This is a genomic window from Mycobacterium sp. NGS18, from assembly GCF_059813185.1.
On sequence record NZ_JCALEC010000010.1, the window covers coordinates 115,344 to 171,151 of the forward strand.

Annotated in this window: 57 protein-coding genes (2 of these 57 cut by a window edge); 21 read left to right on the plus strand and 36 right to left on the minus strand. The window is 70.0% G+C overall.

All coding sequences use genetic code 11. The features are described from left to right. A protein-coding gene (locus AC5Y31_RS17830) for a helix-turn-helix transcriptional regulator (RefSeq protein WP_499981915.1) crosses the window boundary here: on the plus strand, window positions 1–763 show its 3' portion. The gene continues 56 nt to the left of window position 1, outside the view; 763 of the gene's 819 nt are visible here — the last part of the coding sequence; its start codon lies beyond the left edge, outside the window; its stop codon occupies window positions 761–763. A gap of 10 nt (window positions 764–773) precedes the next feature. Here the strand turns inward: AC5Y31_RS17830 and AC5Y31_RS17835 are convergent, their stop codons facing one another. Both AC5Y31_RS17835 and eccCb read right to left on the minus strand, forming a co-directional pair. Further along, the gene (locus AC5Y31_RS17835) at window positions 774–1,943 is read right to left on the minus strand and encodes a type VII secretion-associated protein (protein ID WP_499981917.1); all 1,170 of its coding nucleotides are present in this window, start codon (window positions 1,941–1,943) and stop codon (window positions 774–776) included. Next, a complete protein-coding gene (gene eccCb / locus AC5Y31_RS17840; RefSeq protein WP_499981919.1) occupies window positions 1,940–5,506 on the minus strand; it encodes a type VII secretion protein EccCb in 3,567 nt (1,188 codons plus the stop codon). Before eccCb ends, AC5Y31_RS17835 begins: the two co-directional genes overlap by 4 nt. A gap of 119 nt (window positions 5,507–5,625) precedes the next feature. On the opposite strand from eccCb, the gene AC5Y31_RS17845 reads away from it, so the two are divergent. Further along, complete coding sequence (locus tag AC5Y31_RS17845) at window positions 5,626–6,741, plus strand: EsaB/YukD family protein (protein WP_499981921.1); 1,116 nt, start codon at window positions 5,626–5,628, stop codon at window positions 6,739–6,741. Between the two features lie 3 nt (window positions 6,742–6,744). Then, complete coding sequence (gene mycP / locus AC5Y31_RS17850) at window positions 6,745–8,019, plus strand: type VII secretion-associated serine protease mycosin (protein WP_499981923.1); 1,275 nt, start codon at window positions 6,745–6,747, stop codon at window positions 8,017–8,019. On the opposite strand, the gene eccB is transcribed toward mycP, so the two are convergent. Then, window positions 7,961–9,064, minus strand: coding sequence for a type VII secretion protein EccB (gene eccB / locus AC5Y31_RS17855; RefSeq protein WP_499981925.1), 1,104 nt, complete (start codon window positions 9,062–9,064; stop codon window positions 7,961–7,963). The two genes, mycP and eccB, sit on opposite strands and share 59 nt — an antisense overlap. Before the next feature lie 107 nt (window positions 9,065–9,171). On the opposite strand from eccB, the gene AC5Y31_RS17860 reads away from it, so the two are divergent. The 3 genes from AC5Y31_RS17860 (at window position 9,172) to AC5Y31_RS17870 (ending at window position 11,292) form a co-directional block, all read left to right on the plus strand. After that, the gene (locus AC5Y31_RS17860) at window positions 9,172–9,876 is read left to right on the plus strand and encodes a cutinase family protein (RefSeq protein ID WP_064855373.1); all 705 of its coding nucleotides are present in this window, start codon (window positions 9,172–9,174) and stop codon (window positions 9,874–9,876) included. A gap of 124 nt (window positions 9,877–10,000) precedes the next feature. Beyond that, window positions 10,001–10,594: a cutinase family protein gene (locus AC5Y31_RS17865; RefSeq protein WP_082966369.1), complete on the plus strand. Its 594-nt coding sequence runs from the start codon at window positions 10,001–10,003 to the stop codon at window positions 10,592–10,594. Between the two features lie 68 nt (window positions 10,595–10,662). After that, window positions 10,663–11,292 carry a cutinase family protein gene (locus AC5Y31_RS17870; RefSeq protein WP_065023932.1) on the plus strand — a complete coding sequence of 210 codons (630 nt, stop codon included), beginning with the start codon at window positions 10,663–10,665 and terminating at the stop codon, window positions 11,290–11,292. A 71-nt stretch (window positions 11,293–11,363) separates the two neighbouring features. Here the strand turns inward: AC5Y31_RS17870 and truA are convergent, their stop codons facing one another. The 8 genes from truA to infA all read right to left on the minus strand — a co-directional run bounded on the left by truA (window position 11,364) and on the right by infA (window position 15,925). Next, window positions 11,364–12,254, minus strand: coding sequence for a tRNA pseudouridine(38-40) synthase TruA (truA, locus tag AC5Y31_RS17875; protein WP_499981973.1), 891 nt, complete (start codon window positions 12,252–12,254; stop codon window positions 11,364–11,366). Further along, window positions 12,208–12,741, minus strand: coding sequence for a 50S ribosomal protein L17 (gene rplQ / locus AC5Y31_RS17880; protein WP_499981928.1), 534 nt, complete (start codon window positions 12,739–12,741; stop codon window positions 12,208–12,210). The genes truA and rplQ overlap by 47 nt, the downstream gene beginning before the upstream one ends. 76 nt (window positions 12,742–12,817) lie before the next feature. After that, window positions 12,818–13,885 carry a DNA-directed RNA polymerase subunit alpha gene (locus AC5Y31_RS17885; RefSeq protein ID WP_499981930.1) on the minus strand — a complete coding sequence of 356 codons (1,068 nt, stop codon included), beginning with the start codon at window positions 13,883–13,885 and terminating at the stop codon, window positions 12,818–12,820. Window positions 13,886–13,933: 48 nt separating this feature from the next. Next, window positions 13,934–14,539, minus strand: a complete 606-nt coding sequence (gene rpsD / locus AC5Y31_RS17890) for a 30S ribosomal protein S4 (RefSeq protein ID WP_013830210.1) — start codon at window positions 14,537–14,539, stop codon at window positions 13,934–13,936. A gap of 15 nt (window positions 14,540–14,554) precedes the next feature. Continuing rightward, window positions 14,555–14,965: a 30S ribosomal protein S11 gene (gene rpsK, locus AC5Y31_RS17895; protein WP_013830211.1), complete on the minus strand. Its 411-nt coding sequence runs from the start codon at window positions 14,963–14,965 to the stop codon at window positions 14,555–14,557. 5 nt (window positions 14,966–14,970) lie between these two features. After that, window positions 14,971–15,345, minus strand: coding sequence for a 30S ribosomal protein S13 (gene rpsM / locus AC5Y31_RS17900; RefSeq protein WP_024443769.1), 375 nt, complete (start codon window positions 15,343–15,345; stop codon window positions 14,971–14,973). 187 nt (window positions 15,346–15,532) lie between these two features. Next, entirely contained in the window at window positions 15,533–15,646 is a 114-nt protein-coding gene (gene rpmJ, locus AC5Y31_RS17905) for a 50S ribosomal protein L36 (RefSeq protein ID WP_003879483.1), read from the minus strand. Window positions 15,647–15,703: 57 nt separating this feature from the next. Continuing rightward, window positions 15,704–15,925 carry a translation initiation factor IF-1 gene (gene infA, locus AC5Y31_RS17910; protein WP_065023936.1) on the minus strand — a complete coding sequence of 74 codons (222 nt, stop codon included), beginning with the start codon at window positions 15,923–15,925 and terminating at the stop codon, window positions 15,704–15,706. Between the two features lie 270 nt (window positions 15,926–16,195). Between infA and AC5Y31_RS17915 the strand changes: the two genes are divergently transcribed. The 7 genes from AC5Y31_RS17915 to AC5Y31_RS17945 are packed head-to-tail and all read left to right on the plus strand — an operon-like array spanning window position 16,196 to window position 21,615. Continuing rightward, window positions 16,196–17,053 (plus strand): LLM class F420-dependent oxidoreductase, encoded by an 858-nt coding sequence (locus AC5Y31_RS17915; RefSeq protein WP_499981932.1) that lies wholly within the window; start codon window positions 16,196–16,198, stop codon window positions 17,051–17,053. A gap of 31 nt (window positions 17,054–17,084) precedes the next feature. Continuing rightward, complete coding sequence (gene rfbB, locus AC5Y31_RS17920; RefSeq protein WP_065023937.1) at window positions 17,085–18,080, plus strand: dTDP-glucose 4,6-dehydratase; 996 nt, start codon at window positions 17,085–17,087, stop codon at window positions 18,078–18,080. Window position 18,081: 1 nt separating this feature from the next. After that, window positions 18,082–18,654 carry a dTDP-4-dehydrorhamnose 3,5-epimerase gene (gene rfbC / locus AC5Y31_RS17925; protein WP_065023938.1) on the plus strand — a complete coding sequence of 191 codons (573 nt, stop codon included), beginning with the start codon at window positions 18,082–18,084 and terminating at the stop codon, window positions 18,652–18,654. 42 nt (window positions 18,655–18,696) lie between these two features. Further along, entirely contained in the window at window positions 18,697–19,863 is a 1,167-nt protein-coding gene (locus AC5Y31_RS17930) for an FAD-dependent oxidoreductase (RefSeq protein ID WP_499981933.1), read from the plus strand. Further along, window positions 19,863–20,456, plus strand: coding sequence for a DUF4389 domain-containing protein (locus tag AC5Y31_RS17935; RefSeq protein WP_499981934.1), 594 nt, complete (start codon window positions 19,863–19,865; stop codon window positions 20,454–20,456). The genes AC5Y31_RS17930 and AC5Y31_RS17935 overlap by 1 nt, the downstream gene beginning before the upstream one ends. Further along, on the plus strand, window positions 20,453–21,082 hold the full coding sequence (locus tag AC5Y31_RS17940; protein WP_499981935.1) for a class I SAM-dependent methyltransferase: 630 nt from the start codon (window positions 20,453–20,455) through the stop codon (window positions 21,080–21,082). Before AC5Y31_RS17935 ends, AC5Y31_RS17940 begins: the two co-directional genes overlap by 4 nt. Further along, on the plus strand, window positions 21,082–21,615 hold the full coding sequence (locus AC5Y31_RS17945; protein ID WP_499981937.1) for a hypothetical protein: 534 nt from the start codon (window positions 21,082–21,084) through the stop codon (window positions 21,613–21,615). The genes AC5Y31_RS17940 and AC5Y31_RS17945 overlap by 1 nt, the downstream gene beginning before the upstream one ends. A 3-nt stretch (window positions 21,616–21,618) precedes the next feature. On the opposite strand, the gene AC5Y31_RS17950 is transcribed toward AC5Y31_RS17945, so the two are convergent. Continuing rightward, a complete protein-coding gene (locus AC5Y31_RS17950; protein ID WP_499981938.1) occupies window positions 21,619–24,114 on the minus strand; it encodes an ABC transporter permease in 2,496 nt (831 codons plus the stop codon). Beyond that, on the minus strand, window positions 24,111–24,833 hold the full coding sequence (locus AC5Y31_RS17955; RefSeq protein WP_499981939.1) for an ABC transporter ATP-binding protein: 723 nt from the start codon (window positions 24,831–24,833) through the stop codon (window positions 24,111–24,113). The genes AC5Y31_RS17950 and AC5Y31_RS17955 overlap by 4 nt, the downstream gene beginning before the upstream one ends. 159 nt (window positions 24,834–24,992) lie before the next feature. Here AC5Y31_RS17955 and AC5Y31_RS17960 point away from each other — a divergent pair, with 159 nt between their 5' ends. From AC5Y31_RS17960 to mmsB, 3 genes are read left to right on the plus strand one after another with little or no spacing between them, the layout of a single operon-like run. Further along, on the plus strand, window positions 24,993–26,525 hold the full coding sequence (locus AC5Y31_RS17960; RefSeq protein WP_499981940.1) for a CoA-acylating methylmalonate-semialdehyde dehydrogenase: 1,533 nt from the start codon (window positions 24,993–24,995) through the stop codon (window positions 26,523–26,525). 23 nt (window positions 26,526–26,548) lie between these two features. Continuing rightward, window positions 26,549–27,700 carry an isobutyryl-CoA dehydrogenase gene (locus tag AC5Y31_RS17965; RefSeq protein ID WP_499981975.1) on the plus strand — a complete coding sequence of 384 codons (1,152 nt, stop codon included), beginning with the start codon at window positions 26,549–26,551 and terminating at the stop codon, window positions 27,698–27,700. 18 nt (window positions 27,701–27,718) lie between these two features. Beyond that, on the plus strand, window positions 27,719–28,594 hold the full coding sequence (gene mmsB / locus AC5Y31_RS17970; protein WP_499981942.1) for a 3-hydroxyisobutyrate dehydrogenase: 876 nt from the start codon (window positions 27,719–27,721) through the stop codon (window positions 28,592–28,594). A gap of 20 nt (window positions 28,595–28,614) precedes the next feature. Here mmsB and AC5Y31_RS17975 read toward each other — a convergent pair whose 3' ends face one another. Then, the gene (locus AC5Y31_RS17975; RefSeq protein ID WP_499981976.1) at window positions 28,615–29,271 is read right to left on the minus strand and encodes a L,D-transpeptidase family protein; all 657 of its coding nucleotides are present in this window, start codon (window positions 29,269–29,271) and stop codon (window positions 28,615–28,617) included. A gap of 52 nt (window positions 29,272–29,323) precedes the next feature. Beyond that, window positions 29,324–29,857 carry an HAD family hydrolase gene (locus AC5Y31_RS17980; protein ID WP_499981944.1) on the minus strand — a complete coding sequence of 178 codons (534 nt, stop codon included), beginning with the start codon at window positions 29,855–29,857 and terminating at the stop codon, window positions 29,324–29,326. A 100-nt stretch (window positions 29,858–29,957) separates the two neighbouring features. On the opposite strand from AC5Y31_RS17980, the gene AC5Y31_RS17985 reads away from it, so the two are divergent. Next, window positions 29,958–30,608: a response regulator gene (locus tag AC5Y31_RS17985; RefSeq protein WP_065023947.1), complete on the plus strand. Its 651-nt coding sequence runs from the start codon at window positions 29,958–29,960 to the stop codon at window positions 30,606–30,608. Next, a complete protein-coding gene (locus AC5Y31_RS17990; RefSeq protein ID WP_499981945.1) occupies window positions 30,605–31,861 on the plus strand; it encodes a GAF domain-containing sensor histidine kinase in 1,257 nt (418 codons plus the stop codon). Before AC5Y31_RS17985 ends, AC5Y31_RS17990 begins: the two co-directional genes overlap by 4 nt. Here the strand turns inward: AC5Y31_RS17990 and AC5Y31_RS17995 are convergent. The 5 genes from AC5Y31_RS17995 to secY all read right to left on the minus strand — a co-directional run bounded on the left by AC5Y31_RS17995 (window position 31,858) and on the right by secY (window position 35,721). Beyond that, a complete protein-coding gene (locus AC5Y31_RS17995) occupies window positions 31,858–32,382 on the minus strand; it encodes a MarR family winged helix-turn-helix transcriptional regulator (protein ID WP_499981947.1) in 525 nt (174 codons plus the stop codon). The genes AC5Y31_RS17990 and AC5Y31_RS17995 overlap by 4 nt on opposite strands. Window positions 32,383–32,437: 55 nt before the next feature. Next, entirely contained in the window at window positions 32,438–32,917 is a 480-nt protein-coding gene (locus AC5Y31_RS18000; RefSeq protein WP_499981948.1) for a VOC family protein, read from the minus strand. A 129-nt stretch (window positions 32,918–33,046) separates the two neighbouring features. Further along, window positions 33,047–33,841 carry a type I methionyl aminopeptidase gene (map, locus tag AC5Y31_RS18005; protein WP_499981950.1) on the minus strand — a complete coding sequence of 265 codons (795 nt, stop codon included), beginning with the start codon at window positions 33,839–33,841 and terminating at the stop codon, window positions 33,047–33,049. Then, the gene (locus AC5Y31_RS18010; RefSeq protein ID WP_499981952.1) at window positions 33,842–34,393 is read right to left on the minus strand and encodes an adenylate kinase; all 552 of its coding nucleotides are present in this window, start codon (window positions 34,391–34,393) and stop codon (window positions 33,842–33,844) included. Next, window positions 34,390–35,721, minus strand: coding sequence for a preprotein translocase subunit SecY (gene secY / locus AC5Y31_RS18015; protein ID WP_499981954.1), 1,332 nt, complete (start codon window positions 35,719–35,721; stop codon window positions 34,390–34,392). The genes AC5Y31_RS18010 and secY overlap by 4 nt, the downstream gene beginning before the upstream one ends. Before the next feature lie 309 nt (window positions 35,722–36,030). Here secY and AC5Y31_RS18020 point away from each other — a divergent pair, with 309 nt between their 5' ends. Both AC5Y31_RS18020 and AC5Y31_RS18025 read left to right on the plus strand, forming a co-directional pair. Beyond that, window positions 36,031–36,981: a class I SAM-dependent methyltransferase gene (locus AC5Y31_RS18020; RefSeq protein ID WP_499981956.1), complete on the plus strand. Its 951-nt coding sequence runs from the start codon at window positions 36,031–36,033 to the stop codon at window positions 36,979–36,981. Between the two features lie 4 nt (window positions 36,982–36,985). Next, window positions 36,986–37,897 carry a class I SAM-dependent methyltransferase gene (locus AC5Y31_RS18025; protein ID WP_499981958.1) on the plus strand — a complete coding sequence of 304 codons (912 nt, stop codon included), beginning with the start codon at window positions 36,986–36,988 and terminating at the stop codon, window positions 37,895–37,897. 2 nt (window positions 37,898–37,899) lie between these two features. Here the strand turns inward: AC5Y31_RS18025 and AC5Y31_RS18030 are convergent, their stop codons facing one another. Continuing rightward, window positions 37,900–39,324 (minus strand): alkaline phosphatase family protein, encoded by a 1,425-nt coding sequence (locus AC5Y31_RS18030; protein ID WP_499981960.1) that lies wholly within the window; start codon window positions 39,322–39,324, stop codon window positions 37,900–37,902. 139 nt (window positions 39,325–39,463) lie between these two features. On the opposite strand from AC5Y31_RS18030, the gene AC5Y31_RS18035 reads away from it, so the two are divergent. After that, on the plus strand, window positions 39,464–40,696 hold the full coding sequence (locus tag AC5Y31_RS18035; protein ID WP_499981962.1) for a serine hydrolase domain-containing protein: 1,233 nt from the start codon (window positions 39,464–39,466) through the stop codon (window positions 40,694–40,696). Between the two features lie 11 nt (window positions 40,697–40,707). On the opposite strand, the gene AC5Y31_RS18040 is transcribed toward AC5Y31_RS18035, so the two are convergent. The 15 genes from AC5Y31_RS18040 to AC5Y31_RS18110 form a co-directional block, all read right to left on the minus strand. Next, window positions 40,708–41,013 (minus strand): DUF732 domain-containing protein, encoded by a 306-nt coding sequence (locus AC5Y31_RS18040; RefSeq protein WP_207511617.1) that lies wholly within the window; start codon window positions 41,011–41,013, stop codon window positions 40,708–40,710. An 87-nt stretch (window positions 41,014–41,100) separates the two neighbouring features. Then, window positions 41,101–42,873 carry a signal peptide peptidase SppA gene (gene sppA / locus AC5Y31_RS18045; RefSeq protein ID WP_499981963.1) on the minus strand — a complete coding sequence of 591 codons (1,773 nt, stop codon included), beginning with the start codon at window positions 42,871–42,873 and terminating at the stop codon, window positions 41,101–41,103. A gap of 51 nt (window positions 42,874–42,924) precedes the next feature. Then, a complete protein-coding gene (locus AC5Y31_RS18050; RefSeq protein WP_499981965.1) occupies window positions 42,925–49,827 on the minus strand; it encodes a PGRS repeat-containing protein in 6,903 nt (2,300 codons plus the stop codon). A gap of 185 nt (window positions 49,828–50,012) precedes the next feature. Then, window positions 50,013–50,453 (minus strand): 50S ribosomal protein L15, encoded by a 441-nt coding sequence (gene rplO, locus AC5Y31_RS18055; protein ID WP_064855867.1) that lies wholly within the window; start codon window positions 50,451–50,453, stop codon window positions 50,013–50,015. After that, on the minus strand, window positions 50,450–50,632 hold the full coding sequence (gene rpmD, locus AC5Y31_RS18060) for a 50S ribosomal protein L30 (protein WP_064855866.1): 183 nt from the start codon (window positions 50,630–50,632) through the stop codon (window positions 50,450–50,452). The genes rplO and rpmD overlap by 4 nt, the downstream gene beginning before the upstream one ends. Window positions 50,633–50,634: 2 nt before the next feature. Continuing rightward, window positions 50,635–51,330 (minus strand): 30S ribosomal protein S5, encoded by a 696-nt coding sequence (gene rpsE, locus AC5Y31_RS18065; protein WP_109470720.1) that lies wholly within the window; start codon window positions 51,328–51,330, stop codon window positions 50,635–50,637. A 46-nt stretch (window positions 51,331–51,376) separates the two neighbouring features. Beyond that, complete coding sequence (gene rplR, locus AC5Y31_RS18070) at window positions 51,377–51,766, minus strand: 50S ribosomal protein L18 (RefSeq protein ID WP_065023961.1); 390 nt, start codon at window positions 51,764–51,766, stop codon at window positions 51,377–51,379. Window positions 51,767–51,768: 2 nt separating this feature from the next. Beyond that, window positions 51,769–52,308 carry a 50S ribosomal protein L6 gene (rplF, locus tag AC5Y31_RS18075; RefSeq protein ID WP_065023962.1) on the minus strand — a complete coding sequence of 180 codons (540 nt, stop codon included), beginning with the start codon at window positions 52,306–52,308 and terminating at the stop codon, window positions 51,769–51,771. Between the two features lie 13 nt (window positions 52,309–52,321). Further along, the gene (gene rpsH, locus AC5Y31_RS18080) at window positions 52,322–52,720 is read right to left on the minus strand and encodes a 30S ribosomal protein S8 (RefSeq protein WP_029249222.1); all 399 of its coding nucleotides are present in this window, start codon (window positions 52,718–52,720) and stop codon (window positions 52,322–52,324) included. A gap of 20 nt (window positions 52,721–52,740) precedes the next feature. Beyond that, window positions 52,741–52,926: a type Z 30S ribosomal protein S14 gene (locus tag AC5Y31_RS18085; RefSeq protein ID WP_019737213.1), complete on the minus strand. Its 186-nt coding sequence runs from the start codon at window positions 52,924–52,926 to the stop codon at window positions 52,741–52,743. Window positions 52,927–52,930: 4 nt separating this feature from the next. Further along, on the minus strand, window positions 52,931–53,494 hold the full coding sequence (gene rplE / locus AC5Y31_RS18090) for a 50S ribosomal protein L5 (protein ID WP_065023963.1): 564 nt from the start codon (window positions 53,492–53,494) through the stop codon (window positions 52,931–52,933). A 2-nt stretch (window positions 53,495–53,496) separates the two neighbouring features. Further along, the gene (rplX, locus tag AC5Y31_RS18095; protein ID WP_065023964.1) at window positions 53,497–53,814 is read right to left on the minus strand and encodes a 50S ribosomal protein L24; all 318 of its coding nucleotides are present in this window, start codon (window positions 53,812–53,814) and stop codon (window positions 53,497–53,499) included. After that, the gene (gene rplN, locus AC5Y31_RS18100) at window positions 53,815–54,183 is read right to left on the minus strand and encodes a 50S ribosomal protein L14 (protein WP_003883432.1); all 369 of its coding nucleotides are present in this window, start codon (window positions 54,181–54,183) and stop codon (window positions 53,815–53,817) included. It lies immediately after the preceding gene. A 253-nt stretch (window positions 54,184–54,436) separates the two neighbouring features. Beyond that, window positions 54,437–55,282: a formylglycine-generating enzyme family protein gene (locus AC5Y31_RS18105; RefSeq protein ID WP_499981969.1), complete on the minus strand. Its 846-nt coding sequence runs from the start codon at window positions 55,280–55,282 to the stop codon at window positions 54,437–54,439. Window positions 55,283–55,286: 4 nt separating this feature from the next. After that, window positions 55,287–55,808 carry the 3' portion of an arylsulfatase gene (locus tag AC5Y31_RS18110; RefSeq protein WP_499981970.1) on the minus strand. Its footprint extends 1,836 nt past the window's final position, so only the last 522 of its 2,358 coding nucleotides appear in the window; its start codon lies beyond the right edge, outside the window; the stop codon is at window positions 55,287–55,289.

The window sequence follows — 55,808 nt, forward strand, 5'->3', positions numbered from 1 at the left end:
GGTCGGGCAGGAAATGCTGTCCGAGCACGGACAGATCCACAGCTTCCCGGCCCTGTGGTGCGACCGGGGAAATGGCGTCGTTTACGTGGTCGCCATGGGCGCCACCGTCGGTCCAGCGGCAGTGGAAAGCACCGACGACGGTGTCGCGGTGTTCTTCGATCCGTCAGCGGTCGGCGGCGACGGGGCTTCGCCCTGGCTGACCTGGCAATCACATCCCCTATTGCGGCTGTTCCTGCACGAGCGGGACGGAGGGCTGCTGCGTTTGGAGGTGCCCGCCGTCGACCTTCTGTCGTTCATCGCCACCCTCGATGCGCTGAAAACTGAACTGGCGAACCGGCGGGAAGGACACCGCGAAGCGGTGTCGGCCCTGCTGACCCTGCTGCTGATTATCCTCACCCGAGCGGCCGGCGAGACGGTCGGCGAGCAGCGCCTCGGCGACGAACCGCTGCTGGCCGACGTGTTCGCGACGATTGACCGGCGCTACAGCGAGCCGCTGTCGCTGCGCGAAGTGGCGCGCGAGGTTTCGGTCTCGGCGGGGCACCTGACGACCGTCGTGCGTCGCCGCACCGGACGCACCGTGGTGGAGTGGATCACCGAACGCCGCATGGGCGAAGCCCGCCGCCTTCTGAGCGACACCCGACTGTCCATCACCGAGATCGGCCAACGAGTCGGACTGCCCGACGCGGCCTATTTCACCAGGCAGTTCCGCCAAACCCACGGCGCCTCACCCAGTCAGTGGCGAAAGACACCTTCCTGCCGGTGATCTCATTACCTCAGGTGACGGCGTGCGCCGAACGCACCGCCTGCTCGCACACCGGGCGCAGGACGTCGTCGCCGCCGGGTCCGCTCTGGCAGCCGATGCCGATCCGCACGGCACGGTCGACCAGCACCGTCCAGTCGACCTGATGGTCGGCACGAACCTCCCGGTAGGTCACCGCGGGCCGGCCCGCGCTGCTGCCGGCCGGGTCGAAATCGACGAAGACGCCTGGGGTTTCGACGGCGGCGAGTTTCATGGCCAGCTGCAGGGGTTCGGCGATGGCGGACAGGGTTTCGCCGGCGGCCGGCGCTTGGGTGACGTGCAGCATCAGCTGCGGGTCAGTGGGCGAGGCGACCTCGACTCGGGCCGATCCGGGTCCGGCGGTGACGCGGCGCAGCGACCAGTCCGCCGGCACCTGCACGGTCACCCGGCCCTCGATCAGGTTGGTCACTGCCGTCGCTTCCCGAGGCGGGTCGTGATTAACCCCTAGGCCCAGTGCGACGACACCCACCGCGACCACGACGGCCGGGACCAGTCGTCGGCGGCGGTCGGGGCGGGCCGGCGCCTGTGCCGGCTCCGGCGTCGCGGCGGCTTCGACGACCCGAACCGCCGGCAGCGCGTCGACCACCGTCACCTGCGCTGCGCCGCTGAGCTTTTCGGCGATCAGCTCGGCCAGTACGCCGGCCCCGCCCACCGCGGCGGCCGCGTCGATCAGCACCGCGGCGCCGCGATCCGGGACCGCCGCCCGGACCCGGCGCGCCACCGCCGCGGCCACCTCGTCGGGTGAGCCGATCCGCGGCTCGGCGGTGATTCCGGCGGCGGTGACGGCGACCAGTTTAGTGGCGATCTCAACGACCGCCGCAGCCGCGAAGGTGTCCGACAGCAGTCGCGCGCGGGGCCGGGTGGCGACGTCCTCGGCCAGGCCGCGAGCGGCTGCAATCACCCGTTCCACCCGCCGGGCCGGCCACCACGACGGGTGGATGATCTCGATCGACTCGGCGGCCGCCGGGCAGGCCAGCACACTGCGCAGCAGCTCCGGCACCTCGACCGGCTGCCCGTCGACCAGCGCGACCGGCTCATCGATCAACTCCTCTAAGTCCGCCGAGGCTTCGGCCGGTTCGCCTGCGCCGCAACACAATTTGCGGACGGTCGCGGGGCCGACCTCGATGACGGCGCGGTGCGTCACCGCTCCCAGGCCACCTGGATCAGCCGCTCACCGCCGGACCGGGTGACCAAGGTGGCGCGCCCGGGCGGCAGCGGTCTCGGCCGCACCGAGCCGATCAGCGGGGTGTCGGCGGGGTCGCCGCTCATCACCAGGCCCATCGCGCCCAGGTCGTGCAGTGCAGCCAGCACCGGCTCGTACATCGACCGCGCCGCCCCGCCGCTGCGGCGGGCCACCACCAGGTGCAGTCCGAGATCGCCTGCCTGAGGCAGGTATTCCAGCAGCGGTGTCAGCGGGTTGCCGGCGGCGGTGGCCACCAGGTCGTAGTCGTCGACCAGGACGTAGATCTGCGGGCCACGCCACCATGACCGGTCGCGCAGTTGCTGCGGGCTGACGTCCGGCCCCGGCATCCGCCCGGCCACCTGGTCGATCACCACCGGTAGCAGCGCTGAGCACGCTGCGGCCGACATCGCGTAGCCGGCCAGGTGGCCGGTGTCGACGATCCCGAGCAGGCTGCGCCGGTAGTCGACCACCAGCAGCTGCGCCTGCTCGGGGGTGTGCGTGCGCACCAGTTCTCGGCACAATGTGCGCAACACGGCGGACTTGCCGCACTCGTTGTCGCCCAGGATCAGCAGGTGCGGTTGCCGCGTGAAATCGACTGTGACCGGGCCGCGTTCGTCGGCTCCCAGCACCGGCTGGTCACCGGCGAAGACAACCAGTTCAGCTCGCTCGACCCGCTCCGGCAGCAGCGGAATCGGCGGTACCGCATAACCATTGTGCTGCAACGGCTCCCATTCATGCGGGAGCGCGACCAGCATGTGCAGACCCTCCGGTGTCAGGCCGCGACCGGGCCGGTCACGGGGTACCCGGTGGGCTTGGCGCCGGTCCAGCTCGGAGTCGGCCGGATCTCCCAACCGCAGCTCGATGCGGGTGCCGATCAGATCGCGCAATGCGGGCCGCACTTCGGCCCACCGCGACGCCGAGAGCACCACGTGCACCCGAAAGGACAGGCCGCGACCGGCCAGAGCGGTGATCGCTGACTCCACATCGAACTCTTGGCACAGGCCCGCCCACCCATCGATCACCAGGAACACGTCGCGGGCCGGGCCGCCGTCGCAAGCACCGCCGGCCGCCTCCCTTCGCTGCACGATCGCCTCCATCTCGGCGATCGTGCGCCGTACCAGGTCGGCCTGGCCACGACCGGCCACCGACCCCACCTGCGGCAGCCAACCCAGCTCGGAGAGGGTGCTGCCTCCGAAGTCCAAGCAGTAGAACGCCACTCCGGTCGCGTCGTGAGTCGCACTCAGCGCGGCGATCAGCGTGGCCAGTGTCGTCGACTTACCCGACCGGGGCGCACCGACGACCGCTACGTGCCCTCCGGCGCCCTCGAGGTGGACCGACAGCGGGGTGCGCCGTTGCTCGAAAGGCCGGTCGACGATTCCGATCGGCACGCTCAGTGCGGGATACTCGCCTTCGAGGAGCTTGCCCAGCGCCGGCGAGGCCCCCAACGGGGGCAACCACACCTGCCGGGCCGCCGGGCCGTGGCCGGAGATCCGCTGCAGCATCGCCTCGAGCACGGTGCGCTCGGCCACCGCAGGCACCGCCTCGGTCGGGCCACTCGGCGCCGCGGTGAACGACAGCGCTTCGCGCGGAGCCGGCCGGGGGGCGGGACACCCGCCGGAGACGTAGGCCGTCTGGAATCGCGTCACCTCGCCGTCGGCGGTACGCAGGAACCCCGCCCCGGGAATGTTGGGCAACTCGTGGGCGTCCGCCGCCCCGAGCGCCAGCCGGGACTCGGCGGCCGACACCGTCTTGAGGCACACCCGGTAAGACAGGTGCGATTCCAGCCCTCGCAACTTGCCCTCCTCGAGGCGCTGGCTGGCCAGTAGCAGGTGAATCCCCAGCGAGCGCCCCAACCGGCCGATCGCGAGGAACGTGTCGATGAAATCGGGCTGTTGGTCGAGCAGTTCGGAGAATTCGTCGACGATCACGAGCAGCGCCGGCAGGGCCGGCAGCGCCATGCCTGAGGCCCGCCGGGCCTGGCCGTAGCTGCTGATGCCGGCAACGCCCGTGGCCCGCAGCAGTTCCTGTCGTCGGTGCATCTCACCGGCGAGGGCGTCCCGCATCCGCTCCACCAGCGGTGCCTCATCGGCGAGGTTGGTGATCACCGCGGCGACATGCCGGGTTTGCCCGAACCCGAGAAATGTTGCGCCCCCTTTGAAGTCGACCAGCACCAGGTTCAGGTCCTCCGGTGAATGCCGGACCGTCATGCCCAGCACCAGGGTGCGCAGAAACTCCGATTTGCCCGAGCCGGTGGCGCCGATGCACAGCCCGTGCGGCCCGCTGCCCCGCTCGGCGGCCTCCTTGATGTCCAGCCGCACCACGTTTCCGTTCGGGTCGGTGCCGATCGGCACGCACAGCCGCTGCGACGGTGCGCCGGCCCAACCGCCGGCCGGCTCGTAGCGGTCGATATCGCCGATACCCAGCAACTGCGCCCAGTCCGCCGGCCTCCCGCCGCCGGCCGCGTTCGCTCGCTGACCGGCCAGCCGCTGCGCGCACACCACCGCGTCGGCGATACCGAGGAAGTCAGGCCGGGCGCCCTCGGGGTCGCTCAGCGCCGTCGCGGTCACCGTGAACCGTCGCGCGGTTCCGGCGGTACCGGCCTCGGCCACCGAAAGGCCTGCGCGCGTGCTGTCGCTGATCACCACCGCCCGTCGGCCGGCCAGCGCGGCTTCGGCGGCAGCCAAGCTGGGGCAAGTCAGCCGGAGCGGCCCGGTGGCGTCGGTGCCCGACGGATGCTGATGGTGTGGCAGCCATTTCAGCCAGTCCCAGTGGTCGGGTGCATCGGTGACTGCGGCGATCCGCAGCACATCCGGGCCGTGCAGCATCGCCAGCTGGCAGATCATCGCGCGCAGCAGGCCACGCGCCGCCTCGGCATCGCCGTCCAGCAGCAACGGCCCCGCGCCCAGCAGCGGCACCGTGATCGGCACCTCGGGCACCGTCGCGTGTGTCTCGAGGAAGCGCCGCAGTGCGGTGTCGGTGACCGGGTCGATGCGCCGCGCCGGATCCTGCGGCGGCGGGACCAGCCGGGTGGCCAGGCCGGTCGGACCGATCCCGACCCTGACGCTGCCGAAGTCCGCGTCGCCGGGCCGGCGCTCCCACATCCGGGCGCTGCCGGCCAGCATCCAGAGCGCATCCGGCTCCGGATGCGCCCACCACAGAGACGAGCGCTGACGGGCGGCGGTGTCGGTCACCGATTCACGCAGCGCGGCAAGGTAATCCAGGTAACCCTCGCGGGCGTCGTCGATGTTCTTGGGCCCGCGGGTCCGCCCGGCCACCGTCGCGGCCACCGCGGAAGCCAGCATCATCAACGGCAGCATCGCGAACACCGGGCTGCGTGCCGCCGATGAGCCCGAGCGGTAGACGACCGCGGTCATCGCCAGCATCCCCACCGCCATGACGGCGGGCAGCAGTCGGGCCAGCGAGACGCCGGAATCCGGGAGTGTCACCGACGGCGGTGCGGCGACGGCGATTTCACCGTCCGGCAGTGCCGGCGGCGGGCCCGCATTGCGCCCCAGCGCGGTCATCGGCACACCGTAGACAGCCGGCGAAGGACCGGCAAGTCAGCTGTGGAACACCGAAAACATCGCGGCCCCCATCGCGCTACGGTGCCCGCAAGCGGAAGGCGCAAACGAGGAGGCGATGCGTGTCGATTGCGGATTCGGGTCTGCGCCGGGTCGCGGTGCACACCGATACCGGTCGCGCCGATCTGGCACTGCCGGCCGCGGTGCCGGTGGCAGCGCTGATCGCCTCCGTCATCGACCTCATGCCGCGCCGAGACGGCCCGCACGCCCTGCGTCCGTACCGGCTCGGTCTGCCCGGACGGGCACCGCTGGACCCCTCGAAAACGCTGGCGCAGCAGGGCATCCACGACGGCGCGGTGCTGGTGTTGGCGCGGGTGGGCGACATTGTGGCGGAACCGCGTTTCGACGATCCCGCCGAGCAGGTGGTGGCTACGGTGCGGGAAGCGCTAAGCCCGTGGAAGCCGGCTGCTCGCCGGCTCACCGCCGCGCTGGCGGCGTCCGGCCTGGCCGGGATTGCCGGTTTCGTGGCGGTCCCGGGCGGGCCCGGCACCCCGAACGCCCTGTTAGCCGTCACTGCGGCCGGGACGGTGGCTGCCGCTGCGGTTCCGTCGAGCGGCTGTAGCGGGCCGGTGCGCGCGACGTTGTGCTGCTTGGCCGGGTTGGCGGTGGCCGCCGCTGCCGTCGGGATGGCTTGTGCTGCAACCGGCATCTCGCTGCAGGCGGCCGGTGCGGTGGGAACGGCGGTTGCGGTCGGTGTGGTCCGGATGGCGGGCCGGATCGCGCTGGTGACCCGGCGCCCGACACGCGAGGCACACGATCTGCTGACCGGATTGGTCGTCGCGTCCGCAGCCGCGGTGGTCCTGGGTTCCCTCGGCGTCGCGGCCCGACAACCGGACCCACGGCCGGTCGGTGTCGCATTCGCAGCCGTGGCCGGCGTCGCCCTGTTACTGCGGGCCCGCTCCCACAGCGATAGCCGCCAGATCGCGGCACTACTGGCCGGCGGCGTCACCACCATCGGAATCGCGGTTCTCACAGCGGGTTCGGGGCCATGGCCGGCCGCGGTGGCGGTGGCACTGGCCGGTGGCGCCATCGCTGCCGGTTTCCCCGCACCGCCGGCATCCCCGCTGGGCCGGCGCGGCGCCGAGGTGCTGGAAAGCCTGGCGCTGGGCGCGCTGGTGCCGCTGGCCTGCTGGCTCTGCGGGGTTTACGGCGCCGCCCGCGGACTGAGTCTGGGCTGACGCGTGCGGATCGCCCGGGTCGCCATCGCCGCTGCGGTGATCGCCGGGGCCGCCCCGGGCGTGCCGCCGGCCAACGCGGTCGCACCCCCGCCGATCGACGGCTCGCGGTTGCCGGCCGCGGCGCCGGCCGCACCGGCGCATCCCACCGTGCAACGTCAGGTGTGCGCGGTGCCGGCGCTGGATCCCGCGGTGACACCGAACCAGCTCGACGGGCTGGACCTGCCGGCGGTCTGGGCGCTGACCCGCGGGGCGGGGCAGCGGGTGGCGGTGATCGACACCGGGGTGGCGCCGCATCGACGGCTGCCCGGTTTGGTGGGCGGCGGCGACTACGTGTTCACCGGCGACGGCGCCCAGGACTGCGACGGCCACGGCACCCTGGTCGCCGGGATCATCGGGGCCACAACCGATTCCGGCGACCGGTTCAGCGGTGTGGCGCCGCTGGCGACGGTGATCGGTATCCGCCAGTCCAGCACCAGGTTCGGCGCCGTCGGTGACGCCGCGGGTGTCGGCGACGTCGACACGCTGGCGAAAGCGGTGCGTACGGCGGCCGATTTGGGGGCGTCGGTGATCAACATCTCGGCCGTGGCCTGCCGGCCGGTGAACTCCGGCCTCGACGACCGGGCACTCGGCGCCGCCCTGGCCTACGCGGTCGAGACGAAGAACACCGTCGTGGTCGCCGCGGCCGGCAACACCGACGACGGGTGCGCTAAAGACGGGCCGATGATCGTCAGCCCGGCCTGGTACGACGACTACGTGCTGACGGTCGGCTCGGTGGACGCCGACGGCGCACCGTCGGCCTTCACCCGCGCCGGCCCCTGGGTCGACGTGGCCGCACCCGGCGAAAAGGTGCTGTCGCTGAGCAGCGTCGGCGACGCGATGGCGACCACCGCCGGCGGAACCAGTTTCGCCGCACCGGTGGTCAGCGGTGTGGCGGCGCTGATCCGGTCCCGCTTCCCGGCGTGGACGCCGCGGCAGGTGATGGACCGGATCAAGGCCACCGCGCACCACCCGCCCGGTGGGCGCGACGACGTCGTCGGCGCCGGGGTGATCGATCCGCTGGCCGCGGTCAGCTCGGAGATAGCTGAGCCCGCATCCGTTGCCCGAGCGCCCGAACCGGCACCCCCACCCCCGCCGGCCGTCGAACCCGTCGCCGCTTCGGCCGGGCTGCGCACCGCGATCACCGGCACCGCCGTCCTGCTGGCCTTGCTGCTGGCGGTGGTCACCGGCCGGGCGGCGGCAGCACGACGTCGCGGGCCAGCAGCGCCTGCTCCCGACTGAGCCGTGGGCCGGCCGGTAGCCCGGCGAGCATCGGCCAGGGCACCCCGGCGGGCGTCTCCGGCAGACCCAGGCTGCGTGCCGCGGCGGCATTGTCGACGGAGAACCGCACCCCGGTCTCGGTGATCAGGTAGCCGGCACCAGCGGGGCGACCGGCCACACTGACGGCCCGAACGTAGGCACAGCGGCCCGGCGGCAGAGAGACCGCATCGAGGGCGGGGCCGGGACCGTCGGCCTGGGCCAGCACCGTCGTCGCCGCGCCCGCCGGCAGCGGCAAGCCGACACCGGCCGACAGCGTGATGCCGACCGGATCGTCGGCACGCCAATGGGCGCACAGCGTCACCGCGGCGGCGGGCAACGTGGCGAGGCGGCCGTCGAAGTCCTTTGCCGGCGGGGCCTCGGGTAGCGCAGTGAGCAGCAGACCCGAGACCCGCCGCGGCGCTGCAGATTCCAGGCTCGGATCAGCCGGGTTGACCGGAATCCGCCGGCCCCGCAGCACCAGGTACGTGGCGGTGGACTCCGCGCTGACCGGCACCGCCGCATCGGCGTCGATACGCGCGGATTGCGGCGGGTCGGCCCCGACGACCAGGGTGGTGCCGGCCGGGTCATCGCACAGCGACCAGGTCTCGGTCGCGGCCACCGCTGCGCCGAGTGCGCCGGGGGCGCCGGGGATGCCCAGCGGTGGCCCGCGCCGGGCCTTTGCGATCTCGGTGCCGGCTACCGGCCGCGGGTCGGCGGGACCGGCGATCAGGCGGGCCGAGGCGAGGTTGAACACCGGATGGACCGTGTCGCCGACCCGGACATACAGCGCGCCCGAGGCGCGGTCCAGCAGGATCGGCGCATCACCGAGGCCGGGTTGCGGCCGCACGATGGCCAGCACCACCGCGCCGGCCGCCACGATCACGCTGAGCAGGCAACCCAGCGCCAGCCCGGCCCGCCCGGGTGCGGGGCCGCCGGCCGCCTGGCCGCACCGCAGCGCACGCTCCATGCGGCGCGCGCTGAATCGGTGCGCATGCAGCTGTAGCTGTGTGGTCGTTCGCCCGGCCATGCGCCCCCGTTCCCGTGCCGACGACGCTAACCCCGGCAGCGGCCCGGCGGCCTCCGACCATCCACAGGGCCGTCCGCGCCGAAATCGGGCTTCGGTACCATTCCGCTATGCGTTTTGTTCGATTGAGCAGCATTTTCTCGGCGGCGTTGATGGCCGGCGCACTGCTGACCGTGCCGGTCGTGGCCCCTGATGCCATCCCGTCGGCGGCCGCCTACGACTGCCCCGACGTCGAGGTCATCTTCGCCCGCGGCACCAGCGAGCCGCCCGGCGTCGGCCGGGTGGGTCGCGCGCTGATCGACTCGCTGCGCCAGCAGACCTCGAAGAAGGTCGACGAGTACGGCGTCAACTACCCCGCCGGCCGGCTGCAGCTGGGCGGCGGCGACGGCGCCAATGACGTGATCCGCCGCGTCAAGGCCGCCGCCGACGTATGCCCGGACACCCAGTTGGTGCTCGGCGGGTACTCGCAGGGCGCCTCGGTGATCGACATCGTCACCGGCACCCAGGTGGGCGGTATCAGCTGGGGCAGCCAGCTGCCCGCCGAGTACGCCGACCAGGTGGTGGCCGTGGTGGCGTTCGGCAACCCCGCCGTCCGCACCGGCGGCCCGATCAGTGCGCAGAGCGCCCTGTTCGGCGCCAAGGCCCTCGACCTGTGCAACCCGGGTGACCCGATCTGCCACGAGGGACCAGGCAACGAGTGGACCGACCACACCGACGGCTACATCCCGGCGCTGACCAGCCAGGCGGCCAACTTCATCGCCGGCCGGCTGCGCGCTCCCGGGCCGGTGCCCGACGTCGAACCGCTGGTCCGCTGACCTGCACCGACGCTCTTATTTAGCCCGTCAAGTTTTTACGTCGCTACTATCAGTCGCTGTGAAGGCATACCGGCTCCTGACCGCGGTCGTGCTGCTCGCCGTGTCCTTGATCGCTCCCGCGCTGATGCCGACGGTCATTCCCTCGGCGGCGGCGGCCGGCTGCCCGCCGGTCGAGTTGGTGTTCGCCCGCGGCCGGCTCGAGTCGGCCGGCCCGGGCATTATCGGCAACGCCTTGGTCAGTGCGTTACGCGCGCGGGCCAACCGCACCGTCGGGCTGTATGCGGTCCGCTACGACGCGGACGCCGATGTGGATCGCGGCGCCAACGACATGAGCGGCCACATCCAGCACATGATGCAGACCTGCCCGGACACCCGCTTGGTGGTCGGAGGCTACTCGCTGGGCGCGGCGGTCAGTGACATCGTGCTGGCCGTCCCGATGAGCGTGTTCTCGTTCAACAACCCGCTGCCGCCTGGCGCCGACGAACACATCGCCGCGGTCGCGCTGTTCGGCAACGGCAGCGCCTGGGCCGGGCCGATCACCCGGTTCAGCCCGGTGTACGCCGACCGGACCATCGAGTTGTGCCACGGCGCCGACCCGATCTGCAATCCGGCCGACCCCAACACCTGGGAAGCGAACTGGCCACAGCACCTGGCCGGTGCCTATATCGAGGCCGGCATGATCAACCAGGCCGCCGACTTCATCATGGGCAGGCTCTGACCGGGCTTCGTCGCGACCGGGCCGCCGGGATTAGTTAGATCATCTTCGCTTCGCTACTATTCTCGGCTGTGAAGGCATACCGCATCCTGGCGGCCGGCACCCTGGCCGCAGCCCTGCTGATCAGCCCCGTCCCGTCGTCGACGGCTTCGGCCGACGGGTGTCCGGACGCCGAGGTGGTGTTCGCGCGGGGCACCAATGAGCCGCCGGGCCTGGGCCGGGTCGGCAACGCCTTCGTCAGCGCGCTGCGCGGCCAGACTTCCCGATCGATCGGCACCTACGCGGTGAACTACCCGGCCAGCTACGACTTCGGTCGGGCCGCCGACGGCGCCAACGACGCCAGCGGTCATGTGATGTGGATGGTGGAGAACTGCCCGGGCACCCGGCTGGTTCTCGGGGGGTACTCGCAGGGCGCCGCCGTCATCGACGTGGTGGCCGCCGCGCCGGTGCCCGGCTTCGGGTTCACCGCGCCGCTGCCGCCCGAGGCCGCCGACCACGTCGCGGCGATCGCGGTGTTCGGCAACCCGTCGAACAAGATCGGGCAGCCGCTGACGAACAGCCCCGGCTACGGGTTCAAGACGATCGACCTGTGCACCGACGGCGACCCGGTCTGCTCCCCCGGACGCAACTTCGCCGCCCACTCCGGCTACACGCCCAGCATGACCAATCAGGCCGCCTCGTTCGTCGCCGGCCTGCTGTAGCCCGGCTGCCTCGACTGTGCGGTTTGTTCGCCGAAATCCCGTTTCTGCGACCCAAACCGCACACTCGACCGTCAGCGCGTGCGCAGGTCCCGGGTGATGACGCTGCGCGCCGCCAACTGATCATCCGGCGGGTAGTCCACCCCGACCAGGGTCAGGCCGCGCGCCGGCGCGGCGGTGAAATCACTGGACCGGCGCTCGGCGTTCAAAAGGTCGGCGCACCAGGTGGCGCTGCGCCGGTGCTCACCGACCGCGAGCACCGCCCCGACCAGCGAGCGAACCATCGACCAGCAGAACGCGTCGGCGCTGACGTGCGCGGTGACCAGATCACCTTCACGCTCCCAGTCCAGCCGCTGCAGATCACGAATGGTGGTGGCGCCCACGCGATGTCGGCAGAACGCCGCGAAGTCGTTGAGCCCCAACAGCCCCCGCGACGCCTGTACCATCGCCTCGACATCCAGCGGGCGCGGCCAGGCCGTGACGTAGCGCGCCAGCTGCGGCACCACCCCGTAGGGCGCGGTCGAGAGCCGGTAGACGTAGTGGCGCCGCAGCGCCGCGAACCGCGCGTCGAAATCGGGCGCCGCCCGCACCACGCGCAGCACCCGGACATCGGCCGGCAGGAAACGCGCCAATCGCCGTGTCAGTGGGAGGAATTCCGGCTCGTCGGGCCGCTGCCCACGCGAATAGGCATGAGCCAGGGCCGTTCCCGGGATGTCGATGTGGGCGACCTGCCCGGTGGCGTGCACGCCGGTGTCGGTACGTCCCGCGGCGAACAATCGCACCGGAACGCGAAACACCGTCGCCAGCGTCTCTTCGAGAACGCCGGCGACGGTGCGCTGCCCGTTCTGTACCGCCCACCCGGCGAAATCGGTGCCGTCGTAGGCGATGTCGAGCCGAAGCCGAACTTCGGCCCCGGACTCAGGACTCGTCAGTGGCTTCGGTGGCCTCGGGAGCCTCGGCCTCAGCGGCCGGCTCCTCGACCTTCTCGGCCTCGGGAGCCTCGGCGGGCTTCTCCTCGACCTTCTCGGCCGGCTTCTCAGCCTTGGCTTCAGCCTTAGGGGCCTTGCGCGCCTTCTCGGCCTCCGACGTCACCGTCTTCTCCCGCACCAGCTCGATCACGGCCATCGGGGCGTTGTCGCCCTTACGCGCCTCGACCTTGATGATGCGGGTGTAGCCGCCGTTGCGGTCCGCGAAGTGCGGGGCGATCTCGGCGAACAGCGAGTGCACCACGTCCTTGTCGCGGATCTTCTTGAGCACCTCACGCCGGTTGTGCAGCGTGCCCTTCTTGGCGTGGGTGATCAGCTTCTCGGCGTACGGCCGCAATGCCCGCGCCTTGGGCTCGGTCGTCTTGATCCGGCCGTGGGTGAACAGCGACGTGGCCAGGTTGGCCAGCAGCGCCTTCTGGTGCGAGGACGACCCGCCGAGACGGGGACCCTTGGTGGGCTTGGGCATTGCGACTTCTCCTAAATGGGGCCGACCCCCGTATCAGGTAGGGCCGGGACGGCTCTCTTGTCGAGAGGTTGGGCGTTTAGAGCTGCTCGGTCTCGGCGTAGTCCTGCTCGTCGTAGCTGGTGTCGCCCGACCAGGTGCCGGTGGCGACGTCGTAGCCCGCCACCTGCGACGGGTCGAAGCTGGCCGGGCTGTCCTTGAGCGACAGACCGAGCTGGTGCAGCTTCACCTTGACCTCGTCGATGGACTTCTGCCCGAAGTTGCGGATGTCGAGCAGGTCGGACTCGGTCCGGGCGACCAGCTCCCCGACGGTGTGCACGCCCTCGCGCTTGAGGCAGTTGTAGGACCGCACGGTCAGGTCCAGGTCGTCGATCGGCAGGGCGAACGACGCGATGTGGTCCGCCTCGGCCGGCGACGGCCCGATCTCGATGCCCTCGGCCTCGACGTTGAGTTCGCGTGCCAGACCGAACAATTCGACCAGGGTCTTGCCGGCCGAGGCCAGCGCGTCCCGCGGGCTGATGGAGTTCTTGGTCTCCACGTCCAGCACCAGCTTGTCGAAGTCGGTGCGCTGCTCGACACGGGTCGCCTCGACCTTGTAGGTCACCTTGAGCACCGGCGAGTAGATCGAGTCGACCGGGATGCGGCCGATCTCGGCACCGGAGACCTTGTTCTGCACGGCCGGGACGTAACCGCGGCCGCGCTCGACGATCAGCTCGACCTCGAGCTTGCCCTTGTCGTTCAGGGTGGCGATGTGCATGTCGGGGTTGTGCACCGTGACGCCGGCCGGCGGCACGATGTCACCGGCGGTGACGGCACCCGGGCCCTGCTTGCGCAGGTACATGGTGACCGGCTCGTCCTCCTCCGAGGACACCACCAGGCCCTTGAGGTTCAAGATGATGTCGGTGACATCCTCTTTGACACCGGGCACCGTGGTGAACTCGTGCAGCACGCCGTCGATGCGGATGCTGGTGACGGCCGCGCCGGGGATCGACGACAGCAGGGTGCGCCGAAGCGAGTTCCCCAGGGTGTAACCGAAACCCGGCTCCAGCGGTTCGATGACGAACTGGGACCGGTTGTCGGCCACAACCTCTTCGGACAGGGTCGGTCGCTGCGAGATCAGCATTGTTTTCCATCTCCTTCTCGGCACCCGCTATTTGATGCCGGTCAAGTCCTGCACAGGTCAGTGCAGGGTGTGTTACTTCGAGTAGAACTCGACGATCAGCTGCTCGGCGAGCGGAACGTCGATCTGGGCGCGCTCCGGCAGCTGGTGGACCAGGATGCGCTGCCGCTCCCCGACCACCTGCAGCCAGCCCGGGATCGGGCGGTCGCCCGCGGTCTCCCGGGAGATCTGGAACGGCACCGTGTTGATCGACTTGTCCTTGACGTCGATGATGTCGTACTGCGACACCTGGTAGCTGGGCACGTCGACCTTCACCCCGTTGACGGTGAAGTGGCCGTGGCTGACCAGCTGGCGGGCCATCCGACGGGTGCGGGCCAGGCCGGCGCGGTAGACCACGTTGTCCAGCCGGCTCTCCAGGATGCGCAGCAGTTCCTCGCCGGTCTTGCCGCCGCGGCGCACCGCTTCTTCGTAGTAGCGGCGGAACTGCTTCTCCATCACGCCGTAGGTGAAGCGCGCCTTCTGCTTCTCCTGCAGCTGCAGCCGGTATTCGCTTTCCTTGATCCGCGCGCGGCCGTGCTGGCCGGGCGGGTAGGGCCGCTTCTCGAATGCCTGGTCACCGCCGACGAGGTCGACGCCCAGCCGGCGGGACTTGCGGGTGGCGGGTCCGGTGTAACGAGCCATCTTCTTTCAGTCCTCCTAGACCCGGCGCCGCTTGGGCGGACGGCAGCCGTTGTGCGGCTGCGGTGTGACGTCGGAAATCGCGCCGACCTCCAGGCCGGCAGCCTGCAGCGAACGGATCGCGGTCTCGCGGCCCGAGCCCGGGCCCTTCACGAACACGTCGACCTTCTTCACGCCGTGCTCCTGCGCCTTGCGGGCGGCGTTCTCGGCGGCCAGCTGCGCGGCGAACGGGGTGGACTTACGCGAGCCCTTGAACCCGACGTGACCCGACGACGCCCAGGCGATGACATTGCCCTGCGGGTCGGTGATCGTCACGATCGTGTTGTTGAAGGTGCTCTTGATGTGCGCGGCACCATGCGGGACGTTCTTCTTTTCCCGCCGCCGAGTCTTCTGGCCCTTCTTGGGCCCGGTCGCTTTCTTCGTCGCCATGGGTCTTACCTGGCCTTCTTCTTACCGGCGATGGTGCGCTTGGGGCCCTTGCGGGTGCGCGCGTTGGTCTTGGTCCGCTGGCCGCGCACCGGCAGGCCGCGACGGTGCCGCAGGCCCTGGTAGCAGCCGATCTCGATCTTGCGACGGATGTCGGCCTGCACCTCGCGGCGCAGGTCGCCCTCAACCTTCAGGTTGCGCTCGATGTAGTCACGCAACTGGGTGAGCTGGTCGTCGGTGAGGTCCTTGCTGCGCTGGTCCTTGTCGATACCGGTCGCGGCCAGGATTTCGTTGGAGCGGGTACGGCCGATGCCGTAGATATAGGTCAGCGCGATCTCCATGCGCTTATCGCGCGGCAGGTCGACGCCCACAAGTCGAGCCATGGGGGGCATGCCCCTTTCATCTTCGTTACGGAGGTTGTGATCCCAGCCCGTTCCCGGCCGAAAGCTCCGGGGCCCGGCCTCCGATCCGGGCGTGTGTGAGCTGGCCCATCTCTAAAGATGCCAGCCGCTCACTGGTACTGGGAGGTCTGCATTCAGTTGTGGTCTGCGGGACTGAGTCCGGCGATGGCTAGCCCTGACGCTGCTTGTGGCGCGGGTCGGAGCAGATCACCATGACCCGGCCGTGCCGACGGATCACCCTGCACTTGTCGCAGATCGGCTTGACGCTGGGGTTCACCTTCACGGCTGCTGTGGTCCTGTTCTCATCGCTGGTTGACGTACGGGTGGAGCTTGTGCGGGATTACTTGTACCGGTAGACGATGCGTCCGCGGGTCAGGTCGTAGGGCGACAGCTCCACGACCACCCGGTCCTCCGGCAGGATACGGATGTAGTGCTGCCGCATCTTGCCGCTGATGTGGGCGAGAACTCGGTGTCCGTTCTCCAGCTCAATGCGAAACATCGCATTGGGCAGGGGCTCGACCACGCGACCCTCGACCTCGATGGCACCGTCTTTCTTGGCCATTGCTCTCCGGCGATCCTCCGTGTCTGGCTTACCTGTTACATGTGCATGCGCCCGCCGCGGCGCAGCATCGACTACGACTACAGAACGTGGGCCGGTGGCAGGAAATTCCAGGTGAATCGCCAAGAATCTCAGACTGGGCACGCAAGAGTCGACGCGGACGCCGCACCGTCGTCCCACGATACCCGCTGAACAGCCGGTCGCCAAAATCGTCGGCGGTGAGACACTGATTCCAGGCGGCACCCGCCGTCGCCACGCAGCGATGGGATGCACATGACCGAGGGACTCTCACTGAAACCCGACATGGGCCGCTACGCGGTTTGGACCTTCGGATCCCCCAGTCCCGAACAGGCGACCGAGATCGAACGGCTGGGCTACGGCGCGATCTGGGTGGGCGGCTCGCCGGCGCCTGAGCTCTCCTTCGTCGAGCCGCTGCTGGCGGCAACATCGACGTTGCAGGTCGCGACCGGAATCGTCAACGTCTGGTCGGCGCCGGCAGCGCAGGTCGCCGAGTCGTTTCACCGGATCGAGGACGCCTACCCGGGCCGGTTTCTGCTCGGGGTCGGCGTCGGCCACTCCGAAGCCACCGCTGAGTACCGCAGCCCCTATCGGGCGTTGACGGAGTATCTCGACGCCCTGGACGCGGACGGGGTGCCGACCAGCCGCCGGGTGCTGGCCGCGCTGGGTCCCAAGGTGCTGCAGCTGGCGGCGGAGCGCAGCGCCGGGGCGCATCCCTACCTGACCACCCCGGAGCACACCGCGACCGCCCGCGAGCTGGTCGGGCCATCGGTGTTCCTGGCGCCCGAGCACAAGGTGGTGCTCTCGACGGATGCCGCGGCCGCGCGCGCCGCCGGACGTGACGCGGTCGGCTTCTACTTGGGCCTGTCGAACTACGTCAACAACTGGCGACGGCTGGGCTTCGGCGACCGCGACGTGCGTGCGCCCGGCAGCGACCGGCTGATCGATGCGGTGGTGGCGCACGGCACGGCCGAGGACGTCGCCGCCCGGTTGGGTGAGCATCTGGCGGCCGGCGCCGACCAGGTGACGATCCAGGTGCTGGGCGGCTGGAAGCAGCTGCTGCCGACGCTGACGGAGCTCGCCGGGCCGCTGGGGCTGACACCGCGCGACTGAGGGGCGCCCCCGCCACCGCTAGGGTTGCCCCATGCGTCTGCTGGTCACCGGCGGCGCCGGGTTCATCGGCGCCAACTTCGTGCACAGCACACTCGCCCAGCACCCCGACGCCCAGATCACCGTGCTGGACGCCCTGACCTACGCCGGCAGCCGCGAGTCGCTGGCCAACACCGCGCGCGAGATCGCCCTGGTGGAAGGCGACATCACCGATACCGCGCTGGTGGAGCGGCTGGTCGCCGACTCCGACACGGTGGTGCACTTCGCCGCCGAAACCCACGTGGACAACGCGCTGGCCGAACCCGAACCGTTCCTGCGTTCCAACGTGATCGGCACCTTCACCGTGCTGGAGGCGGTACGCCGGCACGGGGTACGGCTGCACCACATTTCCACCGACGAGGTCTACGGCGAGCTGGCCCTCGACGACCCGCGCCGGTTCACCGAGACGACCCCCTATCGCCCGTCGAGCCCGTACTCGTCGACCAAGGCCGCCGCCGACCTGCTGGTGCAGTCCTGGGTGCGCTCCTTTCGCATCCACGCGACGATCTCGAACTGCTCGAACAACTACGGCCCCTACCAGCACGTGGAGAAGTTCATCCCGCGGCAGATCACCAACCTGCTGACCGGACGCCGCGCCAAGCTGTACGGCAGCGGCGCCAACGTACGCGACTGGATCCACGTCGACGACCACAACGCCGCCGTCTGGCAGATCATGACCCGCGGGCATGCCGGGCGCACCTATCTGATCGGCGCCGACGGCGAACGCGACAACCGCAGTGTGCTGCAGACCATCCTGCGGCTGATGGGCCACGACCCCGACGACTTCGACCACGTGCCCGACCGGCCCGGCCACGATCTGCGCTACGCGATCGAGCCGTCGGCGCTGCGCGACGAACTGGATTGGAAGCCCGAGCACACCGACTTCGAGGCCGGCCTGCGCTCGACCATCGACTGGTATCGCGCCAACGAGCCCTGGTGGGCGCCCTTGAAAGAGGCCGCCGAAGCCCGCTACGCCGAGCTGGGACGCTGACGTGGCGTTCCGCGAACTGGCCGTCCCGGGAGCCTTCGAGCTCACCCCGACCCAGCACGCCGATGACCGCGGCGTGTTCTTCGAGTGGTTCACCGACGAAGAGTTCACCGCCTTCGCCGGGCACCGCTTCGACGTGCGCCAGGCCAACTGCTCGGTGTCGCGGGCCGGTGTGCTGCGCGGCCTGCACTTCGCCGAGGTGCCGCCCGGGCAGGCCAAATACGTCACCTGCGTGTCGGGGGCGGTCTTCGACGTCGTCGTCGACATCCGGGTCGGCTCACCGACATACGGGCAGTGGGATTCGGTGCTGCTGGACACCCAGAACCGCCGGTCGATCTACCTGGCGGCCGGCTTGGCCCACGGATTCCTCGCGCTGCAAGATGATTCGACGGTGATGTACCTGTGCTCGGCCGGTTACGACCCGCAGCGCGAACACACCATCTGCGCCACCGACCCGGCGATCGGCATCGACTGGCCGGCCGATCACCCGCTGGTGCTCTCCGCGCGGGACCGCGACGCACCGTCGCTGGCTGAGGTCCGGGCCGCCGGACTGTTGCCGGACTGGAAAGCCAACTGAGCAGGCACTGAACCATCGCGCGGCGCACGTCGTGATTGAGGTGTGGGGACGGCGCGGATCCTCGTTGTCGGTGCGGGCGTAGGCGGAATTTCCGTTGCGCGGGGACTGCTTCGCGACGGACACGAAGTCTCTGTCTTCGAGCAGGGCACCGACGTGCGGGCGGCCGGCGGCGCGGTGACCATCTGGCCCAACGGGGCCATGGTTCTTCGCCAGCTGGGCGTTGCGATGGACGGCGCCGGCCAGCGGCTGTCCACCGTCCGGGTCGTGACGTCGGCCGGCCGTCCGCTGGCCACGCTGGATCTGACCGCCATGGCCGACCGGCTGGGTGCGCCCGTTCGGATGGTTCCGCGCCGCGTGCTGCTGGAACGCCTGCTGGACGGGTTTCCGCGCGACCGCATCCACTGCGGCGCCCGGCTGGTCCTGGTGCACTCCAACCACCAGGGCGTGCGCGTCGGATTCGACGACGGCAGCCGCGCCGACGGAGACGTGCTGATCGGCGCGGACGGCCTGCATTCGCGCGTCCGCGACGTCGTCGGGGCGCGCCACGCCAACCCGACCGGCTGGTGCAGCTGGCAGGGACTGGTCACCCTGCCCGACGTCGCCGACACGGATGTCGCACTCGTCGCCATCGGCGAGCACGGGAACCTCGGGCTGTGGCCGGCCGGCGGCGGCGAGATTCAGTGGTGGTTCGACCTGCCGTGGTCGTTCGACTTCTCCCGACCGCAGCACCCGATCGAGGTGATCCGCTCGAAGTTCAGCGGATGGTCGGATGCGGCCGACCGGGTGCTCGCCGCCCTGACCGAAGACGATCTGGCCTCGTCGCCGTATCCGCATTTCCGCCATCCGATTCCGCCGCCGGGCCACGGCGCGCTCACTCTGCTCGGCGATGCGGCACACACCATGCCGCCCACCCTCGCCCAGGGAACCAATCAGGCGCTGCTCGACACGATGGTGTTGCGACAGGCGTTGTCGAACGTCGGCCGCACCGCCGTCCCGGGTGCACTGCGCACCTACGAGCGAAGCCGGAGACGCCGGGTGGCGACGGTGTCGCGGGTGGCGTCGCTGCCGGTGTCCCACGGCGAGTCCGTTCTCAGGCCGGCGGCACTGATCCCGGACCGGTTCCACACCTGGGCGCTGACAACGTTTCTGCGGTGGTCCAGCCACCGCCGGATGGCCACCGAAATCAGCCAGGCGATCGGCAGACGGTGATGACGAGCCCGAATGATCCGGTACGAGTACGCGGCGCAATCGATGCGCCGGCACGCTGGTTGTGGTTGCTCAAATGGTGCGTGCTGGCCGCCCCGCACTACCCGATCCTGATCGGGCTCTACCTGGTCTATCCGCTGCTGACTCTCGTTGCGGGCGTGGCGATCCTGTTCACCGGGCGGTTTCCGCGGCCCATCTTCGACTTCAATGTCGGGGTGTTGCGCTGGTCGTGGCGGGTGATGAATTACCGGTTTCCGATGAATGCCACCGACAAGTACCCGCCTTTTGCGTTGGCGTCTCGGTCCGACTATCCCGCCGATCTGCACGTCAGCTACCCCGAACGGTTCAGCCGGTGGGCGGTGCTGGTGCGATTGCCGTTCGCGCTGCCGCAGGTCATCGTGTGCTGGGCGATGGAGCCGCTGCTGCAGGTGCTGTGCGTGATCAACGCCGGGTGGTTGTTGTGCATCGGGACGGTGTCGCCGAGCCTGTTCGACCTGTTGATGGGCATGGCGCGATGGCGCTACCGGGTGGCCGCCTACGTCTCGCTGATGCGTGAGGAGTATCCGCCGTACCGACTGGATATGGGCAGCCGATGATGCGCGGTAATCCGTTGTTCCCGTACGTGTATCGGCTTGGCATGCCGCTCTTCGATCGGCTGTTCTATCGCCGCTATCGCCGGGCGGCGATGAGCCACACGACCGGGCGGTTGCTGATGCTGGGCCTGGGCCCGGGTAGCGACCTGTTGTTCATTCCGCCCGCGGTGACGTCGATCGCCGCCGTGGAGCCGGTGGCGGCGATGCGGCGGATGGCATCAGCGCTCGCGCGCCGGCACGGTATCGAGGTCACGGTCGTAGACGGAATCGGTGAGTCGATTCCATTCCCGGACAATAGTTTCGACTCGGTGCATGTCGGGCTGGTGTTGTGCTCGGTCGACGATGTCGCCACCACCCTCACCGAGATCCGGCGAGTGCTCGCGCCCGATGGCCGGTTGGTCGTGCTGGAACATGTCCGCGGCGACGGTGCCCTGGGCCGATTCCAGGACCTGATCGCCGGACCGTGGTCGTGGCTGGCGTCCGGGTGCAGGCCGAACCGGCGCACCGTCGACGCCATCGCCGCGGCCGGGTTCGACACCACCACACTGCGCCGCGTCCAGCGCACTCCGGTGCCGCCGCCGTGCACACCGCATCTGCAGGGATTCACCACCGTGAGAAAGGAATTCTGATGAACCGATTATTCGCCCTCGCCACCATTGGCGGGGTGGTCCTGCCCGCCGGGCTGAGCCCACTGGGCGCCACTCTCACCTCCCCCACCGGCCCGCCTGATGACGTCTGGTCGATGGACACCGTGTTGGCCGGTCAGACCGACAACTTGGGGCTGCTCGCGACCACACCGTTGGACGGGTTCCAGTTCCCGGACCTGACGTCCCTCGGGTCAGAACCCGTCGACAGTGTCTCGGATCCCGACTTTATAAGCAATATCCACGATTTCGGCATCCTGACCCTCACATCGGCGGCCGACCCGGACGACGATTACGTTGCGTTCGCGATTCAGACACCACTCTTCACCGATATCTTGACGTCCGGCGCCGACCCGGAGGGGACCTTGGGCTTGGGCGATGCGAGCATCGGCCTGGCCGGGGCGACGGTGAACACCTTCGAGAGTTCGGTCTTCCCGTTCCTCGACAGTTCGTTCACCCTTCCCTTCCCGGATCCGTTCGCCGATCTGTTCACTTTGCTTGTCCAACTGGGCTTTTAGCGCCTATTCGACGCTCACCGCCGCGATGATGTTCAACCGCGCCGCCCGCCGCGCCGGCGGCAGCGCACCGAGCAGGCTGATCACCAACGCACCCAGGGTGAACGCAGCCGCCATCGGGCTGGGCCGGAAGGTGACGGCGAAGTTCATGATGTCCGCGCTGACCAGGCTGTAGAGCCACTGGTCCAGCAGGCCGAGCAGCAGCCCGAACGCACCGCCGACGGCACCGATGCCCACCGCCTCGGCCAGCACCATCCGCACGGTGAACCGGCGGCTGGCTCCCATCGCCCGCAACACCCCGAGTTCGCGGCGGCGCTCCAGCACCGACAGTGTCAGCGTGTTGAACAGGGCGACCGCGGCCACGATCACCACGATCACCAACACCGCGTTGGCGATGAACATGCTCTGGTGCAGCGGCGCCTCGAGTCCCGCCAGCGCCGCGTCGCCGTCGTAGACGTGGTTGGGCGCGGGTACCGCCCGGCGGACGTCGTCCACCAGGTGCCGGCGATCCACCCCGGCGGCCGCGGTGATCTGCAGGGTGGTCGCCACCGGCCGGTCGAACCACGTCCGCAGGCGATCGAGGCTGATTCCGACGGTGCCGATGACCGTGGAGAAGTACGGCACCAAGGCCAGCACCGTCGTGCGCTGCGGGCCGTGGGGCGTCTGCAGCTGCAGCTGATCGCCCACACCGACATGCAGCGTCCTACCGAGATTCGCCGACAGCACCACGCCGCGGCCGGTGAGCACGTCCTCCCGAAGCGGCGGGCTGAGCGCGCGGTACAGCGGATCGTGGGTTCCCGGGGCGAACCCGTCGAGCAGGACGCGGGTGCCGCCGACCACGGCGAAGCCGACGGCGCCCTCGGTGACCCGTGCGACGCCCGGCACCGCGGCCACCGTGTCGGCGAGGCCACTTGGCAGCGCATCGGTGGGATAGCTGTCGGGCGGATCAGCACTTACCCACACGTCGGCTCCCGCGGCCGGCGCGAAGACACCGCGCGCCGAGGCGACCATGTCGGCGTTGGTGCCGGTGATCATCACCGTGGTGATCACGGCGATGAGCACGGTCATGACGGTGGCCCACACCCGCCGCGGCGCACGTTGAATGGTCGCAGCCGCCAGTGCCCCAACGGTTCCGAAGAGCCGAGAGGTGGCGGCGGTGGCATTGACGATCGGTGTGGTGAGCGCGAATCCGATCGCGATCTCGGCGCAGAACAGCGCGACCATCCCGGCGAACGCGAGGGAGCCGTGCCGGGCGAGCACCATCGCGATCGCTGCCGCGAACACCGCGAGCGCCACCACTCCGCTTCCGACCCGCAACCAGCGAGGTACCACGTCGGCCGCCGACGCCCCGGGCGGCGCGAGGGCCTCGATCGGCGCGACCTTGTAGACCTGCCGGGTGGTCATCGCCGCGGCGGCCACGCCGGTGAGTACCGTCGCCGCCAGCGCGGCCGGAATCGCGTAGCCGGGCAACAGGTATTCGACCCGGGCCTCCAGCCCCTGCGTTATGGCCGGCGGCAATCGGCCGATCGCCATGCGGCCGGCGAAGATACCGGCGCCCGCCCCGAGCGCACCACCGATCAGCCCGAGAATCGCGGCCTCGGCCAGCATGTCGCGCACGATCATGGCGCGTCGGCCCCCGATCGCCCGCAGCATCGAGATCACCGGCCGGCGCGCGGTGATCGCCATGGTCATGGTGGTGTAGATCAGGAACGCGCCGACCACCAACGCGACCGCCGCCCCCATCAGCGCCATGTAGTTCATCAGCTTGACCCCGTCGCCGGCCCGAGCCGCCCGCAGACTCGGATCCGCGACGACCGCCCGGCCGCCCACGGCGGCGGTGACCGCGGCGCGCACGGCCGCCAGGTCGGCACCGGGTTTGACGGTGATCAACAGCGAGTCGAGTTGCCCCATGCGTCCGGTGACGTTCTGCGCCAACGCAAGCGGGGCCAGCACGTAGTGGCCGCCGTTGAGGTCGGCGAGCTGCTTGCCGGCCAGCACCTCGGCGACGACGACCGAACCCGAACCCAGCTGGAACGTCTCGCCTTCCGCATGAGCGACACCGGGCCCGACCCGCACGCCATTGGGCTGCTGCACCCCCGGCGGTGCGCCGACGGCGCTCTTGAGAGCTCCCTCCAGCGCGGCGCTGCTCGCGTCCGCACCGAGCAACAACACCGGGCCCGCGGCAGTGGCCGCCGACGTCCGGATCATCGGTGCCGCGGTCGCCACGCCGGGCACCGCGGCGACCTCTGTGACGATGCTGTCGGGAAAGCCGGAGTCGGTGATACCGGATACCTCCAGGGACGCGATGCCGGCGATCTGATCGGCCAGCCGGTTCACCGATCCGGTGATGGATCCGAAGATGCCGAAGATCGCGACCAGATACAGGGCGGACACCGCCATGACGGCGATCGAGGCGGTGGTGCGCCGACGGTGCACGGCGAGTTCACGCACGCTGAACACGCGCAGCCGGCTCGCGGCCGCCATCGCCGTGGCCGGTTTCATCTCGCGACCAGTGCGGCGTCGGAACCGACCCGACCGTCCTGCAGGGTGATCACCCGATCGGTGGCCGCTGCGGCATCGCCGTTGTGGGTCACCATGACCACCAGCCGCCCGCGGCCGCCCTCGTGTGCCACCTCGGCGAGCAACGCCAGAATCGATGCGCCAGTGGTGGAATCGAGGTTCCCGGTGGGTTCGTCGGCCAGGATCAGTGCCGGGTCCATCATCAGCGCTCGCGCCACCGCGACCCGCTGCATCTGGCCTCCGGACAGTTCCGCCGGGCGGTGCTCGGTGCGGTTGCCCAAACCCACCCGGTCCAGCAACCGGACCGCATCGGCGCGGGCCCTGCCCAGCCGGACACCGTCGAGCAGCGTCGGGACCGCCACGTTCTCCCACGCCGACAGGGTGGGCAGCAGGTTGAAGAACTGAAAGACGAACCCCACCTGATGGTGGCGAAACCGGGACTGTTCCTCATCGCCGAGCCGGCCGATCTCGTCGCCGTCGAAGGCGATGGAACCGGCATCCGGGGTGTCCAGTGCGCCGAGCAGGTGCAGCAGCGTACTTTTGCCCGCCCCCGACGGCCCGACGATCGCCACGAACTGTCCGCCGGTGAGGTGCAGACTGATCCGGTCGAGCGCCCGCACCGCCTGATCACCGACCCGGTACTCGCGCACCACATCGCGAAGGTCGATGGTGAGTGCGCGCTGGTCACGTCCTTTGGTCATGGTCCTCCCGCGGGGCCGCGCACCGCCGATATGAATACAACGAGTCCGGCCCGCGAACGGTTCGAAAACGAATACGACCCCCTCGCATTTACTAGGATGTCCTAGTATTCTCGGGGGCGGGCCGGTTCCGGCTCACCACCACAGTCACGGGGATGACGCATGACCACACAGATTTCGCACTTCATCGACGGCAAACGCGTCGCGGGCAGTTCGCAGCGCACCGCCGACGTCTTCGATCCCAGCACCGGGGCGGTGCAGGCGAAGGTCCCGCTGGCCGACGCCGCCGAGGTCGACGCCGCGGTCGCGGTGGCCGTGGCCGCCCAAAAGAACTGGGCAGCCTTCAACCCGCAGCGCCGGGCCCGCGTGCTGATGCGCTTCATCGAGCTGGTCAACGCCAACCTGGGCGAATTGGCCGAGCTGCTCTCCCGCGAACACGGCAAGACCGTGGACGACTCCCGCGGCGACATCCAGCGCGGCATCGAGGTGATCGAGTTCGCCATCGGCATCCCGCACCTGCTCAAAGGCGAGCACACCGAGGGCGCAGGTCCGGGCATCGACGTGTTCTCCCTGCGCCAGCCGCTGGGCGTCGTCGCCGGGATCACCCCGTTCAACTTCCCTGCGATGATCCCGCTGTGGAAGGCCGGCCCCGCGCTGGCCTGCGGCAACGCGTTCATCCTCAAGCCGTCCGAGCGCGACCCCTCGGTCCCGGTGCGCTTGGCCGAACTCTTCTTGGAGGCCGGCTTGCCGCCCGGGGTGTTCCAGGTGGTGCACGGCGACAAAGTGGCGGTGGACGCCCTGCTGGGCCACCCCGACATCGCCGCGGTCGGTTTCGTCGGCAGCTCCGACATCGCCGAGTACATCTATTCGACCGCCACCGCGAACGGTAAACGGGCACACTGCTTCGGCGGGGCGAAGAACCACATGATCGTGATGCCCGACGCCGACCTGGACCAGGCGGTGGACGCGCTGATCGGCGCCGGATACGGCAGTGCCGGCGAGCGCTGCATGGCGATCAGCGTGGCGGTGCCGGTCGGTGAGGAGACCGCGGAGGCGCTTCGCTCCAAGCTGGTCGAGCGGGTCAACCAGTTGCGGGTCGGCCACAGCCTGGACCCCAAATCCGACTACGGACCGCTGATCACCGAGGCCGCACTCGCCCGGGTCCGCGACTACATCGGGCAGGGCGTGGAAGCCGGCGCCGAATTGGTGGTCGACGGCCGGACCCGCGCCGCCGACGACCTGGAGTTCGGCCTTCCGGACGGGCCGGCCAGCCTGTCCGGGGGCTATTTCATCGGGCCCACCCTGTTCGACCACGTCAGCACCGACATGTCGATCTACACCGACGAGATCTTCGGCCCGGTGCTGTGCATTGTCCGGGCGGCCAATTACGAAGAGGCCCTGGCATTGCCGTCCGAGCACGAGTACGGCAACGGGGTGGCGATCTTCACCCGTGACGGCGACACCGCCCGCGACTTCACCTCCCGGGTGCAGGTCGGCATGGTCGGGGTGAACGTGCCGATCCCGGTGCCGGTGGCCTACCACACCTTCGGCGGCTGGAAGCGGTCCGGCTTCGGCGACCTCAACCAGCACGGCACCGCGTCGATCCAGTTCTACACCAAGGTCAAGACCGTCACGCAGCGCTGGCCCTCCGGCATCAAGGACGGCGCCGAATTCCACATCCCCACAATGGGTTAACGCCCCAGACTGTGAACACGACTATGGATGACGAAGAACGGGTGATCGTCGAGACCGCCGCGGCGTTCGCCGAGAAGCGTCTCGCCCCACACGCCCTGGAATGGGATGAGACGCACCACTTTCCGGTCGACGTGATGCGGGAGGCGGCCGAGCTGGGCATGGCCGCGATCTACTGCCGTGACGACGTCGGCGGGTCCGGGCTGCGCCGCCTGGACGGGGTGCGCATCTTCGAGCAGTTGGCGATCGCCGACCCGGTGATCGCCGCCTACCTGTCGATCCACAACATGTGCGCCTGGATGATCGACAGCTACGGCACCGAAGAGCAGCGCAAGAACTGGGTGCCCCGGTTGGCGCCGATGACCTCGGTCGCCAGCTACTGCCTCACCGAACCGGGGGCCGGATCCGACGCCAGTGCGCTGAGCACCCGCGCGGTGCGCCAAGGCGGCGACTACGTGCTCGATGGCGTCAAGCAGTTCATCTCCGGCGCCGGTGTCTCGGATGTGTACGTGGTGATGGCCCGCACGGGCAGCGGGGGCCCACGGGGCATCTCGGCGTTCATCATCGAAAAGGACACGCCCGGAATGAGTTTCGGTGCCGCCGAGCAGAAGATGGGCTGGAACTCCCAACCGACCGCGCAGGTGATTCTCGACGGGGTGCGGGTGCCCGCCGAGGCGATGTTGGGCGGCCCCGATGGCGAAGGAACCGGCTTCTCGATCGCGATGAACGGCCTCAACGGTGGCCGGATCAACATCGCGGCCTGCTCGCTGGGCGGCGGTCAGGCCGCGTTCGACAAGACCGGCGGCTACCTGGCCGACCGGTCGGCGTTCGGCAAGGCACTGCTCGACGAGCCGACGATCCGCTTCACCCTCGCCGACATGGCGACCGCACTGGAGACCTCCCGGCTGCTGCTGTGGCGCGCGGCGACCGCGCTCGACGACAACGCGCCCGACAAGGTCGAACTGTGCGCGATGGCCAAGCGCTACGTCACCGACGCCTGCTTCGACGTCGCCGACCAGGCGCTGCAACTGCATGGCGGCTATGGGTATCTGCGCGAGTACGGTCTGGAGAAAATCGTCCGGGATCTGCGGGTGCACCGCATCCTGGAGGGCACCAACGAGATCATGCGGATGGTGATCGGCCGGGCCCAAGCCGCCCGCGTCCGGTCTGGCCAGTAGCCGGCGCAAAGGAGATACATGGCGATCGTGGCGTTCCTCGGCCTGGGCCACATGGGCGGGCCGATGTCGGCCAACCTGGTCACCGCCGGGCACACCGTGCGGGGCTTCGACCCGGTGGCGGCGGCCGCCGCGGCCGCCGAGCAGCACGGGGTGAGCATCCAGCCGTCAGCCGCCGATGCGGTGGCCGGCGCCGACGCGGTGGTCACCATGCTGCCGCACGGGGACGCGGTGAAGCGCTGCTACGCCGAGATCCTCACCTGCGCCCGGCCCGACACCCTGTTCATCGACAGCTCCACGATCTCGGTCAACGACGCCCGCGAGGTGCACACGCTGGCCGGCTCGCACGGGTTCGCCCAACTCGACGCCCCGGTGTCCGGCGGTGTCGCCGGTGCGGTCGCCGGGCGACTGGCCTTCATGGTCGGCGGCAGCGAAGAAGCAGTGACACGGGCGAAACCGGTGCTGGAACCGATGGCCGCCAAGATCATCCACTGCGGTGCCGCCGGCGCGGGCCAGGCCGCCAAGATCTGCAACAACATGGTGCTGGCCGTGCAGCAGGTCGCAGTCGGCGAGGCGTTCGTGCTGGCCGAAAAACTCGGTTTGGCCGACCAGGCGCTGTTCGACGTGATGACCGGCGCCACCGGAAACTGCTGGGCACTGCACACCAACTGTCCGGTTCCCGGCCCGGTGCCCACGTCCCCGGCGAACCGCAACTTCGAGCCGGGTTTCGCCACTGCGCTGATGAACAAGGATCTTCACCTGGCGATGGACGCGGTGGCGTCGACCGGCGCGAACGCCCCGCTGGGCAGCCACGCCGCGGCGATCTACGCGGACTTCGCCGCCGAACACAGCGCCGAGGACTTCAGCGCGGTGATCAACCACCTGCGGGAGAGCTGAGCGCCCCACCGGCCTGCCGACTACTTCGCGATTGCCATCAGCGCACCCGGCCGTAGCCAGCCGATGATCTTCACGAGCGTGGCGTCATCGATTGCCACGCAGCCCGCCGTCGGCCCGCCGTCGGTGGTGTGAAAGAAGTAGGCGGAGCCGTCACCGGGTTTGCGGGTCTTATTGACACCGATGACCACCGCATGCCGGTACTGCGGGATGGCGAGGTTCTCACTGGCCGCCGTGTTGAACGGGCACTGGGCTTTCTTGCAGACCTGCATGGTGTTGTAGGTCGGGCTGTTGGAGTCGCTGTCCCACCAGTGGTCGGATCCGACCTGCACATACGGCAGGCCACCGCCGGGATTCGGAGCGGTGCCGAACGCCGAATCGAGCGTGTAGAACCCCATCGGGGTCGACGGCTCACCTTCCTTGGTTTTCGGCGTGATGCCCGCCGAGCCGACATGTGCCGGAATCCCGGCCGCGACCGGTTCCCAGCCCGCGGCAGTCCGCTGATAGACGTCGATCTTGGCGGTCGAGTGACCCACTCCGACAACCGAAACCACCTGGGTGGCGTTGCCGACCGCCTCGGCGAACCACGGTTCGACGACGGCCGCGGTCAGTGGCGCGGTCACCGATGTCACACCCATCGCACACAGCGCCGCGCACAGCAGAACTATTAGTCGACGCACCACATCATGGTCGATGACCGGTGGCGTCAGCGTCAATTAACCAGTGCCGTCATCAACCTGCTTCGCGGCAGCTGAACCGGGCCACCACCCGCTGCGCCTGCAGCTCCCGGCACCCGTTGGCCGACAGGCCGTCGTAGCCGTCGGTGTCGGCGAAGATCGCCGGCAGGCCGATGGCCGCGGCGGTCCGGGCGCCGGCCTCGGATCCGGCGATCACCAGCGACTCACCGGCGACGATGCCCAGCTCCCACAACGCCAGCCGGTAGAGCTCGGCGTCACCGGCGGGACCGGTGAGGTCCTCGGCGGTGACGACGGTCTCGGTCATGCCGTCCCCGATCAGTTCCCGCACCCGGGCCTGCACCCCGTCGCGCGGTCCGGCGCCGACCACGGCCACCCAGAGACCGGTGGCGAATAGGCTCAGCACCAGGTCCACCAGGCCGGAGCGGGGCTCGCCGTCGGCGTCGGCAAGGGCATCGATATCGAAGATCACCGCTTGTAGGGGGTACACCTCGGCGTCGGTGTGCACCTGGTCCCACCAGAACGGGCGGCCGGGACTGGTCCATGTTGCGAGCTCAGTTGTGATCGGCATAACAGCAGGGTGCCCGAGAACCGGCGCGGGCGTCCTCCCCCATTCGGGGGAACCGCCCGGGGTAATCGCTCGGGGCTTATTCGGGCCTTATTGTCTTGTCATGCCCGTGCGACTGGTCCTCGTCGACGATCACGAGATGGTGATCGAAGGCCTGCGGGCCATGCTCACCGCGTTCTCGAACCGGATCGAGGTGGTCGGGCAGGCGATCAACGCCGAGCAGGCGCTGGCCGTGGTCGCCGAGACCGACCCCGACATCGTGCTGTGCGACGTGCGGATGCGCGGCGAAAGCGGCCTGGACCTCTGCCTGGCGCTGCGGGAACGCGACCCGGAACGCCGGGTGGTGATGCTCTCGGTCTACGACGACGAGCAGTACCTGTTCGAGGCGCTGCGGGTCGGTGCCAGCGGCTACCTGCTCAAGAGCATCAGCAGCGACGATCTGGTGCATCAGATCGAGATGGCCCACCGCGGCGAGACGGTGATCGATCCCGGCCTGGCGGCCCGGGCGGCCGGCACCGCCGCCCGACTGCAACGCGACGAGTTCTGGCCCGGCGCCCGCCAGGGCCTGACCCAGCGCGAAAGCGAGATCCTGGCCTACATGGTCAGCGGGCTGTCCAACCGCGGCATCGCCACCAAGCTGGTGATCGGCGACGAGACCGTCAAGAGCCACCTGCGGTCGATCTACCGCAAGCTGGGGGTCTCCGACCGCACCGGCGCGGTGGCCACCGCGCTGCGCGAAGGCATCTACCGGTGAGCTCGGCGGGCCAGAACCGGTCCCGCGGCCGCAAAGCCACCGCGGTACGGGACTTCGTCGACGCCAACCACGAGCTGGCGCTGCTGCGCGAGCTCATCCAGGCCGCCTCCAGCGGGCCCGGCGTGGAACCGCTGGCCGCCGCGGCCGCCCGGATGATCACCGCGGCCACCGGCACCGACGTCTGCTTCGTGCACGTCCTCGACGACACCGACAGGTCGCTGACTCTGACCGGGGCGACGCCGCCGTTCGACACCGAGGTCGGCAAGATCCGGCTGCCTCTGGGCTCCGGGGTGTCGGGGTGGGTGGCCAGCCATCGCGAGCCGGTGGTGATCAGCGACAACAAGGAGGCCGACCCGCGCTACGTGCCGATCGAGTCGCTGCGCGGACGCGATTTCACCTCGATGGTGTCGGTGCCGATGGAGACCGATCCGGGCGGGCTGGTGGGCGTGCTCAACGTGCACACCGTGGCGCGCCGCGACTTCACCCCCAGCGACATCGAGCTGTTGCGGGTGATCGGCCAGCTCATCGCCGGGGCGATGCACCAGGCCCGGCTGCACCGGCAGCTGGTGGCGCGCGAACGCGCCCACGAGCTGTTCGTCGAGCAGGTGATCGAGGCCCAGGAGATCGAGCGGCGCCGGCTGGCCGGCGACATCCACGACGGCATCTCGCAGCGGCTGGTGACGCTGTCCTACCGGCTGGATGCCGCCGCCCGGCTGGTCGCCGCCGACCCCGACGAGGCGTCGGTGCAGTTGGAGGCCGCCCGCGAGCTGGCCGGGCTGACGCTGCAGGAGACCCGGGTGGCGATCAGCGGGCTGCGGCCGCCGGTGCTCGACGACCTGGGCCTGGCCGGCGGGCTGGCCAGCCTGGCCCGGTCGATCCCGCAGCCGCGCATCGAGCTGGACCTGGACGAGACCCGGCTGCCCGAGCACATCGAGCTCGCGCTGTACCGGATCGCCCAGGAGGGCCTGCAGAACGTCGTCAAGCATGCCGGAGCCACGCTGGTGCGGCTGCGGTTCGCCGTTGCCGCCGATCCCGACACCGCCCGGCTGGAGATCGTCGACGACGGCGTGGGTTTCGACACCTTCGAGCATCCGGTGGGCGGCGACGAGATGGGCGGCTACGGGGTGTTGTCGATGGCCGAGCGCGCCGAGCTGGTGGGCGGCCGGCTCAACATCCGGTCGCGCCCCGGCGCCGGCACCGCCGTCACCGCGACCATCCCGATCCCGTCTCCCTCCGCGCGCGACGCCGGCTAAAAATCCCCGGCATTGCGGCGCAGGGTCTCGATCGCCTCTGACAAGCTGCGGGACTCCTGCGCCGACATTCCGATGTCAGCGAAGACCTCCCGGTTCAGGCTGGCGGTCGCCTCGGCCACCGTCGAGCGGCCCAGGTCGGTGATGGACACCAGCGTGGTGCGGCCATCGGTGGGATGCGGCAGCCGCTCCACCAGGCCGGCGGCCTCGAGCCGCCGGATCGCGTGCGTGACGCTGGTGACGTGGACCTGCAGCCGGTCAGACGCCTTGGTGATCGGCAGGGCGCCGGAGCGGCTGAACGCCAGCAGCCGCAGCAGCTCGAACCGGGAGAAACTCAGGTCGTAGGGCCGCAGGGTGGCTTCCACCCGGGCCAGCAGGATCTGGTGAGCGCGCATCACCGAGGTCACCGCCACCATCCCGTCGGCGACCTCCCCCCACCCGGCGCGTTCCCAGTTGGCGCGGGCCAGCGCAATCGGATCGGCGTCGTCGGACGGGCGGAAATCGGGGGGGCGGGAAGCTGCCACGCCCTTTCTTACCGCACCTGTCGACGCGATCGAGCCGGTGTGCGGATTTCGATGCTCAGGACGGCGGAGCCCAATGGGTGCCCGAAGCGTTGCTTTCGGGCGGCTCGTTGACGCCGAACACGAAGGGTGCGAAAACGATCTCGCGGCCGTCGGGGTCACGATAGGTGAGGGCCCCTGTCGCCTCCCAGTACGGGTGGGACCGGACGGGTTGGTTGCCGGACGCCATCAGCCTCTCGATCGCCTGCCGTTGTGTCGCCGCGTTCGGAAAGTACAGGCACAGCTGGTCGTTGCCGTCCACTGCCACGGGATCGGTGGCTTCCACGATCTCGAACGTGAGCCTCGGCTCGGGCAGCCGGAAGATCACCCCGTTGCTGCCGTAGCTGTCGGTGAAGGCCGCGCACAGCGGCAGTCCGACCAGGTCGCGGTAGAACCGGACGGTCTCGCCGAAGTTTGCCGAGCGGCGGGAGAATCGGATCGCACCGACCGCGGCCAATGCACCGGGCCAGTCCGCCGCAGATCGGTCGGAGGACTTCATGGCATCGATACTCCGCCTACGGCGCGCGCTGGGGCAGCAGTCCGACGTTTGTCGTGGGAAGCCACGGTGGGGACACGATTCAGCCGGGTGGCCGGTTCATCACCATCTCCGCGGTGCGAACGCCGGAGTTCAGGAGCTCGTCAAAATCCGGGGCCCGTCGTCGGTGACGGCGACGGTGTGTTCCCAGTGCGCGGCGCGGGACCCGTCGGCGGTGACCACCGTCCACTCGTCGTCGAGGATGGCGGTCTGGTCGGTGCCCAGGGTCAGCATCGGCTCGATCGCCAGCACCGACCCGGCCACCAGCAGCGGCCCGTGGCCCGGCTCCCCCTCGTTGGGCAGGAACGGGTCCATGTGCATCTGCCGCCCGATACCGTGGCCGCCGTAACCCTCAACGATGCCGAACGAGCGGCGGAACTGCGCCGACGCGGCGCGGGCACCCGTTTCGATGGCGTGCGAGACATCGCTGAGCCTATTGCCCGGGACCATCGCCGCGATCCCGGCTTCCATGGACTGCCGGGTGGCGGCCGACAGGTCGTCGTCGGCCGATGACAGGGTGCCGATGCCGAACGTGATCGCCGCGTCGCCGTGCCAGCCGTCCAGGATCGCCCCGCAGTCGATGGACACCAGATCCCCGGCCACCAGCACCTCGCTCGACGACGGGATGCCGTGCACCACACGGTCGTTCACCGAACTGCAGATCGAGGCGGGGAAACCGTGGTAGCCCAGGAACGACGGCGTCGCCCCCGCTTCCCGGATCACCGACTCGGCGACCTGGTCGAGCTGCCACGTCGAGACGCCGACAGCCGCGGCCTCGCGCACCGCGGCCAGGGCGGCGGCGACGACGGCGCCTGCCGCGGCCATCGCGTCGAGCTCGCCCGGGCTGCGATGCGGCACCGCCTTCCGCCGCTTCGCCCACCCGATCACTTAGCGTCCCAGCGCCTGCAACAGGCGGCCGAAGACCTCGTCGACGGTGCCCAGCGCGTCCACGACATGCAGGTCGTGCTCGTGCTGGTAGAAGTCCAGCAGCGGCGCGGTCTCCTCGCGGTAGACGATCATCCGGTTGTGGATGACCTCGGCCGTGTCATCGGCGCGGCCGCGGTCCCGCAGTCGGGCGAGCAGCTCGTCCTCGCTGACCCGCAGCTCCAGCACCGCGTTCAGCTTGGTGTTGCGCTCCTCGAGCATGTCGTGCAGGGCCTGGGCCTGCTCCACCGAACGGGGGTAACCGTCGAGGATGAAGCCCTTGGCGGCGTCCTCGTTGTCGATGCGGTCGGCGACCAGCGCGTTGGTCAGCTCGGAAGGCACCAGGTCGCCGGCGTCGAGGTATCCCTTGGCCTTGCGGCCCAGCTCGGTGCCCTGCGCGATGTTGCTGCGGAACAGGTCGCCGGTGGAGATCTGCGGGACCCCCAGCTTCTCGGCCAGTTTGACCGCCTGGGTGCCCTTGCCCGCCCCGGGCGGTCCCAGCAGTACGACTCTCACTTGAGGAACCCTTCGTAGTTGCGCTGCATGAGCTGGCTCTCGATCTGCTTGACGGTGTCAAGGCCGACGCCGATCATGATCAGCACCGCGGTGCCACCGAATGGCAGGTTCTGGACCGTCCCGGAGTTGCCCATCTGCAGGAACAGGTTGGGCAGCACCGAGATCACACCCAGGTAGATCGAGCCCGGCAGCGTGATCCGGTTCAGCACGAAACGCAGGTAGTCCGCGGTCGGGCGGCCCGGCCGGATGCCCGGGATGAAGCCGCCGAACTTCTTCATCTCGTCGGCGCGCTCATCGGGGTTGAACGTGATCGACACGTAGAAGTAGGTGAAGAAGATGATCAGGCCGAAGTACACGCCGATGTAGACCAGGTTCGACGGGTCGGACAGATAGGTGCTGACGGCCTTGTCCCACCAGCTGTTGCCGGCGCCGCCGCTGCCGCTGCGAACCAGCTGGGTCACCAGCTGCGGGATGTAGATCAGCGACGAGGCGAAGATGACCGGGATGACGCCGGCCTGGTTGACCTTGAGCGGCAGGTAGGTCGAGGTGCCGCCGTACATCCGCCGGCCGACCATCCGCTTGGCGTACTGCACCGGGATACGGCGCTGGCCCTGCTCGACGAAGACCACGCCGACGACGATGACCAGCGCAGCCAGGCAGACCATGGTGAATACCAGGCCGCCGCGGGAGTCCAGGATCGTCTTGCCCTCGATCGGAATACGCGCGGCGATACCGACGAAGATCAGCAGCGACATGCCGTTGCCGATGCCGCGCTCGGTGATCAGCTCACCGAGCCACATCACCAGCACCGCACCGGCGGTCATCACCAGCACGATGACGATCAGGGTGAAGATGCTGTGGTCGGCGATGATGTCGTGGCGCAGGCTGCAGGTCTGCAGCAGTCCGCCGTTGGCTGCCAGCGCGACGATGGACGTGGCCTGCAGCACCGCCAGGGCCACCGTCAGGTAGCGGGTGTACTGCGTCATCTTGTTCTGGCCGGACTGGCCTTCTTTGCGCAACTCCTCGAAGCGCGGGATGACCACGGTCAGCAACTGCACGATGATGCTCGCGGTGATGTAGGGCATCACGCCGATCGCGAACACCGTCAGCTGCAACAGCGCACCGCCGGAGAACAGGTTGATCAGTGAGTAGACCTGCGCCGCGTCGCCGCCGCTGACCTCTTTGATGCACTGCTGCACGTTCTGGTAGTCGACACCGGGCGACGGGATGGCCGCCCCGAGCCGGTATATGACGATGATGCCCAGGGCGAACAAGATCTTGCGCCTCAGGTCGACCGTCCGCAGTGATGAGATGAAAGCCGAGAACACTCTTCTCCTCCTGCGCAGCCGAGGTCCGGTCGCGGCGTGCCATTGGGCTGGTTTGTTCCGGCCCGGTTAGTCCTGGGGTGGTCCTGCGCTTCCGCATCGACGCGCCGACCGATCATGAGGCGGCCACGCGAGTACTTCAGGCGCGTCAGCAGTCTACGAGACTAACAGCTCAGCACAGTGGGCCGGGCAGCCGCAGCGACGCGCTGCCAGCGGACCATCAGCCGGTGGGCGTACAGTCGACGACAGCTCGTTAAATCAGCTAATTAATTTCCGGCGCTGCATCGCCGGTAACCATAGGAGAGTTCGAGAATGAAACAAACCGGCCGATTTCCCGGAGACACGTGGGATCTGTCCTCCAGTGTGGGCGCCACCGCGACCATGGTGGCGGTGGGCCGCGCGGTGGCCAGCCGCGGAAACGGCACTGACCGGCCGCTGATCAACGATCCCTACGCCGAGCCGCTGGTGCGCGCGGTGGGCGTGGACTTGTTCAGCAAGCTCGCCAGCGGCGAGCTCAGCCCGGCCGACTTCGACGACGGCGAGGCCGAAAACGGGGCGGCGATGTTGTCCCGGATGTCGGACAACATGGCAGTGCGCACCCGCTTCTTCGACGAGTTCTTCCTCGACGCGTGTACCGAAGCGGGCATCCGGCAGGCCGTCATCCTGGCGTCCGGGCTCGACGCGCGCGCCTATCGGCTCGACTGGCCGGCCGGCACCACCGTCTTCGAGATCGACCAGCCCGACGTGATCGAGTTCAAGACCCGGGTGCTGGCCGCCCAGGGCGCCCAGCCGGCCGCCGATCGCCGGCCGGTAGCCGTCGACCTGCGTGACGACTGGCCGGCCGCGCTGCGGGCGGCGGGTTTCGACCCGGCCGCGCCGACCGCGTGGAGCGCCGAGGGTCTGCTGGCCTACCTGCCCGCCGACGCTCAGGACCGGCTGCTGGACACCGTCACCGCACTGTCGGCGCCGGGCAGCAGGTTCGCCGTCGAATGCACCCCGCCGCTGGACCCGTCCGACGAGGACACCGCACGCACGCGGATGCGGGAGGCCGCCGAGCGGATGCGCAGCCGCGGCCTCGATCTGGACCTCACCGAGCTGGTCTACTTCGGTGACCGCAATGAGGCCGCCGGCTACCTCGCCGGGCACGGTTGGCGTCTCGAGAGCCGCACCATCAACGAGCTGTTCGCCGCGCACGGCCTCCCCCAGCTCGAGGAGGCCGACAGCTACGGCGGGCTGACCTACGTCACCGCGATCCTGGGATAGGGCGATGGCACGAAGCGAGAACGACAGCTGGGATCTGGCGTCCAGCGTGGGCACGACCGCGACCATGGTCGCGGTCGGCCGCGCGCTGGCCAGCCGGCAACCCGACGCGCTGATCGACGACCCGTTCGCCGCGCCGCTGGTGCGTGCGGTGGGGATCGAATTCTTCAACCGGCTGCTCGATGGTGAGTTGGACCCGGCGGTCGCCGCCGATGCCCACGCCACCGCCGGGCCGATGACCGAGGTGATGGCGGTGCGCACCCGGTTCTTCGACGACTTCTTCCTCGACAGCGCCCGCACCGGTATCCGCCAGGCGGTCATCCTGGCCGCCGGACTGGATTCGCGGGCCTACCGGCTGGGGTGGCCGGACGGCACCGTCGTCTACGAGATCGACCAGCCGGAGGTGATCGAGTTCAAGTCCCGAACCCTGGCCGAAATCGGTGCCGAGCCGAGCGCGGATCGCCGGACGGTCGCCGTCGATTTGCGCGACGATTGGCCGGAAGCGTTGCGGCGCAGCGGATTCGACGAGGCGAAACCGACCGCGTGGAGCGCCGAGGGGCTGCTCATCTATCTGCCGCCGGAGGCGCAGGATCGGCTGTTCGACAACATCACCGCGTTGAGCGCGCCGGGCAGTCGGCTGGCCACCGAATACCACCCCGACGGCGCGGCCGCGCTCACCGATTCGAATCAGTCGGCGGGCCGGCGCTTCGCCGATCAGGGCCTGGATCTGGACATGGCCGATTTGGTCTTCGCCGGCGAGCGGCGACCCGCAGGCGACTACCTGGCCGAACACGGGTGGCAGGTCAGCGGTCGCACCCGGACCGAAGTCTTCGCGGCCTATGGGCGCAGCTTTCCCGAGGGCGCCGAAATCGTTGCCGGGCTGCGTAATTCGGTGGCAATCGAGGCGATTCGCAGCTAGCGCTAGGCCACGTCGAAGTCCGGCAGCGCCAGCTCGGGCGCGGAGAAGCCATGGTCCCCGCCGAGCAGTCCCCACACGTCGGTGAAGTCCGCGGAGCCGGCCGGCGGCAGCGGCGGGTCGGTCGGGGCGATGACTCCCGATCCGGTCAGGTAGGCGATACCCCGGGCCAGCGTGTCGGTGGTATCGACCACCAGGCCGCCGGTGAACTGCACGACCTGCTGGAGGAATTCGGCCAGTCCGCTGACCAAGAAGATGTCCTGGTCGACGATCGACTGCAGGAACTTGTCGATCTCGGTGACGACGAGGTTCAGCCCGTAAGGGATAGAGGTGACGATCGTCCGGATCCCCAACATGATGTCGTTGCCGATGTTCGGGTAGCCGTACATCGCGATCGCGTCGGTGAGCGCCTGCTTGAGGTCCACGGGCGAGACGACGCCGTTGAGGACCGTCGGGTCGAACGCCATCGAGACGCCGTCGAAGTCCGAGCGCATCGGGACCCCGAACAGCGACAGGATCGTGGGCGTGATGTCGGCAATGGAGTAGTTCAGGTTCTGGCTGCCGTCGGTAGCGTGATCGCCGGCCTGATCGAAGATGACGAACTGCGTCGTCTCATTCGGCGACTGGAAGCCATGACCGAAGCCCAGTGACTGCTGGTGGCCGTGGTCGGTGGTGATGAGAATCGACCAGTCGTCGCCGGTGACCGCCTTGACCGCGGCTATCGCGTCCAGGATCTCCTTGATGTTGGCTCCGGTATTCACCACGGCTTGCGCGTACTCGGCCGAACCGCCCCCGAAGCTGTGCCCGGCCTCATCGACCTGCACCTGGTAGGAGAACAGAAAGTTCGAGATGTCATCCGGGTTGTTCGCGGTGGCCATGATCTGGGCGATGGTCTGGGCGGTGACCTGCGCGTCGGTGGTGGCCCAGTCGTCCTGGAACGGGACGAAGATGTTGTTGTCCGCCGGGTGGCCGCCCGCGCCGGCGATGCCGTTGATGTAGTCCCAGTCGGCGACCACCGTGGTGTTGACCTCGGGCTTGTAGTACTCGAGCATGTTGAACACCGTCGGCCACTTGTCGTACGGCTCGGGCCGGAAGAGGTTGTTGACCACACCGTGCTTGTCGTCCCAGACCCCGGTGAGAATCGTCGACCACGACGGCCCGGAGATCGTGGTGTGGTTCACCTCGGTCGCCGCGCCGGTGATGCCCTGATCCATCGCGATCTTGAACCCACTGTCGTCGTTGTAGGCGTACTCCAGGATCTTGGACAGGTTGGTGCCGTCCACGCCGATCAGCAGCACATGTTCGGCGGCCAGCCACCAGTCCAGCGCCGACGGCCCGACATGACCGATCGGCACGCCGACCGCGGCCCCCGTTCCGGCGACCAGACTCGCGACGGCGGTACCGCACAGAAACTGCTTGATTGATGTCACGATCGATTCCCTCGTCGAAGTTCCGCCACCAGCGGCGACACTAGCAGGACACCCAGGGAAAACTCAGCTTATTCGACCATTGTGCTAATTTTTTCTATATCGGCGCTGAAGAAAAACCGGTCGCGGTATAACCGCATCGATGGTGCTCAAAGTCAAGGTGCCGCCCGACCTGATCGACGGGGACGTCGACGAGGGCTACGGCAAGATCGCCGACGCGTTCCGCGCCAACTTCGCCGGCGGCCGCGAGGTGGGTGCCGCGGTCTCGGTGTACCGCGACGGCATCAAGGTGGTCGACCTGTGGGGCGGCTACCGCGACGGCGTCACCATGGCACCCTGGCAGCGCGACACCATGGTCAACGTCTTCTCGACCACCAAGGGTGTCGCCGCCCTCGCCGTGGCATTGGCGGTCTCGCGCGGACTGTTCGGCTACGACGACAAGGTGGCCGACCACTGGCCGGAGTTCACCCAGGCCGGCAAGGATGAAATCACGGTCCGCCAGCTGCTCGGTCATCAGGCCGGCTTGTGTGTGCTCAAGCCGGTGCCGTCCCTTGCTGACGTCGCCGACCCGCAACGACTGGCGCCGATACTCGCCGCCCAGCGGCCGGTCTGGCTGCCCGGCACGCGGCACGGCTATCACGCGATCACGTTGGGCTGGTATGAGTCCGAGCTGATCCGTCGCACCGACCCGGCCGGCCGCACCCTGGGCCGGTTTCTCGCCGAGGAGATCGCCGCGCCCCTCGGCTTGGACTTCTGTATCGGACTGCCCAATTCCGTGGCGCGCCAGCGGGTGGCGCTGTTGCACCAGTGGAAGCGGGCGGAGGGGCTGCTGCACCTCAAGGCGATGCCGATGCGCCTGGTGGCCGCGTCGTTCAATCCGGTCGGCTTGCTGACCCGAGCGGGATGCCTGCCGAGCAATGTCACTCCGTGGGACGGTGACTACAACCGTGACGACGTGCGCGCGATCGAGATCCCCTCGGCCAACGGAATCGGCACCGCATCGTCGATCGCGCGCCTTTATGGTGCTGCGGCAACCGCCGATCCGGCGCTGCCGCTGAGCGCACCGGTGCGCGAAGCGCTCGCCGCGATGCCGGCGTCACCGAGCCGCGGTGAACGCGACAAGGTGCTGGGCGTCAAGGTCCGCTTCTCGCTGGGGTTGTCCAAACCGGGGTTCGGCGGCGTCTTCGGTTCCTCGGATACCGCTTATGGCACACCGGGTTTGGGCGGGTCTTTCGGCTTCGCCGACCCCGATAACGGGATCGGCTTCTGCTACGTGATGAACCGCCTGGGTTTTCACCTCTACAGCGATCCGCGCGAGCTCGCGCTGCGCCGCGCGTTGTTCTGCGACGTGCTGGGTGCCAGACCGCAGACCTGACCGCGGGATGTCTACATGTGCTCCGGGCAGTAGTGCGCGGTCGAGATGGCGGCGAACTCCCCCGCCTTCTGGATGGTGAAGCCGGGGTTGGTGGCCTGCACCGCGACCACGGTGTCCATCGGGGACAGCCCGGCGTCCATCAGCTGGCACACCGCGTGGCCGGCCGACACGGTGGCCTGGTCGTTGGCGCTGTGGCTGAGCCCGGCCCCGGTCAGGGTGGCGAGGAACTGCCCGTCGATGCCGGTCGGTGCGGCATGGGCAGGCGCCGCGAGGCCGACCATCGCACTCAGACCCGCCAACAGCAGTAACCGTTTCATGCTTCCCAGCATGAGTGGCGCTCGTTAAGCGCGCGTTACCGAGTTTTTACTGTCGCGGAAGCAAAATGTTGAATCTGTGTTACGCGCTCACCAGCGCGATTCGCCCAGCCACAGCACCTGGGCGCCGTTGACCGACCGCCCCGCCTGCGCGACGATCCCGGTCAGCGACCGCACCAGCAGCGCCCCGACCGCATCCGAGAGCGCCGCCGCCGGCTGCGAGGACGGGCGCGGTCGGACGAACTCCCACAGTGACGAGCCGGGGTAGCGCACCGTGCGGACCTGCGCGTGGGGGTCGAGTCCGGCCAGCACCTTGGCGCGGCGCACGGCCGTGCCCAGTCCACCCAGCTCGTCGACCAAGCCGCGTTCGGCGGCGTCAGCGCCGGTCCACACCCGCCCGCGCGCCACCGCGTCGACCGCCTCGGTGGACAGGTTGCGACCTTCGGCGACCCGCGCCACGAAGTCGGTGTAGAACAGGTCGGCTTCGGTCTCGACCTGCCCGTGCTGTTCGGCGGTGAACGGGGCGTTGATCGACCAGGCGTCGGCGTTGGCGCCGGTGCGCACGGTGTCGGTGCCCACTCCCAGGCGGTCCTTGAGCTCGCGGGCGACCAGCTTGCCGGTCACCACGCCGATCGATCCGGTGATGGTGCCCGGGTTGGCCACGATGGCGTCGGCGCCCGCCGAGATGTAGTAGCCGCCGGATGCGGCGACCGCGCCCATCGAGGCCACCACCGGTTTGCCGGCCTCGCGGGCCTGTTGCACCGCACGCCAGATGGTCTCCGAGCCGGTGACCGAGCCGCCCGGGCTGTCCACCCGCAGCACGATCGCGGCGACGTCGTCGTCGGCGGCGGCCTCGCGCAGCGCCGCGGCGATCGTGTCGCCGCCGACGCTGCGGTTGCCGAACGGCGACAGCTGCGGCCCGCCCGAGCCGCTGACGATCGCCCCGGCCACCGTCACCACGGCGATCGCCGGCTTGGGCTTGCGTCCGGGCAGGCCCGGCCGGGCCCCCTCGGCGGTGGCGTTCGCATAGCGCGACAGGTACAGCCGAGGTGGCGCGGCGTCATCGTCGGCGCCTGAGATGCCCTCGGCGCCAACGAGTTCGGCGATACGGTCGTAAGCCTCGTCGCGGAAGCCGATCCGGTCGATCAGGCCCGCCCCGATCGCGTCGTCACGCAGCAACGGCGCCCGGTCGGCCAGCTCGTCGACGACGCCGCCGTCCAGATTCCGGGATTCGGCGACGGCCCGACGCACCTGCGCGTGCAAGCTTTCCACCAGCGCGGTGTCGGCCTCGCGGTGCGCGTCGGTGTAGGAATTCTCGGTGAACAGGTTGGCCGCCGACTTGTATTCGCCGCGGGCGACGAACTGCGCTTCGATGCCGGCCTTGTCCAGGGCGGTGCGCAGGAACGTCGCATTGGTGGCGAAGCCGATCAGCCCGAGCGTCCCCGAGGGTTGCATCCACACCTCGCCGAACGCCGACGCCAGGTAATAGGACAGGGTGCCCGGGTAGGTCTCCGCCCACGCCAGCGACGGCTTGACCGCGGTGAAGTCGGCGATCGCGGCCCGAAGCTCCTGGACCGGGCCGGCAGCCGCGGACGAAAGCTGCACTCGCGCGATCAGTCCGGCGACGCGCGGGTCTTCGGCCGCGCGGTGGATCGCCGCCACCACCTCACGCAGCACCGGCGGCTGGCTTCCGGAACGAAGCAGCGCCAGCGGGTCGAAACCGCCGGTCTCGTGCGGCAGCGACTGCAGGTCGAGTTCGAGCACGACACCGTTGGGCACACCATGGTGCCGGGCGGTGTCGATGCGCCGGGCCGCGCCGCGCAGGTCATCCAGGCCAGGTAACGACGGCAGCAGGGAGAACATGGATTTCAGCCTACCGGCGTGGCCTCGCCCAGTTCCCAAGCTCGGGGCGCGCTACCCCACGATGCTGCCGGGGGCGCCCGCACCTCCTGCACCGCCCGTGCTTCCGCTGGGCGGACTGCCCGGAGAGCCCAGGGTGCCGTTCGCCGAGCCACCGGTACCACCGGTGCCCCCGGCTCCCCCGGCGCCGCCGTTTCCGCCGTTGCCGCCGTCGCCACCGGAGCCGGTGAAGACTCCGATGAAGTCGCCGCCGGCCGCACCGCCGGTGCCGCCGTCGCCGCCGTTGGTGCCGGCCGCCGTTCCGGAGCCGCCCTTGCCGCCGGCGCCGCCGTCACCGCCGAAGGCACTCAGAGCATTGCCGCCACCGGCACCACCGGTGCCACCGGCACCGCCGGTGCTGCCGACCGCGGTACCGGCGGCGCCACCGGTACCGCCGGCGCCGCCCGTGCTGCCGGGGGCGGCACCGAGGAGGTTGTCGCCACCGACACCACCGGTACCGCCCTGGCCACCGACACTGCCGACCCCGCTGCCGCCGGCGCCACCGGTACCGCCGGCGCCGCCCGCGCCGCCGGCCAAGACGCCGACCACGTTGCTGCCACCCGTGCCGCCGGTGCCGCCCTGACCGCCGATGCTGTCGGTCCCGCTGCCGGCAGCGCCACCGGTGCCGCCGGTACCGCCCGCGCTGCCGACGGCGAGACCGGCAAGGTTGGTGCCGCCGACACCACCGGTGCCGCCCTGACCGCCGATGCTGCCGTCGGCGTTGCTCGCGGCACCGCCGTTGCCGCCGGTGCCGCCCTTGCCGCCGCCGATGGTTCCGGCCAAGCCGTCACCGCCGTGCCCGCCCGCGCCGCCTTGGCCGGCGACGCTGTCGACCTGGTTGGCGGCGGCGCCGCCGGTACCTCCCGTGCCGCCGAGCCCACCGTTAGCACCGATGATGCTGATCCCCGCGTCACCGCCGTCGCCGCCGACACCGCCCGCGCCGCCGACCCCGGCAGCTCCTTGGGTGGCTCCACTGCCGCCGCCCACACCGGCCACCCCGCCATTGCCACCGTGGCCGCCTTGAGCGCCGGCGCCGCCCACGCCAGCCAGGACGCTGCCGCCCTCGCCGCCGGCACCGCCGACTCCGCCGTTGCCGCCGTCGCCGTTGCTGCCGGCGGCCCCGCCGTTCGCGGTTCCGGCCACGCCTCCGACACCACCGCCGCCGCCGACGCCACCGGTCCCACCTGTTTGCGGCCCGATGCCGACAATATTGAACACGGCGTCGGCACCCTTTCCGCCGGCGCCGGCGGTACCACCGGTCCCTCCGTCGCCGCCGGAGCCGGCGTTGAACCCGTTTCCGCCGGTGCCGCCGGTGCCGCCCGCGCCGGCGTTGCCGCCCGTTTGTGGCTGGATGATGGGCAGGTTGCTCCCGTCGGCGCCGGCCTTTCCGGTGCCGCCCATGCCGCCGTCGCCGCCGTTACCGCCGTCGCCCTCCTGGGCGCGGGTGGTGTTATCGGCTTCCAGGCCGCCCTGACCGCCGTTGCCGCCGGTGCCGCCCTTTCCACCGGTGCCGCCGGCAGTACTCGTCGAGTTGGAGGAGGTTCCCTGGGCGCCATCGCCGCCGAGGCCACCGTCACCGCCGACACCGGCCTGGCCGGCGCTGCCGTCGCTGCCGGCGTCGCCGCCGTCCGCCGGGTTGTTTCCGGCTCCGTCTAGGCCGCCAGCGCCGGCGGTGCCGGCCTTACCAGCATGGCCGGCATTGCCGCCGGTGCCACCGGTCCCGCCGTTGCCGCCGTCGGCACCATTGGCCGTGGTCGAGGTGTACCCGGTGCCGCCGGTACCGCCTTTACCGCCGTCGCCGCCCTGGCCGCCGTCACCGGCGTCGCCGCCCTTACCGCCGGCGCCGACGTCGCCATTGGTGCTGCCGGTACCAGCGGCACCACCTTGGCCGCCCTTACCGCCGTTACCGCCGGTGCCACCGTCGATTCCATTGCCGCCGGTTCCTCCGGTGCCGCCGGTCGGGGTGCCGGAGGTTCCCGCCGTGCCCGTGCCGCCGTCGTTGCCGTTGGCTCCGGTGATCCCGGTCGCGCCGTCACCACCGGCACCACCTTGGCCACCATTGCCGCCTTTGCCCTGCTCACCGGTGGCGCCGTCGCTGCCACTGTTCGCCTGGTTGGCCCCGGCCCCATCAAAGCCACCCGCACCCTTAGCGCCCCCAACGCCACCAGCACCGCCGGTGCCGCCGGCACCACCGAGGCCACCATCACCACCAGCCAATCCGGTGGCCCCAAGCTGGTCGTAACCGTCACCGCCGGCGCCGCCATCACCACCAGTGCCACCCATGCCACCGGTCCCACCATCGCCACCGACCCCGCCAGCACCCACGTCGCCATCGGTGCTGCCGGTCCCCGCAGCCCCACCCTGGCCACCGGAGCCACCCGCACCACCAGTTAGGCCCTGCTCCCCGGTGCCACCTTGTTCACCCGTGCCGCCATTGAGGGTCGTCGCATCACCGGCATCCCCATCACCACCGGTATTACCGGTACCCCCGGTCTGACCCATGGCGCCGTCACCACCGGCACCACCTTGGCCACCATTGCCGCCCTTGCCCTGCTCACCGGTGGCGCCGTCGCTGCCACTGTTGGCCTGGTTGGCCCCGGCCCCATCAAAGCCACCCGCACCCTTAGCGCCCCCAACGCCACCAGCACCGCCGGTGCCGCCGGCACCACCGAGGCCACCATCACCACCAGCCAACCCGGTGGCCCCAAGCTGGTCGTAACCGTCACCACCGGCGCCGCCATCACCACCAGTGCCACCCATGCCACCGGTCCCACCATCGCCACCCAGGCCGCCAGCACCCACCTCACCGGCGCTCGAACCAGTCCCGGCAGCACCACCATTGCCGCCCTTGCCCCCAGCACCACCACTTAGACCCTGCAGCCCCGTGCCACCCTGCTCACCACTGCCACCATCCGGGGCCGTCGCATCACCGGCATCCCCATCACCACCGGTGCTACCCGCACCCCCGGTGATCCCGGTCGCGCCGTCACCACCGGCACCACCTTGGCCACCATTACCGCCCTTGCCCTGCTCACCGGTGGCGCCGTCAGAACCGGAGGCCGCCTGGCCATCCCGGCCGACACCGCCGGCGCCGCCCTGGCCGGCCGCACCACCGGTGCCACCGGTACCGCCAGCGCCACCGGCCGCGCCGTCACCACCTGCGAGGCCGGTCGCCCCGAGCTGGTCATAGCCGTCGCCGCCCTTGCCACCCGTGCCTCCGGCGCCGCCCTGACCGCCGTTACCGCCGGCGCCCCCGACCCCGCCGAGACCTTCGAGACCATCGGTGGATCCATGGCCGGCCGCACCACCGGAACCACCGGTGCCGCCGTTGGAGCCTGCCCCGCCGGTATCCCCGGTGCCACCCTGCGTGCCGGCCGTGCTGGCCGTAGTCGCCGTGCCGTTCTGCCCGTCTTCGCCGGTATTACCGACCCCGCCGGCAACACCGTCAAAGCCGCGACCGCCCACTCCACCGTCGCCGCCGTCACCGCCGGCACCCTGAGCGCCATCAAAACCGCTGGCAGTACCCGAGGCCGTCAGACCACCCTTGCCCCCGGCGCCACCATCACCACCGGCACCTCCGGCGCCGCCATTACCGCCTACCACCCCGGCCTGCGTCGAGTCCTCACCGGCCGCACCTACCGCACCGTTCCCACCCCGACCGCCATCACCCCCCTGCCCCGCGACGCCATCCTCGCCGTCGCCGGCGCCGCCGGTACCGCCTTTGCCGGCGTTGCCGCCGTCACCGCCGTCACCGCCGGTCATGCCCGTCGCGCCCGGAGCCAGACCGTTGTCACCGGCCGCACCGGTGGCGCCATCGCCTCCGGAACCGCCCTCACCGCCGGTGCCCAACAGGCTGCCGTTCCCGCCTAGGCCGCCGTTGCCGCCGCTGGCGCCCGGCGCCGCGTTGGGGTCGCTGGCGGCGTCGTAGCCGTCGCCCCCGTCACCGCCGTTGCCCTGCTGACCGGACGGGCCGTTACCGGCTTCGCCGTCCGAACCGGGTGTCGAACCGGATCCACCGTCACCGGCCGCGCCGGCCTTACCGACCGCACCGCCGTCACCGCCGTTGCCGGCATCGGGATGCGTGGCGATCCCGTCGGCACCACGGCCTCCGTCGGCGGCCACACCGGCGTCGCCGCCGTTGCCACCGCTGCCGCCGGCGCCCTGGTTGCCGGCGGTCGCGCCGTTGATACCCGTGCCGCCGGTGCCGCCGTCGCCGCCCTGACCGCCGGCCGCGCCGCTGCCGCCCGCGCCACCGTTCCCGCCGTTGCCGGTGCCGGCGTTGTCGAACGTGCCTGCTGCACCCTGCACACCGTCGCCGCCGTTGCCGCCGTTGCCGCCGGCGGCTCCGGCACCACCCTGGCCGCCGTGGTGGCCGGCACCGGAGCCGGTACCGCCGGCCCCGCCGGCGCCACCTGCTTGGCCCGCGACGCCGTCCGCACCGGCCTCTCCCGGGTCGGTACCCGAGCCGCCGTTCGCGCCGCTGGCCCCTGCGGTGCCGTCACCGCCATCGCCGCCGTTGCCGCTGCCGAGGGCGTCGCCGCCATTGCCGCCGCTGCCGCCGTTGGCGCCTCCATCGCCGCCGTCGGCACCGTCGCCCTGCTCGGCGCCGCCTTCCCCGCCGTCACCGCCGTTGCCGCCGGTGCCGGTGCCCTGCCCGGCGCCGCCGTTCCCGCCGGTCCCGCCGTTGCCAACCTGGGTGCCACCGTCACCGCCCGCGCCGCCGTTTCCGCCGTCGGCATCGTCACCGCCGCCTCCGCCGTGGCCGCCGGCCCCGCCGTTGCCGATGGTTCCGCCGCTGCCACCGGCTCCGCCGGCGCCGCCGGCCACGCCGGGTGTTGTCGAGGTGAAGCCATCGCCACCGTCACCGCCGTGGGTTTCGGTGGGTGCCGGATCGGATCCGTCGGCCCCACTGCTGCCCGCCGCTCCGGTGCCCGTGGCTCCGCCGGTACCGGCTGCGCCGCCGGCGCCGCCCGCGCCGATGGTGCCGGCATTACCGGCGTTTCCACCGGCGCCGCCATCCGGATGGTTCGCATTGCCGTCGGCGCCATCGCCGCCGATACCACCGGCTGCGGCGTTGCCGCCCGCACCGCCGTCGCCGCCGTTGCCGTTGCTGCCGCTCGCCCCGGTCGGCGAGGTGGCCGAGCCGCCATCGCCACCGGCACCGCCGGCGCCGCCGGTCCCACCGTTGCCTCCGGCTTGCCCGCTGTTGCCCGCGTCGCCGGCATTGGCGCCGTTGGTTCCGGCCAGGCCGGCGACCCCGTCACCGCCCCGACCGCCATCGCCGGCATTACCGCCGGCCCCTCCGGTGGCACCGGCGCCGCCCGCCCCACCGCTGCCGCCGGTACCGCCGCTGCCCCCGGATGTGCCCGGCGCCGCACCGGCGGCGAGCGCGTCATAGCCGGCTCCGCCATTACCGCCGGTACCGCCGGCGGCACCATTGCCGTCGGCCGCACGGGTGGTGCCGTCGGCTTCCAGCCCGCCTTGGCCGCCGCTGCCGCCGGCGCCGCCATTGCCCCCGGCGGTTCCGTTCGGGGCGGTCGCGACGCCGTCGATCCCGTCGATGCCATTGCCGCCCTGGCCCCCGTTGCCGCCGATCCCGGCGTGCCCGCCGGTGCCGTCGGCGGCGACCACGCCGTCGCCACCTATGCCACCGGCCCCACCGCGCCCGGCATTGCCGCCGTTGCCGCCGCTGATTCCGGCGGCGCCATTCGGGTCGCTCGTCGTGCCGTCGGTCCCGGCCGCGCCGTCGGCGCCAGCGCCGCCGTCCTTGCCGTCACCGCCGACGCCGCCGGCACCGGCCGTGCCGTTCGTCCCGGCGGCACCGGATCCACCGAACAACCACGCGCCCGCGCCGCCGGCGCCGGCCTGTCCACCGGCGCCGCCGTTCCCTCCGCCGCCGCCGTTGCTTCCGTTGCCGCCATTGCCGTTACCGCCGTTGGCGAAAGAGCCTGCCGCCCCGGCGAAGCCGTCACCGCCACTGCCCCCGGCGCCACCGGCGCCTCCGTCGCCGCCGTTACCGCCGATACCGAGCCACGTCGAACCGGCCCCGCCGTCGCCGCCTGTACCTCCCGCCTTGCCCGCATCGCCGTCGCCGCCAGCCACTCCGCCGGCCGAGGAGTTCGCACCGTTGGTGCCGGCCAGGCCCGCGCCGCCCTTGCCTCCGTTGCCTCCGTTGCCCCACGCCCCCATGCCGAAGAAGTCCTGGGCCTGGCCCGAGGACCCGCCATTGCCGCCGGCCCCGGCCGCCAGCGCCGCCGTCGCGGCGCCACCGGCTCCGCCATCGCCGCCGTTGCCCCACATCTCGCCACCGTGACCGCCGTTACCGCCATCCGCACCCAGGCCGCCGGCGCCACCACCACCACCATTGCCGATACCACCGGCGTGGCCGCCGTTACCGCCGGCTACACCCTCGGTGTCCGAGGTCCAGCCGTTGCCGCCGTCGCCGAACCAGAGCCCACCGGCCTGGCCGTTCACGCTGTTCTCAGTGCCGTCGGCGCCGTTGCAGATCATCCCGCAGAAGTTCTCGGTGAACGGCGCGAAGATCTGGTTGATCACACCGTTGACCTGCGACCCGAAGTCGGAGTTGATCCAGTCCTGCAAAGTTGCGTGCAGGGGCATGTAGAAGTAGGTGTCCCATAGCTGGGCCATCTCGATCCCCGAGGCATCAGTCGAACCGGGAAGACCCCAGGCCGCTCCGAGCCACTCGGGTTCGGACCACTCGGGCGTCGACCCTGGGGAGTCCAGCCCGAACCAATCCAGGAAGTCGTCGAACCCGGAATCCGCGTGTGCCTTCGGTGCTGTCGCCGGTGGCGCCATTCCGAACGCCAGGAATGCGGCAACCGCACTGCCGGCCGCTGCGACACGCCGGGGGGCGCCGCCACGCCGCCCGATGGAACCTGAACGCAACCGACGCCTCATCTGCCCACGCCTTCCGGTAGCCCCCCGGCTCGTGACGTAGGTCACGCGTTGTCATTGTTACATAAGTCTGTGTGACACATATCGGTTATTTATCTTTCGAGCGCGTCAGAAACACCGACAAAAGCAAAATCGCACCCCACCAGCCAGTGGAGTGCGATTTTGTACGGTGCTACTTGGGAAAGTCCTTACAGCTCGGTGGCGGTGCCTCCGGCTGCGGTGATCTTGTCCCGGGCACTGCCGCTGAACTTGTGCGCGGTGATGTCGGCCTTGACGGTGAGCTTGCCGTCGCCGAGCACCTTGACCAGCGTGTTCTTGCGGACCGCGCCCTTGGCCACCAGCTCGTCGAGCCCGATGGTCCCGCCGGAGGGGAACAACCGGTTGATGTCGCCGACGTTGACGACCTCGTACTCGGTGCGGAACCGGTTGCGGAAGCCCTTCAGCTTGGGCAGCCGCATGTGGATCGGCATCTGCCCACCCTCGAACCGGACCGGCACGTTCTTGCGGGCCTTGGTGCCCTTGGTGCCGCGGCCCGCGGTCTTGCCCTTGGAGCCCTCACCGCGACCGACGCGGGTGCGCTTGGTCTTCGACCCGGGCGCGGGGCGCAGGTCGTGCAGCTTGATGGTCATTCGGCTTCCTCCACTTGCACGAGGTGGTGAACAACCCGGATCAGACCGCGGGTCTGGGGGTTGTCCTCACGCACCACCGACTGGCGGATCTTGCGCAGCCCCAGGGTGCGCAGACTTTCGCGCTGATTCCAGCGAGCACCGATGGTGCCGCGGACCTGGGTGATCTTCAGGTTTGCCATGGTTATGCCGTGCCTTCCCGCGCGGCACTGGCGGCGAGCGCCTCGCTCTCGCGGCGCGCCTTGAGCATCGCGGCCGGCGCCACGTCTTCGATCGGCAGACCGCGACGGGCCGCCACCTCTTCGGGACGCTGCAGCATCTTCAGCGCGGTCACCGTGGCGTGCACCACGTTGATCGCATTGTCGCTGCCCAGCGACTTGGACAGGATGTCGTGCACCCCGGCGCATTCCAGCACCGCACGCACCGCGCCACCGGCGATCACACCGGTACCCGGGCTGGCCGGACGCAGGAACACCACACCGGCGGCGGCTTCGCCCTGGACCGGGTGCGTGATAGTGCCACCGATCAGCGGCACCCGGAAGAAGCTCTTGCGGGCTTCCTCGACGCCCTTGGCGATCGCGGCCGGCACTTCCTTGGCCTTGCCGTAGCCGACCCCGACCATGCCCTTGCCGTCGCCGACGATCACCAGCGCGGTGAAGCTGAACCGGCGGCCACCCTTGACCACCTTGGACACCCGGTTGATCGCGACGACGCGCTCCAGGTAGTTGCTCTTGTCGCCGTCTCGGCTGTCCCGGCCGCCGCGACCACCGTCGCGGCCACCGCGCCCGCCCCGGTTGTCCCGGTTGTCGCGCCCGTCGGTACGGGGGGCGCTGCCCGTGTCGGGACCTGCCGAGGAGGCCCCTGTCGGCTGCTCCGCCATCATGCGGTCCTTCCAGTCATGTTCATGAAGTCAGTCATCTGGCGCATCAGAACGTCAACCCGCCCTCGCGCGCCGCGTCGGCCAGCGCCGCGATACGTCCACCGTAGGTGTAGCCGCCGCGGTCGAAGACCACGTTCTGCACGCCGGCGGCCTTGGCGCGCTCGGCGATCAGCTGGCCGACCCGCACGCTGTGCGCCTTCTTGTCGCCGTCCACACCCCGCACGTCGGCCTCGATCGAGGACGCCGCGGCCAGCGTGTGACCGGCCAGGTCGTCGACCAGCTGCACGTGGATGTGCCGCGAGGAGCGGTGCACCACCAGGCGGGGACGCTCGGCGGTGCCGGCGATCTTCTTGCGCAGCCGCGCGTGCCGACGCACCCGGTGGTTGCGCCGGGCCTCCGAAACGCCCTGCCCGACGGGCTTGTGTGATTGCGCCATGGCTACTTACCTGTCTTTCCGACCTTGCGGCGAACCTGCTCACCCTCGTAGCGCACACCCTTGCCCTTGTAGGGGTCGGGACGGCGCAGGCGGCGGATGTTCGCCGAGATCTGACCGACCTTCTGCTTGTCGATGCCCGAGATCGAGAACTTGGTGGGCGTCTCCACCGCGAAGGTGATGCCCTCCGGAGCCTTGATCAGCACCGGGTGGCTGTAGCCCAGGGCGAACTCCAGGTCGGAGCCCTTGAGGACCACGCGGTAACCGACGCCGAAGATCTCCATCTTGCGGACGTAGCCTTCGGAGACGCCGGTGACCAGGTTCGCCACCAGGGTACGGCTCAGCCCGTGCAGCGAGCGGTTGCGCCGCTCGTCATCGGGACGGGTGACCACCAGGGCACCGTCGTCGTTGCGGGCCACCCGGATGGGGTCGGCCACCACGAGTTCCAGGGTGCCCTTGGGCCCCTTGACCGAGACCTGCTGGCCGTCGATCGTCACATCGACCCCGGACGGAACCGGGATCGGCTGCTTACCAATACGCGACATGTCTGCTACTCCCTCACCACACGTACGCGAGGACTTCGCCGCCCACGCCCTGCCTGGCCGCCTGACGGTCGGTGAGCAGGCCCGAGGACGTGGAGATGATTGCCACGCCCAGGCCGCCGAGCACCCGCGGCAGGTTGGTCGACTTCGCGTAGACCCGCAGGCCGGGCTTGGACACCCGGCGCAGACCGGCGAGACTGCGCTCCCGGTTCGGGCCGTACTTGAGGTTGACCACCAGCGCCTTGCCCACCCGGGCGTCTTCGACGTGGTAGTCGTTGATGTAACCCTCGCGCTTGAGGATCTCGGCGATGTTGGCCTTGATCTTCGAGTGCGGCAGGGTCACCTCGTCGTGATACGCCGAGTTGGCGTTGCGCAGACGGGTCAAGAAGTCCGCGATCGGGTCCGTCATAGTCATTTAGCGCTGCTCCTCCGCCGTCACCAGCTGCTCTTCTGCACACCGGGCAGTTCGCCGGCGTGCGCCATCTCGCGAAGGCAGATTCGGCACAGACCGAACTTGCGGAGTACCGCGCGCGGACGGCCGCACTTGTTGCAGCGGGTGTAGGCGCGCACCGCGAACTTGGGTTTGCGGGCCGCCTTGTTAACCAATGCTTTCTTCGCCATCAGGTCACTTCTCCTTGAACGGAAAGCCGAGTGCCCGCAGCAGCGCTCGTCCTTCGTCGTCGTTCGTCGCCGAGGTGACGACGGTGATGTTCATGCCGCGCGGGCGGTCGATCGAGTCCACGTCGATCTCGTGGAACATCGACTGCTCGGCCAGCCCGAAGGTGTAGTTGCCGGAGCCGTCGAACTGCTTGGGCGACAATCCGCGGAAGTCGCGGATACGCGGCAGCGCAATCGAAGTGAGCCGGTCGAGGAACTCCCACATCCGGTCACCGCGCAGCGTCACCCGGGCGCCGATCGGCATGCCCTCACGCAGCTTGAACTGGGCGATCGAGAGCCGGGCCTTGCGGATCTCCGGACGCTGGCCGGTGATCAACGCCAGGTCGTTGACCGCGTTGTTGATCAGTTTGGCGTCGCGGGCGGCTTCGCCGACACCCATGTTGACCACGACCTTGACCACACCCGGGATCTGCATCACGTTGGCGTAGTTGAACTCGCTGTTCAGCGCGTCCCGGATCTCCTCGCGGTACTTCACCTTCAGCCGGGGCTGAATCTTCTCTGCCGTAGTCATCCCTAGATGTCCTTGCCGTTGCGCTTGGAGACGCGAACCTTCTTGCCGGACTCTTCGTCCACCCGGTAGCCGATCCGGGTGGGCTTACCGTCGGTGTCGACGACCATCACGTTGGAAACGTGGATCGGGGCCTCCTGGGTGACGATGCCGCCCGAGGAGGCACCGGCCTGGTTGGCCGAGTTCGCGACGTGCTTCTTGATCCGGTTGACGCCCTGGACCAGCACCCGGTTGCGGGTGGGGTAGGCCTTGAGGACCTTGCCCTTGGCGCCCTTGTCCTTGCCGGCGATGACCAGCACCGTGTCGCCCTTGTGGACCTTCATCTACAGCACCTCCGGGGCCAGCGAGACGATCTTCATGAACCGCTTCTCACGCAGCTCGCGGCCGACCGGCCCGAAGATGCGGGTTCCGCGCGGGTCGTTGTCGGCCTTGATGATCACCGCGGCGTTCTCGTCGAACTTGATGTAGCTGCCGTCGGCGCGGCGACGCTCCTTGACGGTGCGCACCACCACGGCCTTGACGACGTCACCCCGCTTGACGTTGCCGCCCGGGATGGCGTCCTTCACGGTCGCGACGATGACATCACCGATGCCGGCGTAGCGCCGCGACGAGCCGCCGAGCACCCGGATGCACAAGATCTCCTTGGCACCCGTGTTGTCGGCGACCTTCAACCGCGATTCCTGCTGAATCACCAGATCTCCTCAAATTTCGGGCCGACGCGCGGCATGGCGGTGCCAGCCGGAATCGTCCCGGACGTGCGTGGTCTTACAGTTCTTCGGAGCCAAAGAGCACGCGGGGCCAACTTGCGCTGGCCGAGGTCTGCTCTCAGCAACCCCTGAAGTCTAGGTCAAGGGGCGTCCAGCACCAAATCGACGCCATCGCCGCTCTCCCCTGCCGCGAGCGGGCGTGTTTGCCCAAACACGCACGCTGCTCGACACGGGGTAGTTAATCCGCCGCGCAGCGAAAGCCGATGTGGCTGGTGGCGGTGTCCTGCGACTGCGGCGAACGGGCCGTGGCCCGGTAGCGGTGGCAGTACTCCGGCGCGCACAGGTGCGATCCGCCCTTGAGGGTCTGGCTGATACCGGGATCGGCCGGCCCGGCGGGCGCGCAACAGGACTTGGGCGGGCCGTCGAGCCGATGGTGGCCGCTGAACCGCGTGGCCGTCCACTCCCATACGTTGCCGATCATGTCGAGCAGGCCCCACTCGTTCGGCGGGAACGTTCCCACCGGTGACGTGCCGCCGAACCCGGCATTGCGGTAAGGGAAGGCGCCCTGCCACGTGTTGGCCATCAGGGCGCCGCCCGGCTTCTCCTCCTCACCCCAGGGATAGGTGCTCCCGGAACCGGCCCGAGCGGCGTACTCCCATTCGGCTTCGGTCGGCAGCCGCCGCCCGGCCCACCGGGCGTAAGCCGCGGCGTCGGGATAGGCGACCTGCACCACCGGGTGATCGTCGCGCCCCGCCAAATCGCTGTCCGGGCCGAGCGGTTGGCGCCAGTTCGCGCCGGGCACCCAGCGCCACCACTGCCGCCAGTCACGCAGATCGACCGGCCCGGCGGTGGGAGTGAAGACCAGGGCGCCCGGTTCCGAGTCGTAGCCCGCGACCTCCTGCTCGGCGAGGGTGACATACCCTGTCGCCGCGACGAATTCGGCGAACTGGGCATTGGTCACCGGATGCCGCTCGATCGCGAACGCCGCCACCGCCACGGTGTGAATCGGCGCCTCTTCGGGATAGAAGCTCGTCGAGCCCATCCGGAACACCCCGCCCGGGATCTCCACCAGCTCGCTCACCATCGCCTCAGTCCCGCGAAAAAGCCGCCGCCATGCTCCTTTTCACATCGAGATACGGCTCACCGCTGACATCGACCGCGACGTCGGCGATGGTCCCGCCGGTGAAGCCGAACGGCGCCCGGTAGGCCGACGACACCGCCTGGCCGGTATTGCGCCCGACGCTGACCCCGCCACCGGCCAGCGCGAACGCACCCGGCTGGGTGATCATGCCGGGCAGCGTGGCGACCACCGTGTCGTCGATGTAGAGCGAGGCGTCACCGACCGGCGTGTGACTGCCCTCGACGGTGCCGCTGCGCTCGAACCGTATCCCGAAGATATGCAGCCCCACCGTGATCGGGCCTGGAGACGACAACCACTGCTCGCGTTCGCCGAGGAAGTTGTAGACGTAGTGCAGCCGGCCGTCCTGGACGAACAGCGCGTGACCGCCATGCCGGGCGCCCTGTTTGAACAGCACACCCTCGGCTGCCGAGGACTCCACTGTGACGCGCGCCAACACCGAGAACGACCGGCCGCGCAACTCCACGCACGC

What these genes read in the sequence shown, in the direction of transcription:
- AC5Y31_RS17915 (WP_499981932.1), top strand. Translation starts at nt 16,196, where the DNA reads ATGACCGAGGGACTCTCACTGAAACCCGACATGGGCCGCTACGCGGTT.
- rplE (WP_065023963.1), bottom strand. Translation starts at nt 53,494, where the DNA reads ATGACTACGGCAGAGAAGATTCAGCCCCGGCTGAAGGTGAAGTACCGC.
- AC5Y31_RS17980 (WP_499981944.1), bottom strand. Translation starts at nt 29,857, where the DNA reads ATGCCGATCACAACTGAGCTCGCAACATGGACCAGTCCCGGCCGCCCG.
- AC5Y31_RS17985 (WP_065023947.1), top strand. Translation starts at nt 29,958, where the DNA reads ATGCCCGTGCGACTGGTCCTCGTCGACGATCACGAGATGGTGATCGAA.
- AC5Y31_RS17950 (WP_499981938.1), bottom strand. Translation starts at nt 24,114, where the DNA reads ATGAAACCGGCCACGGCGATGGCGGCCGCGAGCCGGCTGCGCGTGTTC.
- rplX (WP_065023964.1), bottom strand. Translation starts at nt 53,814, where the DNA reads ATGAAGGTCCACAAGGGCGACACGGTGCTGGTCATCGCCGGCAAGGAC.
- AC5Y31_RS18040 (WP_207511617.1), bottom strand. Translation starts at nt 41,013, where the DNA reads ATGAAACGGTTACTGCTGTTGGCGGGTCTGAGTGCGATGGTCGGCCTC.
- AC5Y31_RS18020 (WP_499981956.1), top strand. Translation starts at nt 36,031, where the DNA reads ATGAAACAAACCGGCCGATTTCCCGGAGACACGTGGGATCTGTCCTCC.
- rfbB (WP_065023937.1), top strand. Translation starts at nt 17,085, where the DNA reads ATGCGTCTGCTGGTCACCGGCGGCGCCGGGTTCATCGGCGCCAACTTC.
- rpsH (WP_029249222.1), bottom strand. Translation starts at nt 52,720, where the DNA reads ATGACTATGACGGACCCGATCGCGGACTTCTTGACCCGTCTGCGCAAC.
- AC5Y31_RS17945 (WP_499981937.1), top strand. Translation starts at nt 21,082, where the DNA reads ATGAACCGATTATTCGCCCTCGCCACCATTGGCGGGGTGGTCCTGCCC.
- AC5Y31_RS17960 (WP_499981940.1), top strand. Translation starts at nt 24,993, where the DNA reads ATGACCACACAGATTTCGCACTTCATCGACGGCAAACGCGTCGCGGGC.
- AC5Y31_RS17865 (WP_082966369.1), top strand. Translation starts at nt 10,001, where the DNA reads ATGCCGACGGTCATTCCCTCGGCGGCGGCGGCCGGCTGCCCGCCGGTC.
- mmsB (WP_499981942.1), top strand. Translation starts at nt 27,719, where the DNA reads ATGGCGATCGTGGCGTTCCTCGGCCTGGGCCACATGGGCGGGCCGATG.
- rplF (WP_065023962.1), bottom strand. Translation starts at nt 52,308, where the DNA reads ATGTCGCGTATTGGTAAGCAGCCGATCCCGGTTCCGTCCGGGGTCGAT.
- AC5Y31_RS17935 (WP_499981934.1), top strand. Translation starts at nt 19,863, where the DNA reads ATGACGAGCCCGAATGATCCGGTACGAGTACGCGGCGCAATCGATGCG.
- rplO (WP_064855867.1), bottom strand. Translation starts at nt 50,453, where the DNA reads ATGACCATCAAGCTGCACGACCTGCGCCCCGCGCCCGGGTCGAAGACC.
- rpmD (WP_064855866.1), bottom strand. Translation starts at nt 50,632, where the DNA reads ATGGCAAACCTGAAGATCACCCAGGTCCGCGGCACCATCGGTGCTCGC.
- AC5Y31_RS18035 (WP_499981962.1), top strand. Translation starts at nt 39,464, where the DNA reads ATGGTGCTCAAAGTCAAGGTGCCGCCCGACCTGATCGACGGGGACGTC.
- rpsM (WP_024443769.1), bottom strand. Translation starts at nt 15,345, where the DNA reads ATGGCTCGACTTGTGGGCGTCGACCTGCCGCGCGATAAGCGCATGGAG.
- AC5Y31_RS18085 (WP_019737213.1), bottom strand. Translation starts at nt 52,926, where the DNA reads ATGGCGAAGAAAGCATTGGTTAACAAGGCGGCCCGCAAACCCAAGTTC.
- sppA (WP_499981963.1), bottom strand. Translation starts at nt 42,873, where the DNA reads ATGTTCTCCCTGCTGCCGTCGTTACCTGGCCTGGATGACCTGCGCGGC.
- rpsE (WP_109470720.1), bottom strand. Translation starts at nt 51,330, where the DNA reads ATGGCGGAGCAGCCGACAGGGGCCTCCTCGGCAGGTCCCGACACGGGC.
- rpsK (WP_013830211.1), bottom strand. Translation starts at nt 14,965, where the DNA reads ATGGCGACGAAGAAAGCGACCGGGCCCAAGAAGGGCCAGAAGACTCGG.
- rplR (WP_065023961.1), bottom strand. Translation starts at nt 51,766, where the DNA reads ATGGCGCAATCACACAAGCCCGTCGGGCAGGGCGTTTCGGAGGCCCGG.
- AC5Y31_RS18025 (WP_499981958.1), top strand. Translation starts at nt 36,986, where the DNA reads ATGGCACGAAGCGAGAACGACAGCTGGGATCTGGCGTCCAGCGTGGGC.
- AC5Y31_RS17940 (WP_499981935.1), top strand. Translation starts at nt 20,453, where the DNA reads ATGATGCGCGGTAATCCGTTGTTCCCGTACGTGTATCGGCTTGGCATG.
- AC5Y31_RS17965 (WP_499981975.1), top strand. Translation starts at nt 26,549, where the DNA reads ATGGATGACGAAGAACGGGTGATCGTCGAGACCGCCGCGGCGTTCGCC.
- AC5Y31_RS18050 (WP_499981965.1), bottom strand. Translation starts at nt 49,827, where the DNA reads ATGAGGCGTCGGTTGCGTTCAGGTTCCATCGGGCGGCGTGGCGGCGCC.
- eccB (WP_499981925.1), bottom strand. Translation starts at nt 9,064, where the DNA reads ATGGCCGGGCGAACGACCACACAGCTACAGCTGCATGCGCACCGATTC.
- AC5Y31_RS17860 (WP_064855373.1), top strand. Translation starts at nt 9,172, where the DNA reads ATGCGTTTTGTTCGATTGAGCAGCATTTTCTCGGCGGCGTTGATGGCC.
- AC5Y31_RS18105 (WP_499981969.1), bottom strand. Translation starts at nt 55,282, where the DNA reads ATGGTGAGCGAGCTGGTGGAGATCCCGGGCGGGGTGTTCCGGATGGGC.
- infA (WP_065023936.1), bottom strand. Translation starts at nt 15,925, where the DNA reads ATGGCCAAGAAAGACGGTGCCATCGAGGTCGAGGGTCGCGTGGTCGAG.
- rplQ (WP_499981928.1), bottom strand. Translation starts at nt 12,741, where the DNA reads ATGCCCAAGCCCACCAAGGGTCCCCGTCTCGGCGGGTCGTCCTCGCAC.
- rpsD (WP_013830210.1), bottom strand. Translation starts at nt 14,539, where the DNA reads ATGGCTCGTTACACCGGACCCGCCACCCGCAAGTCCCGCCGGCTGGGC.
- AC5Y31_RS18000 (WP_499981948.1), bottom strand. Translation starts at nt 32,917, where the DNA reads ATGAAGTCCTCCGACCGATCTGCGGCGGACTGGCCCGGTGCATTGGCC.
- AC5Y31_RS17955 (WP_499981939.1), bottom strand. Translation starts at nt 24,833, where the DNA reads ATGACCAAAGGACGTGACCAGCGCGCACTCACCATCGACCTTCGCGAT.
- eccCb (WP_499981919.1), bottom strand. Translation starts at nt 5,506, where the DNA reads ATGACCGCGCTGGGGCGCAATGCGGGCCCGCCGCCGGCACTGCCGGAC.